This window comes from Kitasatospora sp. NPDC054939 (assembly GCF_053610105.1).
The window spans coordinates 1-52,658 of record NZ_JBSGXP010000047.1; the positions used below are offsets into that span (position 1 = coordinate 1).

Consider the following 52,658-nt stretch of genomic DNA (forward strand, 5'->3'; position numbering starts at 1 on the left):
CGACGGCCTCCGGAGCCCGGAGGCCGTCGGCGCCCTGCTACGACCTCCCAGCCCCGGAAGGTCCGCCGGGCACGGTGGTCGAACGCCGGACGAGGGAATCGCCCCAGGCGCGGGCGCGGTCGAGTTCGCCCTCGCGGAGCGGGCCGTCGGCGTCCTCGACGACGAAGCCCTCGGGTTCGGCGACGACGTCGTAGCGGTGGTGGGCGAGCCGGCGGGCGATGCCCGGGGCAGCGCCACCGCTGCCCGCGGCGGAGCCCCGGGTGTCGAAGGCGGCGGCGTGCGTCCCGGGTCGGCTCTCCGGCAGCCGGTGGAACCAGGTCCGCAGGCCCGGTCCCGCGGCGGTTTCGCGTGCCTCGGCCGCGGCGTCCTCGCTGCCCTCCTTCCTGCCCTCGGCCGCGGCGGCCATCCGGCGGCTGAGGCCGGAGGACATGCCGCGCATGTGGGTGGGCCCGCCCACCACCAGGAGGTCCGCCGACCGGGTGAGGTCCGCGTCGGCCCTGGCCACCGGGAGGCAGTCCACGTCCGCTGCCGGGTCGGACGCGTGGACGCCCTCGGCAACGGCCTCGGCGATCTCGCGCGTGTTGCCGTACATGCTCTCGTACACGATCACGGTGTGCATGGCTCTCCCTTTCCGGTTCCCGCCGTTCGTCACCACCAGCCTGGTCGACGGGCGCGCCCGGGGCATGGGCCGTGCGGACCCGGTCTGCCGCCGAACAGCCCGCGGTGGTCGACCGCGCTTCCGCTCCGCCGACCCACCGCGCACCGCACACCACCCGCCACCCGGCGCCCACCGCGCACCGCCTGCCCACCGCGGAGCCCGGCCGGACACGTGCCCATCGGTCCCCCGAATGGTGCCGACCGGCCCATGCGCGGCGCCCGACGCACGGTGCACGCTGGAAGTGAGGCAGGAGCCCACCGACCGACCGGAGCGGTACGGCGGTGCACCGGGGCGTTCGCCGTACGAACCGGCCCGCACCGGAGCAGCCGCCCCGCCGACCGCGTCGCCCGCGGTGGATCCGAGCCCGACGGCCCGACGGCCCCACGGCCCCGTCGGCCCCGTCGGCCCCGTCGGCGCCCGGACCTCCTGCGCCGCAGGCCGCCGGCCACCGGCCGAAGGCGCTACCCCTGGAGACGGCCATGGCCATGACCCTCGCACTGGACGGAACGGCGCTGGAGAAGCTGATCTCCGCTGCGGTCGCCGCCCCCTCGATCCACAACAGCCAGCCCTGGCGCTTCCGGCTGCGGCCGGAGACCGCCACGCTGGAGGTCCGCGCCGCCCGTGAGCGCGCACTCCCCGCGGCCGACCCGCAGGGGCGGGCGATGCACATCTCCGTCGGCGCCGCGGTGCTGAACCTGCGCGTCGCAGCCCGGCACCTCGGGTGGGAACCGCGGGTGCGGCTGCTGCCGGACCCCGGCGAGCCCGATCTGTTCGCGGCCGTCGGCCTGGACACGCCCGCCGCGGTCCGGCTGCCCGGCACCGAAGAACTCCACGAGGCCATCCGGCGCCGGCACTCCGTCCGCACCCCGTTCACCGGCGACCCGGTCCAGCCGTTCGTGCTCGACGAACTCGCGACGGCCGCCCGGGCCGAAGGCGCCGTGCTCCACGTCCCCGGCCCCGAGGAGACGGCCCGCCTGCTGGGGCTCACGGCCGAGGCCGAGCGCCGCAACACCACCGACGAGGCGCAGCGCACCGAGAGCCGCCGGTGGATCCGCACCGGGAACGTGCCGCCGTACGGCATTCCCGAGCGCGCGCTCGGCCCCCGGGACCGCACGGGCCACCTGCCGATGCGGGACTTCACCGCGCTCCACCCGGCCGAGCACCGGGCCTCCGCCACGTTCGAACGCCGTCCGTGCCTGGCGGTGCTCGCCACGGCGCGGGACCGGCCGGAGGACTGGCTGCGCGCGGGGCTGGCCCTGGAACACGTCCTGTTGGCCGCCACCGTGCGCGGTGTGCGGGCGTCCCTGCTGCACCAGGCGATGGAGTGGTCCCACCTGCGGTGGGCGGCCCGCGAGCCCCACGAGCGGCCCGAGCACGTGCAGATGCTCCTCAGGCTCGGCTACGGCCCCGAGGGCACGCCCACCCCGCGGATGGCCGTTCGGGACGTCCTGGAGGCGGACGGCCCCGTCGGCGGGTGAGGCGGACCTCATCGCGCCCTGCCGTCCACCCGGCCGGGGCCTGCCGGGTGGCCGGCGAGGAGTTCACGGCCGGGGAACCCCCTGGTGCCGGTTGCCGGGATGCCGGGGGTCCACCGTCATCAGGGCGCCGAGGACGGTCGCGGTGGTGAGGATGCCCTGGTGGTCGAGATGGACGGTGCCGGCGTCCGCCGCGTTCCACGGCTCGTGGACGGTCGGCGTGGTCAGCCGCAGGTGGGCCGAGGCGGGCCAGGAGCCGTCGCGGCCCTGCCCGTCGAGGAGGTCCCCGAGCGGCTCGTACGCTGCGGGGGTTCCCAGGGCGAGTCGGCAGCGCAGGAGGAGTGCGGTCTCGAAGGCGCCGTCGGGCACGTAGTGGCGCACCGCCTCGCGGGTCGGTTCGAGCGTCCGGTCCGCCGCCGGTCGACGGTCCGGGCGGGTGAGGAGGTCGAGGGACGACGCCGTCGGGTAGAGCGGCGTCAGCCACCAGTACGAACGCCACAAGCCGTGGTCACCGCGCCGTCCGAGGAGCCAGGAGGCCGCCCGGCCCACTCCCGTGCCCAGGCCCGCCACCGCTGTCGCGGTCACGTCGGCGGTCGGTGCGGCCCACGCCCCACCGGGGAGCGAGCCGGGTGGGTAGGTCGCGACCCCGCCGCCGGGGTGGCGGCACCGGCGGAGCACGGCCAGGGCCCCCGGCGGGACGGGCAGACCCCGCGCGCGCAGCGCCTGCACCGCCAGACCGGTCGAGTCCGCGTCGTCGTCGCAGGTTCCGTTGTAGCCCCAGCCTCCGCCCGGGGTACGCGCCGAGCTCAGCCACCCGAGCGCGGTGTCGGCGGGACTTCGTGACGGTCCGGCGGGGAGGCCCGACAGCTGGGCGAGGACGTAGGCCGTCACCCACGCGTCGGCGGTACCCACCGGCAGTGTGTAGTCGGTCCAACGACCCTGCTGCTGCGCCTGGTTCAGCCAACCGAGGCCGCGGCGAAGGGCGGCGGCCACGGCCGGGGCGGACGGCTGCCCGGCGCCCGCACGGCGCGCTCCGCCCCGGGGCCGGTCGATCCGGGACTCCGCCGCCGTGGTGGCCGGCGGCGGTTCGAGGTAGAGGTTGACGTGGTGCGCGCCGTCGGGTTCGTACCCGAGGCCGACGAAGCGGACGACATCACAGCGCTCCTCCGCCGGTGACGGTGCGCCCAGGGCGGTGAGGGTGGCGGCGGGCCCGGCGGGGTCCAGGCCGAGGCGGCCGAGCAGCCTGGCGGTGGCCCGCGCGACGGGTGCGTCGCCCGCGCTCCACCGGGTGACGGCGAGATCGGTCTTGAGCGTGAGGACACCGTCGGCGGGATGGGCCTCCAGGGTCAGGACGAACGCCCCGTCGGGGTAGACGGCCCGGTCCGGGTGCGGGAACGCGTCGAGCAGCTCGCGTACGGCCGGCAGGTGGGCCGTCGCGCCGAGGGCGGTGTACCAGCGCTGCAACCAGGCCGCGGTCACGCGCTCGGACCTGAAGTACGTCTTCACGCGACCCGGTTCGCCCGTGGGCGTGATGTCCACGGCGAGACCGACCGGCCACGACCCGGCCGATACCTGCGAGGACAGCTCGCACAGCCGCTCCAGGGCATGCTCCCGGCCGAGTGACCTGAGGACCAGGCCGACGCGCCGCCATCGGTCGAGTGGCCGGTCCCGGCAGAGGTTGAGGTAGGGCTTGAGTGCGACGGTGGATCCCGCCGCGCCCACTCCCGTCCACAGGGCGCTGCGCCAGTGCGCCGGAAAGTCCGTGGCGTCCGGCAGGACGGTGGGCAGGACGTCCCGTGCGAACCAGCGTGGGACGCCGGGCAGACCGAGAACGCGGCAGGCCCGGCCGAGCCGGTCCAGCGACATCTCCAGCCGTTCGTGCGCACCGGTCCCCGGGGTGCCGGACTCGCACAGGAACCGCACCGCCGCCGGTGGGCCCGCGGTGCTGAAGCAGGCCGACCACTGGAACGGGAGGCCGTTGGCGTTGATGCGGGACAGGCCCGGATAGGCGTCGGCGGTCGCACGGTCGAGGGACTCCCGGGTCAGGACGTCGAACACCGCTCCGAGCCGCTCGGCCGTGGCGTGCGGAAGGCGGGCAGCCGCGGCGAGTGACCGCAGCTGCCCGCAGACCAGGTGATCCAGCCGGGTCGTCGTGGGGGTCAGGACCGGCACGGCTCTCCTGTCACGGGGCGGGGATCCGCTCGATGATGGCGACGGAACCGTCGGCCCCGCTGATGCCCGAGGCACCGGTCGCGCCGGTGGCACCGGGGCTGCCCTGGGCACCGGCGTTGTTGCCGGTGCCGGGTTCTCCGCCCGTCCCACCGGCCCCGGCGCCGCCGCCGAGTCCGCCCGGACCGCCGGCGGAGGTTCCACTGACGGTTCCGGTCGTGATGGTGTTGGCCACGATGGTGATGTTGCCGCCGTCACCGCCGTCACCGCCCCGGCCGCCGTTGCCGCCGTTGCCGCCGTCGCCGCCGTCGCCGCCGTCACCGTCCGGGTCGCCGTCGTGCGCGGGCTCCCCTCCGCCGCCGCCGAAGCCGCCGTCACCGCCACGGCCGCCGTCACCGCCACGGCCGCCGCGCCCGCCGCCCGTGTTGACGTTGAAGCCGACGACGAAGTCGTCCACCTCCAGGACGATGTTGCTGCCGTTCCTTCCGGCGCCGCCGGCCGTGCCGTCGGCGCCGTTCACACCGTCGCCGCCGAGGCCGCCGTCGCCCGGTGGATCGCTGCCGACCCAATGGTCTACTCCGGCGTCACCGACCTGGCCGGTCGCGCCGAGGCCCCCGGCCGTCCCGGGAAATCCGTCGGCGCCGTCCGGGCCGCCGCTGTTGATGTCAGGCATGGTTCCGCAACCTCTCGTTGTACGTGTCCTTGTACGGGTACCGGACGAATCGGGTCGGCGCCGTCACGCGGGCGTGCCCTCGACCGAGACGGCGCTGATCTTCACGTTCCCCAGGCAGACGATGCGGCCGCGGCCGCGCATCCGGATGCGCCGGGCCACGAGTCCCTGTGTGCTGGCCGACAGGGTGAGCGTCGCTCCGTCCGCGATGTCGATGTCCCCGGCGGTGAAGATGTGAATGATCGGCCGCACGTCGGCGAGCCACCGGTCGATCGCCGGACGCCACTGCTTCAACGACACCGTGCTGGCCGCGTGGACGTATTCGCGGGCGGCCAGGTAGGCGAGCTTGCGCGCCTCGCCGCGAGCGATCGGATCCTTGACCTCCAGGTCCTCGGGCCGCAGCAGGCGCTTCGTCAGCTCGTCGGCGCGCGGTCGGAGGTGGTCCGCCCGGACGGCGTGGTCGGGTACGTTGACGGGGCCGAGCAGCTTGCGCACCTCGTCGATCGACCGTGGGCGCACCTGGCGGTAGCCGGCGGCGAACCGCGGCGAGTCCGGCGAGACCACGAGCCTCTCGTTCGCCTCCAGCCGGAGGTTCTGGGGTGGGGCGGTCGCGCCCTCGGGGTCGCCGGGTGACGCGTTGGTGGGTGATGTCATGAGGTCCTCCCTCGGAGTTCGCGGGCGCGGCCCGGGCCGGGGGTTCGGGGGTTCCGCTCCGGTCCGGGTCCGCCGCCGCCCCGCGGCGCGGCGCACGGGGGCCGCGCGTGTGGTCCGCCGACTGCGGCCACGGGGGATGCCGACGGCTTCCCGGGGGACTGTCCCCGCGGCCGGGCCGTGGCCACAGTCAGCTTGCACCGGTTCGCCTCGTCGCGCAGCGCCGGGCGGGCGGCGGAAGGAGCCACGGCGGTGTCGGCCGGTAGCGGCTCCGGCCGTGGGAACGCGCCCCACCGCGGGTGCCCGTCCACCTCCGGGACGCGGCCGCACCCGGGCCGCCGGCGCTGCTCCTCACGGATGACGCACGGACGGACCGGGCACGGCCGGGGGCGGCGCGGCCGAGGACGGCGCCGGGTCAGGACGGCGTGTCGGGCAGGGGTCCCCGTCGCCCGCGGAGGTCCGTCAGGCCGACGTGGGGCCTGCCCCGTCCGCCGTCCGCGGACGGGGCAGGCACTCGCCCGGTCGGGGCACGCCGAGGGGGCCGGGTGGCCGCACCGGTACCGGCGGGCAGCGTGTCGGCGGCCCCGCGTCCGGCAGCCGACTTCTCCTCCTCCACGACCAGCGGGTGCTCCCGTGCCCACGTATCGGCGCGGACACCTGTGACCAGCCAGCTCACCCGCTGCCCGGAACGGCCGCCGGCGACGTCGAAGCTGTTGTCGCCGATCTCCCGGCTGATGTGCAGTTCGGGCGCCGGGGCCCCGAGCGCGGTGAGCTGGTAGCGGAAGTCCTCGTTCAACGCCTCGAACCAGTCGGGCAGTTCGACCGTGGCCCGGCCCTCGTCGTCGAGCGTGACCGTGCCGTCGTAGACGTTCTTGCGCTCCGGCGACTCCACGGAGCAGTGCGCAAGCGTGCGGTGCACGGGATCGAGAGGGTGGTCGATGCGGAACTGGCAGGCCGCCTTGTTGATGCTGCCGGACACCTCGACGTCGCCGATGAAGTCGGCGGCCAGGGGGACACCGATGGCGAACAGGCCGAGGTCCCCCACGCCGACCACGCCGATGGGCCCCGGAGGGACGGCGAGGCCGAGCTCGAACGCGTTGTCCCCGCTGGAGCCCCACACCCCGGCGAGCGCGCCGCTGCTTCCGGTCACCCCCACACCCTCCAGGCTTCGGCCCGACATCCCGGGTCCGTTCGCGGAGAAGCCCTCGACACCGGTGCCCTCGCTGACGATTCCGAGAACCCCGGTACCGATGGAGAAGAAGCCCTCGTCATCGGCGGATTCGTCGCTCGTCCCCACCACTCCCGTCGCGCCCCGGCCGCCCTGCCCCTCGACGCCGACGCTCATCCCGCTCGCGCCGGTCAACCCGGGGCCGTGAACGCTCGTCCCGGCGACCCCCGGCCCCTCGTTGCCCGTTCCGGTCACCCCGGCGGACGCCATCCCGCCCCGCCCGTCCACCCCGGGGCCTTCCCCACCCGTTCCGGACACTCCCGGCCCCTGCGCACTCGTCCCTGAAACGCCCGGCCCCGTACCACTCGTACCGGACACACCGGGGCCCGCCGCGCCCGTCCCCGAGACACCCGGCCCCGTACCACTCGTACCGGACACACCGGGACCGGCCGCACCCGCCCCCGACACCCCGGGGGACGACGCCCCGCCCCGCCCCTGGACACCCGGGCCCTGGTCGCCCTGCCCCGCGATCCCGGGCCCCTGCGCACTCGTCCCCGCAACGCCCGGCCCCTTCTCGGCCCGGCCGGACACGCCTGCCGCGTCGCCGCCGCCCCGGCCGGAGACGCCCGTGCCCCGGCGGCAGACGCCGTGCACGCCGATGCCCTGGGCGGCGATGTTCACGCCCACCACGCCCGCCCCGCCCGGGATCTCGCCGTCACCGGCGGGCAGGCCGCTGCATCCCAGCACCCCCGGACCGACGTTGCTGTCGCCGAACACCCCGAACCTGATCGGCGGGCTCTCCTGCCCGGGGTCGAAACCACTGGCCTCGTCCTGTGACTGCGGCGGCTTGATCGGCACCGCCCTCACCTCCAACTCATCCGGGGGGCTGCGACCCGGGTCGCCCGGGGTGACGCAGGGCGGTCAGCCCGCGCTCGGGCGGCTGGCCGTGGGCCTCGGGAGTGAGGTAGTAGCCGCACTCCTCCGGTGCCTTCTCCTCCTCCTCGACCAGCGGGTTGGCCTCCGCCCACGGGTCCCGGCGCACTCCGGTGACCTGCCAGCACACCTCCGCCCCCGGCACACCGCCGCGGATCTCGAAGCTGCCGCCGCCCTCATGGCGGACCACGTGCAGCCCTGGCGCCTCCCGGTCGAGCGCGGTCAGCTGGTAGCAGAGCCGGCCGTTGAGGGCGGCGAACCACGCGGGAAGCGTGACGGTCGCCGCGCCGGCCCCGTCGAGGGCGACCGTGCCGTCGTAGACGTTCTTGCGCTCCGGCGACTCCACGAAGGAGTGCGCGAGGGTGCGGTTGGCCGGGTCGAGCGGGTGGTCGATCCGGAAGCCGCCCCCGGCCTTGTTCAGCTGACCGGTGATGGTGACCGACCCGACGAACTCGGCCGCGCTGCCCTCACCGACGGCGATCAGACCGGTGCCGCCGGACGCGAACACGCCGACGCCGCGCCTCTCGCCGCCATCGGCCACGGTGCCGATACCCGACACCCCCGTGCCGGCTCCGTGGCCCGCGACCCCGACGTCCCGGCGGCTCAGCCCGACCACTCCCTGGCCCTCGTCGGCGTTCCCCTGCACCGCGGCCGCGCTGGAGGCGATCCCCTGCACCGCGGGCTGGTCGTTCTCGCTGCGGCCCAGCACGCCGGGCCCGTGCGCGCTGGTGCCGCTCACCCCCGGCCCGGCGAACCCGGCGCCCTGGAGCCCCGGGAAGCCTGCGGCTCCACGCCCGATCACTCCGGGGCCCTGGTCGCTCGTGCCCATCACCCCCGGGCCGGCCGCGCCCCTGCCACGGACACCGGGCGCCGGGCCCGCCCCGTGGCCCTCCACCCCCGGTCCCCCGCCGCTGACCCCCAGCAGCCCCGGCCCGTCGGCGCTCTGGCCCTCCACCCCGGGGCCGGTACCGCCCGTACCCCGCACGCCGGGCTCGTTGCCACCGCCCCTGCCGCTGACCCCCGCCCCGCTCCCGCTCCGCCCCGACACGCCGGGGCCCAGTCCGCTCGCCCCGGAGACGCCGGGCCCGATGTCGGCGGTACCGGCCACGCCCGGCAGTCCCTGACCGCCGCGGCCGGAGACACCCGTTCCCTGGGGGCAGACCCCGTGGACGCCGATCCCCCGCTCGGCCTTGTTCACGCCCAGGACGCCCGCGCCGCTCTCGATCGCACCGTCGGGGCCGTCACCGGCGGCCCTGCCGCTGCTCCCCAACACCCCCGGACCGACATCGCTGTCCCCGAACACCCCGAACCTGATCGGCGGATCCGCCAGGCCCGGGTCGAAGCCACTCGGCACATCCTGCGACTGCGGCGGTTTGATCGGCACCGCCCTCACCTCCAACTCGTCGTACCGAGCGCCGCGTTCACTGCTCCGGGCGCGGCGCCGCGGCGAGGCCTCGCTCGGGCGGCTCGCCGCGCTCCCCCGGGTGGAGGAAGAAGCCGCGTTCGGCGGGGGACTTCTCCTCCTCGGTCTCCAGCGGGTTCCCCTTCGCCCAGACGTCCGCCCGGACACCGGTGACCTGCCAGCTGACCCGCTGTCCGGGACCGCCACCGGCGATCTCGAAGCTGCGCCCGCCGATCTCCCGGGCGATGTGCAGATCCGGTGCCGGCGCGCCGATCGCGGTGAGCTGGTAGCGGAAGTCCGCGTTCAACGCCTCGAACCAGTCGGGCAGTTCGACCGTGGTCCGGCCCTGTCCGTCGAGCGTGACCGTGCCGTCGTAGACGTTCTTGCGCTCCGGCGACTCGACGAAGGAGTGGGCGAGGAAGCGGTTCTCCGGGTCGAGCGGGTGGTCGATCCGGAAGCCGCCGCCGCCCTTGGTCAACACGCCCGTCACATGGACGTTCCCGTTGAACTGCCCCGCCACGGGCCGTCCGGTGGCCATGATCCCCACCGGCCCGCCGGTGATGACCCCCACCGTCCGGAAGCTGGAGGCCACCACGCCGGCGCCACGGACGCCGACGCCCTCGATGGCCGGCGGCGGGGTGGCGGGCGGAATCACGATGCCCAGCAGGACGTCGCCCGGATCACCGAGGTCGTCGACACCGAACGGGGTCAGCAGGAGCCCGCTGCGCGCCGACACGGCCGTACCCGTGCTGCTGACGGCCCGCACCGCCGCGCCGCTGCCGCTCGTCGCCGCCACCGCGCTGCCGCTCTGGCTGGTCGCGCCCACCCCCGCCCCCTGGACGCTGTGGCCCGTCACCCCGGCGCCCGTGGTGCTGACGCCGGAGACACCGGCGGCGCGGGTACTGCTGCCGGCCACGCCCGGACCTGCCGTCCCGGAACCGGCCACCCCCGGTTCGGCGCCCCCACCGACCCCGGACACTCCGGTCCCGTGCTCGCTGACGCCCACCACGCCCGGACCGTCCACGGCTGCGCCGGCGACACCCGGGTGGGCACCGCCGCCCCGGCCGGAGACGCCGTTCCCCCGTGCGGCGAGGCCGCGCACCCCGGTGCCGCCCTCCGCGACGCTCACGCCGAGGACGCCCGCCCCGCCCTGCGGGCCGCTCGGGGCCGGCTCCCCGGTGCTGCCGATGACGCCCGGACCGACGCCGCTGTCGCCCCAGACCCCGAACCTGAGCAGCGGAGTCTCCTGCCCCGGGTCGAAGCCACTGGGGACGTCCTGTGATTCAGGCGGTTCGACGGGCATCGTCTCGTCCTCTCTCTCACCAGCGGTCCCGGCCCCTACTGTTCGCCCTCCGTGGTCCGCACCACCGTCTCCGGGTCGCGCGCCGCGGCGATCGACCGCTCGGGCGGCTCCCCGAAGGCCTCGGGGTAGAGGAAGAGGCCGCATTCCTCCGGTGCCTTCTCCTCCTCCCCGCCGACCGGGTTGGCCCGGGCCCAGGCGTCGCGGCGGACACCGGTGACCTGCCAGCACACCTCCAGGCCCGCGTCGCCGCCCGCGATCGAGAAGCTGTTGTCGGCCAGCTTCCGACTCACGTGCAGTTCGGGCGCCGCCGCCCCCACGGGCGTCAGCTGGTACCGAACGGACTCGTTGAGCGCCTCGAACCACTCCGGCAGGCTCACCTCCGCCCGGCCGTCGGCGTCCAGGGTCACCACACCGTCGTAGACGTTCTTCATCTCCGGCGACTCCACGAAGGAGTGGGAGAGGAAGCGGTTCTCCGGGTCCAGCGGGTGATCGATCCGGAACCCGCCACCGCCCTTGCTGAGGCTTCCGGTGATGACGACGTTGCCCACGATCCGCGCGCCGAGGGTGCTGCCCTGGGCGACGAGTCCTGTCACGCCTTCCGCCCTGACCCCGATGCCGTTCAGACTCATACCGTGGACGCCTGCGCCGTGGAAGCTCGCGCCCATCACCGCCGGGCCGGTGTTGGGCGCGAACCCGAACCCGAAATCCTCGGTGTCGGAGTGGCCGTTGCGGCCGAGCACGGCGAGGCCGTCGAAGCTGGTGGCGAAGATCCCGGTGCCGGCGCCCGGGGTGCTGGCGAGCATCCCACTTCCCGTCTGGCTGGTGGCGCTGACGCCGGGCCCGCTCGTACTGGCCCCGATCACGCCCGGCCCGGCGCCGCCGCTGCTGCCGGAGACTCCGGCGTCCTGCGCGCTGGTGCCGCGCAGCCCGGGACCGGTCTGACTCTGCCCGGACACCCCCGGACCAGCCGTGCCCGTACCCGACACACCCGCGGAGGAACCACCGCCGGTACCCGAGGCGCCGACACCCTGGGTACTCCTGCCCAGCAGCCCGGGACCGGTCTCGCTCTGCCCGGACACCCCCGGACCACCGGAACCCGACCCCGCCACACCGGCGGAGGAACCACCGCCGAAGCCCTCCATGCCGACGCCGTTCCTACTGACCCCCGCGACGCCGGGGCCCGAGTCGCTGTTGCCCAGCACCCCGGTGCCCTCGTGGTCGGTCCCGCTCACCCCGGCCTCGTCGACGTTGGTGCTCACGCCTCTGACGCCCGTCCCCCGCTCGCTCACGCCCTCCACCCCCGGGCCGCTCTCCCCGGCCCCGGACACGCCGGCCGCGAAGCCCGCACCCCGGCCCAGCACGCCCACCCCCTGGCCGCTGGCGCCCGACACCCCGGGCCCCTTCGCGCTCGTGCCGGACACCCCCGGCCCGGCCGTCGCCTTTCCCGACACACCCGGGTTGTCGCCGCCGCCCCTCCCCGAGACCCCGGTGCCCTGGCCGCAGAAGCCGTGGACACCGATGCCCTGGGCGGCGACGTTGACGCCCAGGACGCCCGCCCCCCGCTCGATGGCGCCGTCGGAGCCGGGCCCCGTGGTGGCCCGGGTGGCACTACTGCCGAGGAGACCCGGTCCGTCCCCGTTGGAGCCGTGCACGCCGAAGTTGATCTGCGGGGTCTCCTGCCCCGGGTCGAAGGTGCTGGAGGAGTCTGCCTGGGTCTGCGGAGGTCCGAGAGACATCTCGCCACCCCGTTCGCTGATTGTCGGATGATCACCGGTACGTGATCTGGAAGCAGGAGAGTTTGACGGACTCCCCGTTGGACGCCGCCCCGCTGAGGTCCGCGGTGATGAAGTAGCGGTGCGTCTTGTTGGTGACGACCGCGGCCACCGGCACCGGGGTCGAGGCGTTCAGGGCGGTGACCCTGACGAGGTCCTCCGCCCCGGCCCCGGAGAAGTCCTTCCGGCGCAGGGTCACGGTGATGAGGCCGGTGTCGTTCGGCGGCCTGGTGCCGAGTACCAGGAGCGACCTGAGCTCGACCCCCTCCGGGAGGACGACGTTCATGATGCCGTGGGCCTCCGTGGCGTCCGCCACCTTCTGTGCCTGGTCGGTGGCCACCACCCAGGGTGTGGGGGGCGGCGCCGCACCGCTCGCGGGTACCCGGGTCGGGGTGAGGGTGGGCACCAGGGAGAGGAAGGACTCCTGCGGGGCCAGCGACCGGATCAGCGGGTTGAGGTGCCCGTCCGCGAGGGTCTTGAACTCGTCCTCCAGGTTGTGGAAGCGGATGTTGATGCCCTTCTCCCCGCCCGCCTGGACCCGGTCCTCGTTGTCGATCCAGTCGGTGTGGGAGAACTTGGGGACGTATTCGTCGGTCATCGTTCGTCGTCCTTGTCCGGTCGGAGGAATCGGGCGGGGGATCGGGAGGGGAGCTCGTTCGAGCGGTGGTAGGTCGGGAAGGTGTAGGCCGGAAGCACGTCGGTGTCGGCCTCCTCGCCCGACAGCTCCCGGACGTGCGCGCGCAGCCGTTCGGTACGGAACTCCACGCCGATCGGGTGGAACCAGTTGAGGATGTTCAGCACCAGGTCGTAGCGGTCCTTGCTGAGGACGACCCGGTCGTCCCCGTCGCGGGCCCCCGCGAGCCGGACCTCGCACTGGTAGGGCCGCAGCCCGTCACCCGGGAGGTAGCTCGCCCGGACCGGAACGGTGCCGGGCGCCCGGCCCTCGACCCTGGTGACCGGGTCGGTGGGCGAGGCGACCGCCGCCCGGCCGGGTGACGACGGGCCGACCGACCAGGAGAGCGCCCGTTTGCCGCCGGGGCCCAGCACCTGGCGGGACACCAGCCGCGGTGGCCTGGGTGGGGACTGTCCCAGGGGCGCCGGGTCGGCGAGCAGCACGCCTGCCCCGCCCTGCGGGGCGGCCAGCAGGCACGGCGCGTACGGCGCGGCGGCCGGGCCGACGGCGAGGGCGCGGCAGTCGCCACCGGGATCGAGGGCCCGGGGCAGCAGGGTGTCGGTGGTCGTGTCGATCACGTGGACGCGCCCGGCCGCCGAGTCCGAGCCCGCGGTCGCCACGTACAGGTGTCGGCCGGTGGGGGCGGCACGCAGGGTCAGCGGGACGGTGGTGGGCGGGAAGCCGCCGATGGTGGCGCTCGGCGTGGTCGCGCCGGCCGGGTAGACCTGGACGGACACGGTGCCGCCGCCCGTGCCGGTGCTGCGGCGGGCCACGTACAGCTTGGTCCCGTCCGGGGTGAAGGCCGCGCCCAGGGTCTCGGTGCCCGTTCCCGTGCTGATGACGGGGCCCTGCTGCTGCAGGTCGGCCCGGGAGAGCCGGCAGAACCGGCCGCCGTCGAGCAGGACGGCGAGGACGGGGGCACTCGCGCTGACGGCGAGCCCGCGCGGCGCGGCCGGGAGCGTCGCGGTACTGGGAGCCGGCGGCTGGACCTGCGGGTCGTAGGCGCGCAGCGTCCCGTCACCCGCGTACGCGACGTAGAGCCGCGTGCCGTCGGTGCCCAGGGCGACGGGGCGGGGCCCGACGAGGGCGGGAGCGGTGGGGGCGAGGGTGACCGGGTCGAGCACCGAGACGGACCCGCCGGGCCCGTGCGCCACGTACAGCCGGCCGCCGACCAGGGCGAGTGGTCCCGGGAAGGGGGTGACCGGGGTGGAGCCGGCGAAGGTGAGCCCGGGGAAGTCACCGGGGCGACCGGCCGCCACGGTGAAGGTCGCGATGCGGTGGCTGCCGGGTTCGGAGAGGTGGAAGCGGGCGCCGTCGGGGGTGAAGCAGGCGTCGACGGGCGAGGCGTGCGGCTCGGCGGCGACCGTCGCGCTCTCGCCGACGGCGAGTTCGGCGGGGCCGCGCACCTCGATCGGCTCTCCCGCGGCGACCGCGACCTCGATGACGCGCCCTGTCGGCGGGTCCGGCCGGGCGACCTTCACGTAGTCGAACCCGGCGTCGAAGGCCAGCACGGCCAGTTCGCCGGCGGGCAGTTCGGTGTGCCGCAGTTCCAGCGCCCGGCCCTGGGCACGCAGGCCGGCCGCGTCGGGGGCGAAGCCGGCCGCCACCACGAGGCGGCCGTTCGCGGGAAGGAGGTCGAGCAGCCGGTCCAGGGCGCGGGAGGTGACGCTCTGCATCCTGCGGTGGGCCGGGTCCTCGCCGTAGTCCACGGTGCGGCGGGTGCCGGTCAGATCATCGGTGCGGACCAGCAGGTTGGCGGGTTCGAAGTCCTCCGTGCGCGGCCCGGCGGCCTGTTCCTCGGTGACTCCGGTCCGGCCGGAGCGGTCGATCGACCCGCCGGGGGCGAACTCGTCGGCGGCGGGGCTGATCCGCAGGGCGAGGCTGCCGCCGCGGACGTGGCCGGCGCGGGCGACCTCCACCTGGACGGTCACGTCCCCGGCGGCCACGGCGGTCAGTACGGCCGGGACGCCCTGGCCGACGGTGGCCTCGCCCGGGCCGGAGCGGGTGACGGACCAGCGGACGCCGGCGCCGGCGAGCCGGGCCGGGCTCGGTTCGAGGCCGAGGGGCACGGAGTCGCGCACCCGCACCCGCCGGCCGGGCGGGCCGGCCAGGATGCGGAACGCCGGGCCGGGTGGCTGGGCCGCGTGCACCAGGCCCTCGTGGGCGTGCCGGACCCAGCCGAAGCCGGCGGCGTGGGCGTGCACGGCGAGTTCGCCGGCGGGCAGGGCGGTGTGGCGCAGGAGCAGCGCCCGTCCGACCCGGTGCACGTCGGTGGCGGCCGGGTCGTGGGCGCGCAGGACGTGCAGTGTCCCGGGCAGGCCGACGAGGCGGTCGAGCAGGGCGTCCAGGGCGTCTCTGACACCGATGTGCATCAGCACGCCGCCGGGGTCCGGGCCGAGGTCGAGGCCGGCCCGGCCCTCGTGGTGGCAGAGCCAGCCCGGGTCGAAGTCGGGTTCGTCCTCGGCGGTGCCGACGGTCTCGGCCTCCGTGGCGCGCTGGTCGCCGTCGGCCGTGATGCTCTGGCCCCGGCCGAGCGGGCGCGGCAGGATCCGCAGCTCCAGGGTGCCCGTGTGGGGCCGCCCGGCGGTCTCGTCGAGCTCGATGCCCGGCTGGGCCTCCCCGTCGGGGCCGGGGCGATTGAGTGCCCGGCGCAGGGAGTCGGCCGTGGGCACCAGCCAGCGCTGGAAGAGCTCCAGCCGCATCCGGTAGTGCCGGTCGCTCTCGCCCGTGACGGGGTCGAAGCCCGCGCGGGCGGTGCGGGAGATCCGGACCTCCTCCAGCAGGCCGGTGAATCCGGCCCCGGTCGTCCCGGTGGGCGTCTCCTCCCGTCCGAGGCCGAGGACGACGGGCCGGTCGTTGGTGAGCGCGCCGAGCCGGTCCAGTCGTCGTCGGGCGACCTCGACGCCGTCGAGGTGCAGGCGGACCGAGGCCGGCCGGGGCTCGTCCGCTGCTCCCGGGAGGTGGCGCAGACGTTCGACCACGGCGGCCACGTGGTGGAAGGGGCCGTCGCCGAGGTCGCGGTCGGCGAAGAGGTCGACCGTGCGACCGGCGTCGTCGGCGAGGGAGAGCCTCAGGTTCCGGTCGACGCCGCGGAAGCGTCCGACGGTGAGTGACCAGCCGGGCGAGGCCGCGGAGTCGAGCAGCGCACGCTTGGCGATGACGGCCCCGGCCTCGCTGCCGGGGCCGCTGCGCGTGCCGATTGCGGGCACGGTCCGGGCGGGCCGGACGACGGCCTCGACGGTGAGCGAGGTGTCCGGGCCGGTGTCGAACGCCGGGTCGGGGTCGATCGTGACACTGCTCGTCCCGGTGAACTCGAAGGCCGCCGAGAACCGGCCGGTCCGCCCGGCGAGCGCGCCCTCGTTGCGCCCGTGGTGGGGGGTGGCGCCGAACCGCGCGGCCGCGTCGGCGACCTCCGTGACCCCGGTGCCGGGCGCGGCCGTGTCGTCGAGGTGGTAGAGCGCGACGGTCCGCCCGTCCCAGGTGTGCGGCCGGGGCGGGAAGCGGGGCGCACCGAGGTCCCGGCCGATCAGGTCGAGGCTGGCCCCGTGGGCGCGGTGGGCGTAGCGCTGGGCGGACACCTCGGCCAGGCGGCGGGTGAGGTCCTCGTAGTCGGAGCCGATCACCCAGAGGAGTTTGGCGAGGTTGCCGAGGAGGACGGTGGCCTCCCAGTCCGCCGCCGCCTGCGGGGCCGGGCGGAGGGGCCTGATCCTCGTCAGCCGTACCCGGTGGGTGAGACCGGCGCCGCCGGGCGGTTCCACCACCGTGGCCTGCCCGGCCGGCCAGCCGGCCGGGAAGCGGACCGTCACGTGCTGCTCGTCCGACCCGGGCGGGCGGGTGAAGAGGACCTCCACGACGAGCGGTTCGGTAGTGGCGTCGCGGGGAGCGAGCAGGAGGCGGGGGGAGTCCGGCAGCCGGTTCCAGCGGCGCTGGTAGGCCTGGAAGCCGGAGTCGTACACGGCGTGCAGGGTCCCGTCCCGGTTCGTGCGGAGGGCTACGGTGAGGCGCTCCGCACCCCGGTCGTAGGCCGGGGTGAGGCCGCCGCACATGATGTCGAGGAACTCCGCGGTCATTGGACTGCCACCTGGATGTCGATGAGCGGGCTGTCGAGCGCGAACCGGGCGATCTCGTCGGGTGCCAGCCGCAGGTTCTCGCCGACGGACAGTTCCTCGGCGCTCCCGAAGTCGGCCCCGCCGAAGCCGATGTCGGCGAAGGCGGGGGCGCCGCGGCGCAGTCGCAGGTTCTGGACGTCGACCACGCCGGCGGTGGAGCGCACGGTGAGCACGAGGTCGGAGTGCAGGACGCCCCGGCCCATCCGCAGCCGGTCCACCCCGGCGGTGACGGCGGCGAGGATCTCGCCCCGGATGGCGTCCGGGTCGTGCCCGGCCTGGACGACGAGGGTGGCGCGGATGCCGACGTCGACCTGGTTGGCGGGTTTGATGTTCGGGAAGACCGAGACCGGCCGCCATTGCCGGACGGCCTCGACCACGGCGTCGTGGACGGGCGGGATGCCGCCGTCCTCGCGTTGCCAGGGCCAGCCGGGTTCGACGGCCACGACCACGTCGAAGTAGTACGGCGATCCGGTGGGCCGCCCGGCGGAGAAGGCCCGCTGGCCGAAGCGGTAGGTGCCGAAGCGGCTGCGGGAGGCGTCGACGCCGCCGAGCGGGTCGAAGATCGCCGCGTCGCGCACGCCGGGGATGTCCAGGATCTGTGCCAGGACGGCGTCCTGCGTCCACAGGGTGCGTGGCACGCCGAGCAGGCGGGCCCGGTAGACGTCGTCGGGTTCGAGGAGTTCGCCGCCGCCGATCGCCTCGGGGCAGGTGACGGTGATCTCCGCGGGCCCCAGGTTGAGGTGGGCCCGGGCCCAGAGGGGCTCCAGCCGCAGCTCCCGGCCGGCCGGGACGTTGCCCGCCAGGCCGCGCGGGACGGCCCGGACGGCGACCGTGGCGGGGGGTGCGTCGGCGGTCAGCCGGACGGCCGTGGTGGTCCGCAGCGTGGTCCTGGGCGTGTCCTCGGTGGCCGGGGCTTCGAGGATGGTGCCCTGCGGCAGGACGAGCGGGCGCCCGGGGTCGAGGCCGGTGAGGGTCATCGTGACCGTGCCGGCGGCCTGGAGCCGGCGCCGCTCCAGGCCGAGGTCGGTGCCGAGCAGGTCGAGGCTCGGGCCCTGGGCGGTGGTGGCGAAGTTGGCGTAGTACTGGTCCTCCAGGCCGCGCCAGAGCTCGTGCACGTGGACGGCGGCGGCGTCCAGCACCTTGCGCAGGGCGCTGCCGGAGGTGAGGTCGACGTCGCTGCCGAACATGGCCCGGGCGCGGGCCTGTTGGTCGGCGACGATGCGGTCGATGCCCTTGATCACGAAGCCGTCCGCGGTGACGCCGAACCCGTCGGTCGGGGCGCGGTCGGTCGAGGATTGGTCAGTCAAGGCGTCCTCCCGACTCAAGGGTCAGCGTGGAGCCGGCGACGGTTTCGAGGATGACGTAGACGGTGTAGGCGCGACGGGCCCGGGTGACCCCGACGATCCGCTCGCGGGCCGCGTCGTCCAGCGCCGGACGGAGCTCGAAGAAGCGCGGGTCGTCCTCGAAGAAGACCTCCCGTACGTCGGTGACGCGGCGGTCGGCGCTCAGGCAGCGGACCAGCTGCATCTTGATGTACTCCTTGCGCGCGTGGACGCCGAGCGCGTACCGGCCCACCGCGAGGCGGTCGAAGCCGAAGCCGGTGTTGAGCCGGTCGCTGCCGAGCTGGGTCTCGACGGTGAGGACGAGGGCCTGGGCGAGCGCGTCCAGGCCCTCGACCATGGCCGGGCCGCCGGTCAGTTCGTCGATGACCAGGTCGCCGGCGTCGGCCCGGAGGCTGCGGCCGAGGCTGGGGGTGCCGGGCTCGGGCGGGCCCGACAGGACGGGCGGGCGGAAGTCGGGGACACCGGGCAGTTCGGTGCCGGGCACGAGGGTCCCGAGGTCGGTCATCAGCTCGCCTCCAGGACGGTCTGGCCGGGGTCGGCGACACTCCAGGTGCCGGGTCCCAGGCCGCTCGCGGTGGTGCCGGTCGCGCTCGCGAGGAGCGCCGGCCGGCCGCCGACGGTGAGCTTGGCGGCCAGTCCGGCGGGGGACGCCGGCCCGACGAGGACGCACGGCTGGGGTGCGCCGGTGGCCGGCTGCTTCGCCGGACAGGGCGTGACCATGCCGGGGGCGGGGACCTCGGTCGCCCCGAAGGTGAAGCCCGCCTCCGCGCCGCCGAGGAGCACGCCGCGGCCCTGCACGGTGACCTTCTGGTCGCCGCCGAGGAGCTTGGTCTGCCCGCCGTGCGAGCAGAGGAGGGTCGCACCCTCCACGAGGACGAGTGCCATCAGCTGATCGCCACCTTCCCGTTCCCGACGGTGAGGCTGACCTGGCCGTCGGTGAGGGTCACGCTCTCGCCCCGGGCGGACGTGACCGTGACGCCCCCGTTCTTGTCGATCCGCACCTCGGCGCCCTTGGCGGACGTGACCGTGACGCCCCCGTTCTCGTCGATCCGCACCTCGGTGCCCGAGGCGTGGCTGAGCAGGAACTCCTCCGCCGGGCCCTCGGTGGGCCGTTCTCCGACGTCGGAGCAGTTCTTCCGGCCGACCGACAGCTTGAGTCCGATCGCCTCCACGACCCGGCGGCCGTCGGCTCCGGTGAGGTCGTTCGCGCCCTTCCCCGTCGGGCGGGGGGTGCCCGGTGCGAGTTCGGTGGGCAGGCAGAGCCACCAGTCGCCGGCCCGCGACCTCGGGCGGTCCATCGCCGGTTCGTTGGCCCACAGGAAGCCGGTGACGACGGTGTCCTCACGCTCGTCGCGGACCTCGTTGAGCAGGGCGCGCATGCCCTCGTAGACCGGGACGGACAGGCCGACCTTGTGCCACGCGAACGCCGAGGCCAACGGCTTGTCGCCGAGCGTCGGACCGCCGGGGACGACGGACAGGTCGACGCTGGGCGAGACCGGCGCGACCATGTCCTCGGCCTGGCCCTGCCCGTAGCGCAGGCTCGCCACCCGCTCGTCGGGCTTGGCACCGCTCACGTCGCCGACGTCGACCGACGGCGCGAGCTTGTGCTCGTCGCGGATCTTGCTGGCGATGGCCTCGACGATCGCCAGCGGGCCGGCCTTGCGGGCGGCCTCGGTGTTGCACCGGTTGCCGCCCTTCTCCTGGAAGGCGGCCGCCCGTCCGGTGCAGACGTAGCCGGCGCTGGTGGAGAAGGAATGGGTGAGCTCAAGGATCCGGAACCCCTCCAGCGGGTTCTCGTAGCCCTGGACGCTCGCCGCCACCCGCTGCCCGGCCCGCAGCTCGGGCAGGCCGAGCACGGTGAAGTCGAAGGCCGACACCGAGGAGCGTTCCGGCAGGTCGGAGACCACCCGCTGTTTGCCGGTGGCACCGACCTGGATCGGCTGGAACTCGGCCAGCCGGGCGGTGGTCATGCCCCGGGGTGCGAGCAGGCTGTCCTCGCCGCTGATCAGGGCGAGGACGGCCGCCGGGTTGGGCACCACGGGCAGGCCCGACGAGGGCGGGTAGGTGACGGCGGTGCCGAACTGCACCTTGCCGTCCTGGACGAGGAGTTCGGCGTCGTACTGGCGGGCGAGCTCCTCCAGCAGGCCGAAGGCGTTCGGCGCGTCGACGTTGATACTGGGGCGCTGCGGCTCGGTCGGGGTCGCCTTCTCGGCCAGCTCCACCTCGGCGGCCTTGACGATGCGGGCGGCGACCTTCGCGGGGGTGGTGTCCTCCTCGACGGCCCTGGCCATCTCGGGTCTGGCGCCCCGGTCGTCGACCTTGCGGGTGGTGATCAGCTTGAAGGAGGCCTCCTCGTAACCGCTCAGGCGCACGCCGAGGGGCGGGAGCCGCTTGGAGACGGTCATCGAGTCCACCCGGCCCGTGAGGACGGCCTTGCGGGAGCCGGACGATTCGAGGTAGCCGAGCGTGATGGTGATCTCGGTACCGCCCTTCCGTTCGCCCCGCTCCCCGGAGAGCTCGCTGCCGAGCGCCCGCTGGGCCGACAGCGGCAGGGCGGCGAAGTGGAGGTCGAACCGGCCCGGCTGCCCCAGGCCGTACTTGACGGTGATCTCGGCGTCGCTGAGTGCCGCCTCGCTGGCGATGTTGTTGGACACCTTCAGCTTGAGCTTCGGGAACTCGACCTGGTACCAGAGGATCACGCCCATCGCAGCGCCACCCCGATCACGATCCGGCTGCCGAAGTGGCCGCGCCCGTTGAGGTTGCCGCGGGCCAGCCTGGCCTCCAGCAGGCGGATCGCCAGCCGGTCGGCGTGGTGGACGAGTTCGGGCTCCGCCACCAGCTTGCGCAGGAACAGCACCCGGGGCCCGTCCGGGCCGGGGCCGACCACTCGCAGGACGAGGTAGCCGGGCGGGGCGGTCGCCTCGCTGATCCGGCCCGGTGCGGCCAGGTCGTAGACGGTCTCCGGCGGGTCGTCCGCGCCGGCGTGCATCGCGGCGTAGAGCCCGAAGTCGTAGCCGACGCCGCCGATCGGGCAGCTGAACGCCTGGGGCAGGCCCTCGTCGGGCTCGACGGGCAGTCGACGGAAGTCGAGCGCGCTCACAGCGAGCCTCCCAACTGGCGTCCCACCGGCACCATGCCGCTCACGCTGGGTGCCGCCGTCAGCCCGGCGGCCAGCAACAGGTCCATGGCCTCGCCGAGGGCGGCGGTGATGCTGGAGCGCGGGACGTGCTCCAGCGTGATGCTGACGTCGATGGCGTCGCGCTTCTGGTTGGACTGGGTGAACTTCAGGCTGGTGATCTGCATGTCGAGGCTGATGGTCATCCCCCAGACCACCGGGAGACCGGCGAGGTTCATCAGGGGGGCGGCGGCCGGCGCCAGGACCCGCGAGGTCAGGGCCATCGCCTCCAGGCCCTTCTTGTAGACCAGCCGGCTCTGCCCCACCAGCACCGCCTCGACCGAGATCGTCCGGACCGTCGGCGACACCAGCTGGGCCAGCTTGCTGCCGGCGATCCGGGCGACCTGGTACCCCTCGTTGAGGGTCAGGCTGGTGACCGTGAACAGCGGCACCGCCCCGATCAGGACGGGAATGTTCACACCGGTGACCATGACAGGGGCCTACCTTTCCGCTCCCGACGGGCGGGCCCGGCGCAGGGACTCCACCCACTCCTCGAACTCGTCGTCCGGGATGTGGTCGAATTCGTCCCGGTGGCGTACCACCCAGTCGACCCAGCTCTCCCGTTTGTCCGCTGCGGATTCGACGTGGAAGAACTGGCCTTCCTGGATCTCCCGCTTGAAGCGCGCGAGTTCGGCCTCGACCGTGCCGTTGCGCCGGGCCTCGGCCAGGCGGCGGACCTGCTCCTTGCGGTACCCCTTGGTGTGCAGCGGCGGATGGAGGGTCAGGGCCTCGGGGACGATGCGCGGATCCATCGTGGTCCGCGGCAGGTGGATGCCGTTCTCCGCGGCCTCGCGGACATCGATCCCGGCCTCGTCGAGCATGCGCCGGATCATCGCCGACCGCGGGTCGCCCTCCTCGACGATGTGGTGCAGCGGATGGCCGGTCGGGTGGGGCCCCGGCATGTTCCGCCTCATCGCCTCGGTGGGGCGGGCCTGGCCGGTGCGCTTGTGCTGCCGGCCACCCACGTCGAGGGCCTGCGGCGGGACCTCCCCCGCCGGGTGCAGCAGCAGCTTCTCCTCCTCGCTCGCCCGGCGTCCGGCCTCCTCCACGTCCTGGGCGATCTGCTCCTCGATGCTCAGCACACCCGGCCGGTCGGGACGACGGGCCTCGAACCGCTCCAGCGCGCCCATCGCCCGCTCCGGGTCCTTCAGGGAGAGGTCCCGGAGGTGGTTCAGCTGCCGGTCGAGCGCCTCCGGGTTCCGTGCCAGCCTGCGGTAGCGCTCCCTGACCGACCTGATCCGCGCCAACACCTCCGAACGCTCGACCTTCGTGAGCACCGCCTTGGCGCCGGCGATCCTGGCCCACGCCTCGGCGTCCCCGGCCTCCAGGCGTTCCAGGACGGTGGCGAAGGTCGCGAGCTGCTTCTGCTGCCGGGCCATGTCCTCCGCCCGGGCGATGTCCAGCAGGATCGCCTCGAACACCGCCGCGTCGCCCGCGGACCGTGCGAAGGCCGCCTGCACCACCCGCGGGCCGACGACCCGCACACCGTCCAACGCCCGCGGGCTCGCCGCGAGCGCGGTGAGGAACTCCACGCCGACCTCGCCCGTCGGGCCGATCCGCCGGTAGCCGATCCGTTCCAGGGCGGCCAGGAAGTTGCCGCCCTCGCCCGGTCGCAGGACCTCGGCCATCGCGGCGATCTCCCGTTCCTCGAAGCCGCCCGGGCCGACCAGTCGGCGGAAGGCCGGGCCGAGCTCCTCGACCAGGCCGCCCGACTTGGCGGCGAAGGTCTGCAGGATCTCCGCCCGCCGGCGTACGCGCTGGACCACCGGGCCGAGCTCCGGGTGCCCGGCCAGTTGCGCCAGCGTGGCTCCCTCGGCGATCTCGACGCGCTTGACCAAGACGGCGAGCGCCTCGACGTCCTCCACCGGCAGGTGCTCCAGCAGCCGCAGCACCTCGCTCTCGCCCTTGAGCTCCCGCAGGACGGCGCTGCCGGAGTGCAGGGCGCGCGCCAGCCGGCTCAGCCGGGCGAGCGCCGCCTCCCCCTCGGTCGTCTTCGCCACCGCGCCGGCCAGGCCGAGCAGGCGGGCCAGCAGCGTCAGCTTCTCGGTCAGGCCGACGGCCTCCGCAGCGGCCTTGAGCTCGCCGATGCCGATGAACCAGGACGCCACCTCGACCGCCAGCGCCCACCTGATCTTGGCGAGCACCTTCTCGCCCACGTTGAGCACGGCCGCGCCGCGCAGGCCGTCCACCAGCTTCGCGCCGATGTGCTTCACCAGCAGGGCGCACTCGGCCTGTGCGGCCTTGTTGCCCCACCCCGCGAGTTCGAACAGCGCGAGCATCCGTGCCAACTGGGCGAGGCCCACGACCACCTGGTCGGGCTCGGTCACCAGCATCTTGAGGCCCTCGACCATCCCGGCGAGCAGGCCCTCCACCGCGCCGACCGCGGCGTCGATCTCGTTCTCCAGGATCTCGCCCAGCTCGGCCAGCGCCCCTTCGACGGTCTCCCAGCCGCTCAGCGAGGCCAACGGCGGCTTCGGCTCCAGGGCGAAGGCCTGCTCGAACAGCTTCCGGACGACCTCGACCGTCAGCTTCTCCTTGGATCCGAAGCGGGCGCCGACCGTGACCAGGAGGTCCCAGAAGGCCGGGCCGAGGTCCTCGAACATCTGGGTGGCGATCCTGGCCTCCCGCAGCCGCTCCATGACCGCGCGCAGCTCCGCGACGCTCTGCAGGGAGCGCATGATCTCGACGATCGCCCGCTCGTGCCGCTCCCGGGTCCAGACCTTGATCAGCACCTCCAGGTAGCTGACCTTGGTCGGCCAGGCGGCGAGGTCGAACGCCTCCGTGCCCAGCTCCGCCAGCCGGTCGGCGGCCTGCTGGAGCTTGGCCTCGTCGCCGGCCAGACCCTGCTCGACCAACCGGTCCAGCTCGTCCAGGACGAGTGCGCGCAGCTCCTCCTCCGCCAGCTCCGACCCTTCGGCGGCCAGCCGGTCGTAGAACCGCCGACCGACCTCGCGGTCGGCGAAGAGCGCGACGCCGTGTTCCTTCGTCAGCACGGCGAGGACCTCGTGGCGGTGTCCGGACCTGTCCCTGACGGAACTCGGGAAGCGGCCCTCGACGACCCGGGTCGCCACGCCGGCGGGGAGCTCGGTGGTCTGCTTCACGTCCTCGTTGGTCAGCGGAGGATCGGTCGCCACCGCCCGGATCCGGCTGTCCCGCGCACCCACCGGGCCTTGCAGCAGCGCGAACGAGGTCCTGCCGAAGGTCGCCCTGCCCAGTTGGAGCGCCCGGGCGAGGTTGGACGCCACGACGTGCCGCGGTGCGCCCCCGAGCGCGATGATCCTGGTACCCGGCAGGACCATGACGCCCGCGCCCTCCAAGCCGCTCGGGCTCTGGATCACCTCGTCGCGGAACTCCCCGGTCCCGCCCGGGGGTGCCTGGGGTGCACGGGGTGCCTGTGCCTGGGGTGCCGGTGGCGCCGCCTCGGGCCCCTTCGCCGCCGCGCTCCCCGGGGCCGGGGCGGTCGGCCGGGTGGCGGGGGTGGGGCTCCGCCGGGGGCGGGGCGGCTTCGGGGCGGCCGGCCCGGGCAGGGGCCCGGGGCCCGGCTCCTGTGCGCCGGCCTCCTGGGCGCCCGGCTCCCGGGTGCCCGCCTCCCCGGCACCGGCCTCCTGGGCGCCCGGTTCCGGCGCGGCTGCCACCTCGGTGCCCGGCTCCGGCACTTCCGTCAGCAGGTCCTCCGGCAGCGCGAAGGACAACCGGAGCGAACCCTCCGGCTCCGTCCCGCCGGCCCCTTCGGCCAGGTCGGCCGTCCCGCCCGCCACCTCCGGTGCGGGTACGACCTGCACGGGGCCGGGCGTCGGCAGGGCCCCGACCGCCTGGAGGTCGGCCGGCTGCAGGCCCTCCACCGCCCGTGCCACCGCGCGCAGCAGTACCTGTTCCAGGGCCGGCCGCAGGCGCCCGTCCGTGGCCCCGTCGAACGTCACCGCCTCCGGCAGGTGCGGGCGGATGTTGAGGGTCCCGCCGACCCGGGTCACGGCTCCCGCTCCAGCCGTGCGCGCGCGGCGAGCAGATCGTCCCGTCGCCGCTGTGAGGCCGGCACCTCGGACGCGGGTGCCGACGTGGATGCCTGCGCCTCCTCCTCCGCCGCGATCCGGGCGTCCAGGACCGCCGTCAGCTCCTCCTTGGTGAAGGGCTCCAGCTCGATCGAGTAGCTGGTCCGGATCAGGTCGTGCTGCCACTCCCCCGTCGTCCAGCGGTTGCCGCCCTTCTCCCGCGACGTCTCGGTGCGCTCGACGCGTTCGGCGGAGACCGTCACCGAGGCCAGCGTGGCCTCGGCCGACGTCAACGACTCACCCGGGCCCCTGCGCTCGATCGTGACGAGCGTACTCACGACGGCGTACAGCGTCGTGCCGGGGCGGGCGAGGCGGAGGTCCACCAGTTCGTCGAGCCGGTTCTCGATCCGGGAGCGGATCTCCGGCTCCATCTTCGCGAACTGCGGCTCGGTCCACTCCTTGACCTTCCCGGTCTCCCAGTCCTGCCGGATCCTGGCCGCGACCGCACCCCACGCCAGCGCCGCGAGGATCTTCGCCAGGCCGACGCCGCCGCCGCGCAGCCCGCTCACCATACGAACCTTCACCGGGATCCTCACCGGCTGCCGGGACACCGCCCCGCCGACCTTGCGGCGCATCGCCTCGGTCTGCGCGTGGGAGGCGGGCCGTCCCGGCTTGACCCCGGCCGCCTCGGCCTTGGCGATGTCGGTCCCCCGCGCAACCCGGGCGCCGGGGCCGACCAGGTCCTCGAATTCCACCCCCGGCGGAAGCTTCCTCGCCCCGGAGGTGTAGCCGCCCGCGTTGGTCACCTTCAGCTTGACCTTGAGTCCGGCCGGTATCGGTGTGCCCGCCCGGACGGCCGCCAGCGAGCCTTCCAGCCGCTTCACCAGATCGGCCTTCTCCGGGAAGTCGGGCATGGCCCTGACGTCGGCCACCGCCTCCTCCAGGCTCCTGCCCAGGTTCTTGCCGAGCGCCGTCGCCTTCGCCCCTTCGGCCGGGTCCAGGTAGCCGGAGGCCTTGTTGTCGATCAGCCAGACCTCACCGGTCTGCGGGTGGAACGCGATCGCGTCGATGCCGCGGCCGGTGAGCTGGTGCGCACCCGGGCCCGACGAGGTGACGACCATGCGGAAGCCGCGCTCGCCGAGCAGGAAGGGCAGGTCGTGCTCCCCGTAGGCACCCCCGGCGTGCGCGGCGGTGATCCGGAGCGGCCGGTCGGCCGGCGGCGGAGCCCCGGTCTGCGGCAGGACCAACGGCAGGCCGGGCAGGCCCGGTGCCGACGGCGTGGCCGGGGCGGCGACGGGCGGGGCGGTGCTCCCCCCGGACGCGCCGCCGGGCGCACCACCGTGTCCGGCCGCGGTCCGGCCCGCGGCCCCCTGACGACGGTGCAGCTCGCCCTCCAGCTCCTCCAGGTACGTCCGGGTGGCCGCGTACGCCGGGTCGGTCCGGGGGTGGGAGAGCAGCCAGTCGCGCGCGTGCCCGTACTCGCTGTCCAGATCGGCGTCGGGGAGCAGTGCCGGGTCCCGCGGCCGCGGCTGCGCGGTCTCCAGCCGGACGGGTCTGAGCGCGCCGCCGCCGTCGTACGAGGGCACCCGGTAGACCGGCCCGGTGACGCAGATCCGGTCCCGGTCCAGTGATTCCCCGGCCTCGGCCGGGCGGGCCGGCTCCCGGCCGACCGCCGATGCCAGCTCGTTCCGGGCCAGCCTGAGCCGGTCGGCGAGAGCATCCTCGACGACTCGTCCGAGTTCCTCCAGATCCGCTGCCGACGGCTGTCCGACGACCGACACCGTGATCGGGAAGTGGCACGATATCCGCGGCATCCCCGTTCCTCGGATCCCTCAAGGGTTCGCGTCTCCCCGGGCCCTGGGGCTCGGCGAAACCTGCTCAGCGAAACGCCTGGCACAGCTGCTCCCAGACTCCTTCCTCGATGGCCTGCCTGACCTCCGGCGCGATGTCCCCGGTCAGCACCACGTGGATCGGGAAGTAGTAGTGGACCTCGGCGCCGGAGCGGGCCGAGACGGCCGCCTCCGAGCCGGGTGCCGGGACGACCCGGTCGCCCTCGTGCACCTCGATCAGTCCGGCGCGTTCGACGGACTCCGTGTACTCCTGGTCCGGTTCCGACATGGGTCCTCCGTCCACCGGTCAGGCGCCGGCCTTGGGCTTGGGCACGACGTCCAGGCAGATGCAGTTGAAGGTCGTGGTGGGCACTCCGTCGATCACGATGGTGTTGGCGACGGACGTGATGTAGCAGCTGTTGAAGGCGATGTCCTCGAACGCCCAGTCCGAGCCCCTCGCCTGCTGGACCGCGATGGTGAAGCTGGTGTGGGCGATCGCCATGCCGGTCAGCTTGGCCACTGCGGCGCCGATCGCCTTGACCGCCATGGTGAAGGTGAAGGCCTTCGGCTGGACGATGTACGCGACGTTGTCGGCCTCCAGCGAGTGCAGCGGCTGTACCGGGACGTTGAGGGTCGGGTTGAACGAGTCGATGGGCGTCACGGCGACACCGTTCAGCATCACGGTCAGCCGGGTGTCCCACTTCAGGGGGTCGGCCATGGTCTCTCACTTCCCTCTGACTCGGCTCCGGTCAGCCCGTGAACACGAGGGCGATCTTCAGCCGGTGGATCGCGCCGGCGTAGACCACCTGGACCGTCATGTCGACCGAGCGCGCGGCGCGGGCGGTCGCGATCTGCTGCACCTCGTCCGGGTCGGGTGCGTCCTTGTCGAGCAGTGTCAGCAGCGGGATCACGAGGGAGAAGTCGTCGATCACCTCCTGTGACACCAGCGGCGAGAGCACCGACTGCACCAGGGTGGCGACCGAGCGCAGGCCCACCCGGGAGATCCGGAGCGTACCGATGGCCTCGATGAGGGCCGCCTTGATCCGGAAGTTGACGTCGTCGAGCGTGCGGACGATGTCGATGTACTTCTTGTTGCGGCTGGAGTCCGCGGTGTAGCCCTCACCCAGGTAGAGCGCCTGTCCGGGCAGCAGGACGGGGCTGGTGATCCAGTTGACGAGGTTGCTGTCGTACACGTCGATGTCCGCGTCCGAGAACGCCTCGGTCATGGCGAGGCTGATCGGCTTGAGCAGCATCGAGATGTGCGGGCGGTACCCGGCGATGACGCCGGCCGTGGCCGCCGCCGCGTCCTCGTCGGACTTGTGGGCGACCAGCACCATCCGTTCGCTCTTGACCGCCCCGTTGATCAGCGCCACCGCGGAGGCCGCGTCCAGGGCGGGGTCGATCATGGCGACGCCCATGCGCTCCTTGCCGTCTCCCAGGTCGGCGACGACGTGCCCGGCCAGCCTTTCGAGCGTCGCCTTGTTGTCCCCGTTGAGCGGGGTGTTGGCCAGGACCACGAGCTGGACGTTGAGCTTCTCCACCTCGTCCAGCGCGGTGGCCCAGTCGGGCGCGGCCCGGTCCACCGGTACGGCCCAGACCTTGGTCGGGGACGGTGACTGGCGGAAGGCGATCCGCACCGCCCTGACGAGTTCGGTGTCCCCGTCGGGCACCTCGCGGACCTCCGTCCCGCTCACGTGGGCCTGGGCCAGGGCCGGCTCCAGCGTGAGCGTGAAGCGCTGCCCGCTCACCGCGGAACCGGTCACCCGGTGCTTCTCCGCGTCGGCGCCCCTGCCGATGCGCACGGTGGTGCCCGCGCGGACGTCCGCCGCGACGATCACCGTGGTGTCACCGGTGGCAGCGTCGGCGGCCAGCCCGGTCCTTCCGGCGAGGACGGCGGCGCTGTCCGTCGGGTCGCTGAAGGGCCGCGGAGGTCCGGTCACCGCGAACCCGCCGCCCTTGCCGATGATCGCGATGTCCCCGAACGCCCGGACGGCGGGGGCGAACAGGTCGCTGGTCGCGGTGACATCGATGTACTTGACCGCCATCGACCGCTCCTAACGTGAGGTCTGACGGTGGGACGAGCTGGAGTGGATCGTTGTCCGGATCTGCTCAATCGGCGTCCTCGAACGCGGTCACGAAGCCTTCAGTGGCCAGCAGGTCGGAGACCTGCCGGGCGGTGCCGGGGGCGTCGGGGAAGGCGAGCGTCTCGGCGGGGAAGACCGCCAGCCACGCACCGGCGGCCAGCAGGGCCCCGCCCTCGTACTCGTCGGGTCGCGGGCGCGAGTCGTCGTGCGCCCGCCGGCACTGGACCAGTCGACGCAGTGCGGCACCGAGGTCCAGCTCGGGGAAGAACAGCACCGAGACGCGCAGCCGGTAGGTGCGGCCGGGCGCGTCCGGGTCGAAGGGCGGCGGCTGCGCATAGTGCAGGCGGTACAGCCGGGGGAACTGTTCCTGCAGCTCCCGGAGGTCGGTGACCTCGGCGCGGCGCATCAGCTCCGCGAGGTCGAGGAAGGCGAATCGGGCGATGAAGTCCTCCTCGGAGAGGCCCGAGAGGTCCTCCGAGTCGAAGGAGTCGAGGGCGCCGCCGACCAGCTCGACCCTGGCCCTGACGACCGTGTCGAGGGCCAGGTCGATCCAGTGCGGCGGCGTGACCGAGGGAACCTCCACGACGGCCCGTGCCTGTGCGACGTCCGGCAGCAGCTTCTCCCAGCTGCCCCGGACGGTCAGCGGCGCGCTCACCGGGACCTGGAAGTCGGCCGCCTCGACGGTGACCGCGTCCACGAACCGGACCTCCATCAGGCTCGGTTCGTAGACGGCCGCCAGTAACGACCGCAGCCGGGTCCGGTCCGGATCGTCCTCGGGCTCCAGCAGACGGCGGACCCGGGCCGGATCCAGATATCGGATCATCAGCCGATCGGAGAAGCTGGTCATGGTGCTTCCAGCGCACAGCAAAGAATTCTCACGCAGGCGCGCAGCCCCACGCCGACGGGTCGGGTCTCGCGTCGGTGCCGGGTCCGGCGCGGGAGCGCGCCGCTCATACGGGGCACCTCGCCCGGAGGGCACAGACGGGCGACGCTTCGGGCGAGATGTTCTCCCTCCACCCTACGCCGTTCGGACAAGGACGGCACCCGCCGGATCCGGAGGATCAACGCACCGAGCGGATGGTGACGCCTCCTCAACGCGCGGTCGGCCCGCGGGTCTTCCCGTGCGCCGCCCACGTCCGCGCCGGTGCCCGACCCGGACCGGCGGCCGGGCGCCCCGCCCCTGCGCGTGACACACCTCTCCCACCACCGCGCCGGCGGTGGCCGCACGACGGGACGGCGGCGGAGCAGCTGTTCGAGGATTCAACGTTCAGCGCGTCAATCCTTTCCACGGGGTCCCGGCCCTCCGACGACCCGGCCGAACCGTGGGACAGTGGAAACGTCGGGGGACCGACCTGGATCGTGGGCGTCCTCCCGTCGGAGCCTATGACGAGGTCTCCCATGACGAAGCTGAGCGACATCCTCACCATCACCCCTGAGGCCCTGGCGGCCGCGGGCCTGGCGGACCGCGCCGACTGGGCCGGGCCCCGGCCGAAGGCCGGCCGCGGTGCCGTGGGCGCGTCCCGGGAGAACCGGTGGGACTGGCAGTGGTCCCCCGAGCTAGCGGCCCGGCTCGTCTCCGACCCTGGCCTGCAGCAGGCTCTCGCGGAGACCTGGACCGAGCACGTCCGCGGGGCTCCCCCGGTGCGGCTCGCCCTGCACGGCGTCGCGCGCGGACACCGGCACACGCTGGTGACGCGGTTAGGACAGCTGCGCCCCACGGTCGGGGCGGTGTTCGTCGCGGACGAGACCCTGGAGCCCGCGCCGCGCTGGCAATGGCCCTTGCGGGTCTGCGCCGTGACGGTCGAAGCGGCCGAGGACCTCGTCGACGTGCTGCAGCACGACGAGGGGACCACCCCGCCCGTCGACGGCTACACCCTCGGCGAGGAGGACGGGGACTGCGACGTGCTCGCCGTCTCCGGCGCGGCCGACCTCGTCGCGCTGACGCGCGGCGGTGGCCTCAGCGCCACCTGTCTGGTCTGGTGCACCCCCGAGCCCCCCGACAAGGAACAGCTGCTCCGCCTGGACGAGGCGGCACGCCACCTCGGCGCCTCCGGCTGGATCGTCGCCGACCTCTCCACGACCACGGCCGCCGACTGGCTCGACCGGCTCGTCCGCGACCTTTCCGGCAATGTCGCCCTGGACGAGGCGGCGGACAACGCGGGCTCGTGGCTGACGGTGGCCCACCCGGAGCTCGTCGCACGGCACGCCGTGTCCGACTCCCTACGGGAAGCGGATTCGGCGGCACGCGCGCTGGCCGGGTCCCCGGCGGACACCGACGCGGAGCCTCTCGCGGAGCTGACGGTCGACGTCGGCGACGAGGTGACGAACAGCCTCCACCTGACGACCCGGCCGACGCCGGTGACGGAGGTGACACACCGGGTCCTCCAGTGGGCCGACGACGCCGGGTACGTCACCGGGCGTTGGCCCGGCCGGGCCGCGGCCAGCGCCCTGCGGGACGTCCGCCGGGCCGGGGTGGCGACCGGCCGGGCCAACGCCCGCCACCTCCAGGCACTCGTCAGCGACCAGGAGACGGGCGCCCGGCGCCGAAGCGCGTTCCGTGCCGGTGCCGTCAACGACGTCCACATCCGGGTCGGCCCTGGCAGCGCCGAATGGCACGCGCCGGCGGCGGAGTTCCCCGAGCACCGGCTGAAGTACCGGGGCGGTGAGGCGCGCCTCCTGGTCACGTTCGACGAGGACCGGGACATGGCGTTCCGTCACGATCCCCTGAGGATCACCCTCCCGCAGCGCGGCGCGTCCAGCGAGGCCGTCTTCCCGGTCACCGTCGGCCCGGACGAACGGGAGATCCGGTGCACGGCCCGCGTCTACTACGAGAACCGACAGTTGCAGCGCCTGGAGATCACCGGTCCGGTCAACGTGGCGGACGAAGCCGTCGCCGACCGCGAGATCACCGTCCACGGCGAGGCGTTCAGCCCCCTGGCGGATCCTCCGGGCCCGCGCCGCGACGACCCCACGGCGGTGATCCGGATCACCGGGGACGACGAAGCCGTGATCAGCACGGGGGCGGGCGTCTCCACGACACGGATTCCGGACCTCGACCAGGTCAGGGCCAGGATCCGCGAGCACCTCGGCAGCGCGGTGGACACGGACTCCCTCGCGGTGGAGCCCCGCCTCCCGCCGCCGGACCGACTGCTGTGCCGCCTCGCCCAGCAGGGCAGCGCGCTCTTCGAGCAGTTGGAGACGACGGGCCACGGCGCCCTCGGGAACGCCGGGTTCCTCCAGGCCGTGTCGGCCGAAGCGGCCGAGCTCTGGCCCCTGGAATTCGTCTACGACTTCGGCTATCCCAGGGACGGCGCCCGGCTCTGCACCGGGTGGAAGCGGGCCCTGGAAACCGGTTCCTGTTCCTGCCGCCGACCGGACCACCCCACCGTCGGCGGTCGCCGGACGGTCTGCCCCCTGGGATTCTGGGGCCTGCGGATGGTGATCGAGCGGCGGGTGGAACGCACCCGGCTCGACCGGTCCGTCCTCGAAGCGGCCCCGCCGGACGCCCTCGGCGCCCTGCGCCCGGTCGACAGCGTGCTCTTCGCCGCGAGCGACATCGTCCGGACGGCCGACCGCGAGGCGACGGCCAGGACGCTGCGGGCCTCGTTCGGGGAGGGCCTGCACACCGCGACCAGCTGGCAGGGGTGGCGCGACGTGGTGCGGACGCGGAGTCCCGCCCTGCTGCTGGCCGTTCCCCACAACGCGCGCGACGAGGGGGACACCCCGGTCCTGCAGATCGGCCGGAAGGGGCGGCCCAGCAGGTTGCCGTCGGTCCAGATCTCCCGCCGGGACATCGTGTCCGAGCTGCACGGCGACGGGACCGGCCCCATCGTCATGCTGCTCGGCTGCAACACCGCCCAGGAGGACGTCAGGTGGCAGAACGTGGCGGCGCGGTTCCTCCAGGAGAGCGCCCCGGTCGTGGTGGGGACGCTCGTCCCGACCCTGGGCCGCCAGGCAGCGGCGATGGCGAGCACCGCCGCCGTGATGCTCGCCGAGAACTCCGGCGCCGGAAAGAGCATCGGCGAGCTGGTGCGCGACATCCGGCGTCGGCTGCTGGCCCTCGGATACACCCTCGCCATGGCGGTCGTGGCCTTCGGTGACGCCCGCTGGCTCGTCGGGAACCGCAAGGGGGACGAACCGTGATCACCGTCGAGATGCTGCCCGCCGCGCACGGCGACGCGCTGTGGATCGAGTGGCCCGGAAGCCGGGCGAAGGTCCACCGCATGCTGGTCGACGCGGGACCGAACACGACCTACCCCGCCGTCCTCGACCGAGTCCGGGCGCTGCCGGCACGCCGGCGCCACCTGGACGTGCTGGTGGCGACCCATGTGGACGCCGACCACATCGAGGGCGTGATCCGCCTCCTCCAGGACCGCGGCGCGCTGAACCTGTCGATCGGCGACGTCTGGTTCAACGGCTGGCCGCAGATCAAGGGCGACCTCGGCCTGCTCGGCGCCGATCAGGGCGAGATGCTCCAGGCGCTGATCAGCAGCCAACACCTGCCCTGGAACACCTGCTTCCACCACGCCCGGGGGGACGACGCACCCGCCGTCTGCCTCCCGGACCGGGGAGCACTGCCCACCGCCGAGCTGCCGGGTGGCGCCCGGGCGACCCTGGTCTCCCCCGGGCGGAAGGAACTGACGTCCCTGCGACGGGAATGGACCAGGGTCCTGAAGGACCTCGGCGTCACGCCCGGACGACCCGAGGAGGCCTTGGAGCGCCTGGCCCGGCGCAAGAACCTTCGAGGCCTGGCCGACGACCTCCTCGGCCGCGAGCGCGTCGACGGGTCCGTTCCGAACGGTTCGAGCATCGCCTTCCTCCTGGAACACCGCGAACACCGCCTGCTGCTCACCGGCGACGGCCACGCGAAGGTCCTCGAACGGGGTCTGGACCGCCTGTTGAGGCAGCGCGGCGAGGAGAAGCTGGCGATCGGCGCCCTCAAGGTCCCGCACCACGGCAGCGCCGCCAACACGACGGACAGCCTGCTCTCACGGCTCGACACCCGCCGCTTCCTCGTCTCGACCAACGGAGACCGCTTCAACCACCCCGACGCCGAAGCGATCAGACGCCTGATCGGCGCGGCACGCGACGACGCGGGGCCGCCCGAACTCGTATTCAACTACCGCAGCCGCACGACGGAGCTGTGGGCCGACCCCGCGCAACAGCGCGACCGCCGCTACACCACGGTGTACCCGAACACCCCTGCGGCGGGTACCACGGTGGAGGTGTGACTATGGCCCGCATCGGCGTGGCCCTCTCCGGCGGTGGCTACCGTGCCACCATGTGGGGCATCGGCGCCCTGATGTACCTGGCCGACACCGACAGGCACCGGGACGTGGTGGCGATCTCCTCGGTGTCCGGCGGCTCGGTGGCCAACGGCGTGGTCGCCCAGGAGACCGACTTCCGCCGGAGCCCCGGCCCCGGCTTCACCCAGCGCGTCCGCCCGCTGATCCGCCACTGCGCCCACACGGGCCTCTTCTTCTGGGGACCGGCGACCAACCGGTACGTGATCTCGCTCTTCGCACTCACCGGTCTCGCCGCCGCGACCCTGCTCGCCGGGGTGGCCGCCACCGCGGTCGACGGGCTCCGCGTCCTCTCCGGCTCCCTCCTCGGTGCGGGACTGCTCCTGCTCGCCGGCGCGCTGCGCTACTTCCAGCGGCGCAGTGTCGTGGTGGACAGGGCGCTGGCACGCGAGCTCTTCCACCGTGACGGCGTCCCGACCGCCCTGGGCGACGTGCGGCGCTCCGTCGACCACGTCTTCTGCGCCACCGAGCTGCAGAGCGGCGACCACTTCTACCTCTCCCCCGGATTCACCTACGGCTTCCGGTTCGGCACCGGAATACCCGGCGACCTCCCGCTGTCCACCGCGGTCCAGGTGTCGGCCTGTCTGCCGGGGGCGTTCGCCGTCCGGCGGCTCCCCACCGATCGCCATCGCTTCGCCCCGCCTGCCACGTCCGCTCCCGCGGTGCCCGCCTCCACCCTGGTGCTCACGGACGGCGGGGTGTACGACAACATGGCCGACCAGTGGCTGCTCGGGCTGGCCGACCGGACCAGGCGCGCCGGCGGTCCGCCTGCCAACGGCGAGGTCGACGAGATCCTCGTGGTCAACGCCTCGGCCGGGATGACCTGGGATCCGTTCCCCGCCTCACGACTGCCCGTGGTCGGTGAACTGGCCGCACTGAACCGCATCAGGAACGTGATGTACGACGTCACGACCAGTCACCGGCGCAGCAACCTGGTGCGGTCGTCCGAACTGGCGGCGAAGAGCGGGGGCCCGGTGAGCGTCCTGGTCCACATCGCGCAGTCACCGTACCGGGTGGCCGACGCGTACGCCGACGCCACGGAGTTCCGTCCGGACGCCGCCGCCCGCGCCGCACGCGCCAAGGAGGTGCTCGCGCTGCTCGGCGACGACCCGGAGCACCGGGCCGCGTGGCGGGACCGGGCCGACCGCAGCCGCGGCACCAAGACCGTGCTGCGCAAGCTGGGCGCCGACACCACCGCTGATCTGCTCCTCCACGCCTACACGCTGGCCGCGTGCAACCTGCACGTCCTGCTCGGCTACCCCCTGCCGGCGGCCCTGCCGGACCGCCAGTACTTCATCGACCTCGTCGGACCTCGCGGCCGGAGCTGACGTGCGCCCGCCGTCCGCATGCTCGACGGCGGCGCGCAGCAGGGCCCGAGCACGCACCCGACCGGCCCCCGGCCGCGGTCGCGCCCCCGCTGCGGCCGCACCGCCGCACCGCCGCACCGAACCGGGGGTGCCGCCCGCCGACGACGGGAGACACCGCCCGGACGAGTCAGGCGCGCCTAGGTCCTGTCCGGTCGATCTTGTCGGATCAGCGCGCGGCTCCCCCAGCCTTCGGCCGGGAGGTGCCCCCATTCCGCGCCCGGCTGGGCGTGCGCCCGGATCGTCCTCGTACTGGACGTACTTGGGCGATTCGGGCGTGCGTCCAGGTGGGGGTACCCCCGGCCGGAGGCGGGGGGAGGATGCCCGGCGTCGTGCGCCCGGCAAGATCGGCCGGACAGGACCTAGCTCAGCGCCGCCAGGGCCACCACGTCGTACGGCTTGAGCTCGTCGACGCGGTCGGCCAGCACCTTGGCGGCCCACTGCGGGTCCTGGAGCAGCGCCCGGCCGACGGCGACCAGGTCGAACTCGTCGCGCTCCAGGCGGTCGAGGAGGTTGTCGATGCCCCGTACCGGGGCGCCCTCCCCGACGAAGCTGCGCACGAAGTCGCCGTCCAGGCCGACCGATCCGACGGTGATCGTCGGCCGGCCGGTGAGCTTCCTGGTCCAGCCCGCCAGGTTGAGGTCCGAGCCCTCGAACTCCGGCAGCCAGTACCGGCGGGTGGAGGCGTGGAAGGCGTCCACGCCGGCCTCGACGAGCGGGGTCAGCAGGGCCTCCAGCTCGGCCGGGGTCCCGGCGAGCCGCGCGTCGTACGCCTCCTGCTTCCACTGCGAGTAGCGCAGGATCACCGGGAAGGCCGGCGAGACGACCTCGCGCACGGCGGCCACGACCTCCGCCACGAACGTCGTCCGGGCCACCGGGTCGCCGCCGTACGCGTCGGTGCGGCGGTTCGTCCCCTCCCACAGGAACTGGTCGAGCAGGTAGCCGTGGGCACCGTGCAGCTCGACGCCGTCGAAGCCGATGCGCTCGGCCGCCGCCGCGGCCTCGGCGAAGGCGCCGATCACGTCGTCCAGGTCGCTACGGGTCATCGCCCGGCCGGTGCCCTCCGTACCGTCCAGCCGCAGGCCCGAGGGGCCGAGCGCGGGGGCTTCGGGGAAGGGCTCGTCGCCCGGCCGGCGGACCATCCCGATGTGCCACAGCTGCGGCACGATCGTGCCGCCCGCCGCGTGGACGGCGTCCGCGACCGCCGCCCACCCGGCCAGCTGCTCCGCCCCGTGGAACCGCGGCACCCGGTCGCTCTGCCCGGCCGACGCGTGGCCGACGTAGGTGCCCTCGGTGACGATCAGGCCGACCCCGGCCGCCGCGCGACGGGCGTAGTACCCGCGCACGTCCTCCCCGGGCACGCCGCCCGGGGAGAACTTGCGGGTCATCGGCGCCATCACGATGCGGTTCGGGACGGTCAGGCCGTTCAGCTCGACGGGCCGGGAGAGAATCGCGGCGGCACGGGAGACGGAGGAGCCGGTCACGGTCACGGTGTACCTCGGGGGTTCGGGGGTGGTCGGGCGGGCGGGCGCGTCGGACGCGTGCAGGTGTCAACCGTTCCGACCGCCGAAGCATTTCACCCCCGCCCGGACCCGCGCCGTGACCCCGGCCACTGGCCCTCCCCGGCCTCCCCCGCCTCACCGCCTCCCCCGCTTCCCCCGCTTCCCCCGCTTCCCCCGCCCGATGCTCCGGCGGCCCCGGTGCTCCGACGGCCCGCGCTCCCGGCTCACCGTGCGTCGCCCGCGGGTTCCGGGGCCGACGGCAGCGTCCGCAGCCGGCTGACCGGGGAGACGGCCAGCCCGACGACGACCGCGGCGGAGGCGACCGCCGCAACGGTGAGCGCACCGTGCGCGCCCAGCCGGCCGGCGAGCAGGCCGGCGGACAGCCCGCCGAGCGCGCCGCCGCCGAACAGCAGGGTCCGGAAGGCCGCGGTCATCCGCCCCATCATCGACTGCGGGGTCAGGACCTGGCGCAGGCTGACGATGATGACGCCCGCCACGCCCAGGCCCAGGTAGGTGGTGAAGAAGGAGAGCACGAACATCGCGAGCATCAGCGGCCGGGGCCCGGCCGCCAGGGCGAGCAGCGAGGGCCCGAGCAGCAGGGCGGACTGCGCGATCAGGTAGACCCGGCCGACCGGGAAGCGCCGGACGACCCGCCCGGAGACCACCGCGCCGACCAGGCCGCCGACGGAGGCGGTCGCGAACACCGCACCGATCGCGGTCGGGCCGAGACCGAGGTCGTTGGTGCCGTGGAGCAGGAACAGGGTCCAGACGGTGATCATGGAGAAGTTGCAGCAGAAGCCGACGAGCGCGAGCGCCCGCAGCACACCGTTGCGCATCACCCAGCCCAGCCCGTCGCGGAGTTCGCGCAGCAGGTGCCGCTCGGCGGCCCGCTCCGGGCGCGGCTCGGGCGTGCGGATGAGCAGCAGGGAGACCACCGACACCGCGTACGAGCAGGCGTTCGCCACCAGCGCGACCGGTGCGCCGACCGCCGAGACCAGGACACCCGCGAGCCCGGGGCCGACCACGTCGGTGGCGGAGGAGCTGGCGCCCATCTTCCCGCTTGCCTCGACGTACCGCTCGGGGCTGCGCACGAGCACCGGCACGTAGGACATCCAGCTCACGTCGAAGACGACCGAGGCGACGCCGACGGCGCAGGCGATGACCAGCAGCGTGGGCAGGTCGAGGGCGTCCCACCAGTACAGCAGTGGTACGAGCGCGATCAGGAGCAGCCGCGCGAGGTTGGCGCCCAGCATGACCGGCCGCCGGCGCACCCGGTCGGTCCAGACCCCGATCAGCAGCGCCAGCCCGAGGTAGGGCGCGAGTTGCAGGAATCGCAGCAGCCCGACCTGTTCCTCGGTGGCACCGAAGGCCCGGATGGCGGTCAGCGGCAGGGCGAGGGTGGTGACCTGGGTGCCGAGCAGCGACACCGTTTCGCCGAACCAGAAGCGCAGGAAGTCGCCGTTGTGCCAGAGGCTCGGTGCGGGAGCGGCGGTCGGCGCGGGGGCGGGAGGGGCCTGGGTCACCGGGACCGCCCCGCGAGCTCGGCGACGCTCGCGGCCACGGCGGCCACCTCGTCCTCCGTGTTGTAGTAGTGCGGCGACAGCCGCAGGCACCATTCGACGTCCTTGTCGGCGAAGTCGAACTGGGCGAACTCCCGGTAGCTGAGAGCCGAGTTGATGCCTCGTGCGTCCAGCGCCGCCTTGAAGGGCCCCGGCCGAGGGCCGTCGACGGCGAAGGTGACGAGCGCTGCCGGGGCCGGGCCGCGGTCGAGCAGTCGCACCCCGGGGATCCCGGCCAGCAGCTCGCGCAACCCCGCGGCCAGCGCCGGGGTGCGCCGGGAGACCGGGGCCAGGCCGACCCGCAGGGCGTAGCGGACGGCGGCGGCGCAGCCGAGCACGGTCGCGTACGGGAACTCCCATTCCTCGAAGCGGGCCGCGGTGTCGACCGCCCGGTAGGTGTCGGGCGCCGTCCAGCGGGCGCCGTGCATGTCGATGAACAGCGGCTCGTACCCCGCCCCGAGCACCCGGTCGGAGGCGTACAGGAATCCCGAACCACGCGGTCCGCGCAGGAACTTGCGGCAGGTCGCGGTGAGCAGGTCGCAGCCGATCTCCGCGACGTCGACCTCCAGTTGGCCGACCGACTGGCAGGCGTCGACCAGGTACAGCAGGTCGAGTTCGCGGCAGTGCCGGCCTATCTCGGCCACCGGCTGGACCAGGCCGGAGTTGGTGGGCACGTGGGTGACGGCGACCAGGCGCGGGCGGCGGGCGCGCATCAGCGCGGCCATCGCGTCGACGTCCACGCCGCTGCCGTCCGGGTGGTCGGGGGCGTGCACGAGCTCGATGCCGTGGCGCCGGCGCAGGGCGAGGAAGGCGATCTGGTTGGAGATGAAGTCGTTGCGGGTGGTGAGGACGACGTCGCCGGGGCGGAAGTCGATCGCGGAGAGCGCCTTGGTGTAGGCGTGGGTGGCACTGGCGGCGAAGGCGATGTTCTCCGGGCGGGCGTTGACGAGTTCGGCGGTGGCCGCGTAGAAGTCGGCGACCTCGGCGGCCCGGGCGGCGGCCGCCTCGTAGCCGCCGACGGCGGCCTCCAGCCGGAGGTGGTCGACCATCGCCGCGAGCACCGGACGGGGCATCAGGCCGCAGCCCGCGTTGTTGAAGTGGATCACCGCGTCACAGCCGGGGGTGTCGGCCCGCAGGGCGTCGGGGTCGAGGAGCGGTTCCTGCGCGAGGGTAAAAGCGCTACCATGGTTCTTCATGTCTGACAGTAGCAGTACTGAGGCCCTGCTCGCGATCCTCCGGCGGGAGGTGTCCGGCCTCGCCCCCGGCGACCGCCTGCCCAGCAGCCGCGAACTGATCGCCCGTCACGGCGTCGGGCCGGTCACGGTCTCGCGCGCGATCGCCCAGCTCGCGGCCGAGGGAGCCGTGGTCACCCGCCCGGGCAGCGGCACCTACGCCGCCTCGCGCCGGACCCGGACGGCGGACGAGGGCCCCGGCGACACCTCGTGGCAGGCCGTCGCCCTCGCCGGCCGCGAACGGGGCACCGACGACCCCGAGCCGGACTCCGGCGAGACCGAGGGACCCGCCGCCCCCGCACCTCCCGGGACCGTCGCCCTCTCCGGCGGCTACCTGCACGAGAACCTGCAGCCCACCCGGGCCCTCGGCGCCGCCCTGGCCCGCGCCGCCCGCCGCCCGGACGCGTGGCACCGGGCCCCGGCCGCCGGCCTGGCACCGCTGCGCGCGATCTTCGCCCGGCAGACCGGCGGCGGCACCGGACCGGACGACGTCCTGATCACCGGCGGCGGCCAGGGCGCACTCTCCATGCTGTTCCGGGCGGTCGCCGCCCCCGGCAGCCCGCTGCTCGTCGAGTCACCCACATACCCCGGCGCCCTCGCCGCCGCCCGCGCCGCCGGACTGCGCCCGGTGCCGGTGCCGATGGACGACGACGGGGTCCGCCCCGACCTGCTCGCCGAGGCGTTCGCCATGACCGGCGCCCGGCTCTTCTACTGCCAGCCGACCTTCCACAACCCCACCGGCACCGTGCTCGCGCCCGAACGCCGCCAACAGGTCGTCGACGTGGCCCGAGCAGCCGGCGCCTTCCTCGTCGAGGACGACTTCGCCCGCCACCTCGGCCACGGCGGTCCCGTACCCCGACCACTGGTCGCCGACGACCGGGACGGCACCGTCGTCCACCTCACCTCGCTCACCAAACCCGCCTCGCCCAGCCTGCGGATCGGCGCACTGACCGCCCGCGGCCCGGTCATGCGCCGACTGCTGGGAATGCGCCGGGTGGACGACTTCTTCATCGCCCGCCCACTGCAGGAGGCCGCCGTCGAACTGCTCAGCACCCCCGCCTGGGACCGCCACCTGCGCGCCCTCGCCACCGCCCTGCGCGAACGCTGCGCCGCCCTGACGGACGCCCTCGCCCACGAGCTGCCCGACTGGCCCGTACCCCTCGCACCGGCCGGCGGCCTCCACCTGTGGCAGGGCCTGCCCCCCGGACTCACCGACACCGACATCGCCGCCGCGGCCCGCGCCCACGGCGTCACCGGCAACGCCGGGCGCCACTACTTCCCGTCCGAGCCGCCCGGCACCCACCTGCGCCTCAACTTCGCCGCGGCGGCCGACCTCGCCGAGCTCACCGGGGCCGCCCGCCGCCTCGCCGCGGCCGCCCGCACCCTCCCCCCGTTCGCCTGATCACATCCGTCACTGGCGGCCTTCAGCTGCTCCGCCTCCCGCCCCATGAGAGGCGGGAGGCGGCAGGCAGCAGGCGGATCCGGCGTGCCGTCCCGTCAGCCGATGGTCGAGCCGGTCATGGGCTCGGAGATCGGGACGGTCTCACCGGCGAAGCCGGCTTTGACGAACTGCCAGGTGAGGCCGTTGATCACACCCTGGCCGAGCGGGGCGAAGCGGGCGAAGGCGGGCTGGCTGAGGTCGATGTGCGTGCGGTCGCAGGACGGACACTTGTCCCTGACCGGCACGGTGACGGTCTTGCCCCGGTAGGTCACCTTGACCGAGATCCCCTTGCAGAGGGGGTCGTTGTTGGGGTTCGCGGTCGTCCACCAGGCGTGCGAAACGGCGACGAGCAGCTGGGAGCCGGCGTTGATCTGCGTCCCACAGGCCCCGAAGCCGGCGTCGTTGTAGTACGTCGCCTTCCCGGCCATCGGCTTGTTGAGGGGTATCGCGGCGCTGGCGGTGCCCGCGCCCAGCGCGATGAGCGCGGCAGCGGCCAGCGGGGCGCCGGCCATGATCCTGATCTTGCTCGTGACTCGCATGGTTCCCTCCGGTTCAGTGCGGACGGACGACCGCACAGATGGCGGGACCAGCCCAAGTGGCCATCCCTGATGCCGAGTTCAGAACCGCGACGCACGGTCGCAGCAGGAACGTATGCCAACGACATGTGCGCGGTACAGACCTCTGACGTGTTGTCATGGACACACTGGGGTGCTCTACTTCTTGCCGGAGTCCGGAGCTACGGTGAGCGGTGAGCGGGGCGTGGCGGTCGGCGGCACCCGGAGGCGCAGCGCGTCCGCACGCTCCTGCCTGACCGGCTGCCCGGCTCGCGTTCGGCGCGCTCGTCCAAGTCACCCCGGTGATCGAGGGCTTGGTGCCGCTGACGGAACTCGCCGACCACGAGATCACCGTGCCCGGGAAGGTGGTCTCCGTCGGCGACGACGTCCGTGTCGCCCTGCTCGACATCGACCTCGACCGCCCGCGCCTAGCCCTCTCGCTGCGAGCGGCGGGCCGGTTCCGTCCCGCCGCACGCGGGCCGGTCAGCGATTGCGGCCCGCTCAGCGCTTGCGGGCGGTGACCAGGGCGAAGGAGAGGAACTCCCCACCGTCGGCGGTGAGCATGTCGATGACGGGCTGGTTCGTCCGCCGGCCGTCCGGGTGGTGCTCGGCGCCCGCTCGTGCCCAGAGCAGCCAGTCCCGCCAGGCGTCCTGCTGCAACCGCGCGGAGGTGACGTCCACCAGCTCGGTGATCGCCCACTGGAAGCGCCACCACTCGGCCGTGTGCCAGGCGATCGCCTCCCAGCCGACGACCTTCCGGATGTGCGAAGGCACGGCTCCGAGTTCCCGGACCTCCCTCGTCATCGCGGGAGTCGCCACGCCCAGCTGTCCGCCGGGCCGGAGGAACCGCAGCAGGTAGGGGAGGTAGCCGTCCGCCGTACCGAAGTACTCGAACGCGTCCACGCTCACGACGGCGTCGAAGCTCTCCGCCTCGAACGGCAGGGCGTGCGCCTCGGCCCGGACGGCCTCCACCCGGTCGCCGACACCCGCCCCGTCGAAGACGGCCCGGGCCTCCTCGGCGGCGATCCACCAGTCGGCCGCCACGACCTGGACGCCGTACTCGCGGGCCAGGAAGACCGAGGTGGCCCCCTTGCCGGACCCGAGGTCGAGGACCCGCATCCCCGGACGCAGATCGAGGTCCTGGGCGAGGTCCTCCAGGAGCCACAGCGGATTCGGCCCCATGTCGAGGTCGAGCAACCAGGCGGGGTCGTAGTTGGAGGCACGCGGGTAGCGGTCAGGTCGTATCAAGGCGTCCAAGTCGGTCACGAGCACGAACCCAAGCCGATCACCGCCCCGGGGGCAAGCCGTTTTCGCCTCCTACCCCAGCCCGCTCCAGTCGCCCTGGCACCGCCACAGCGGCTCGTCGGGATCGGCGGGCGCCACTTCGCCGGCGTACGCGTAGCTACCGTCCAGCACGGCGAGCAGGAACGACGCGAACCCCCCGTCGAAGCGGTCCCACTCCTCCAGACCCCGGTAGAACGCGACCACCGGCCAGGCGTCCGGGTCATCGCCCTCGGTCAGCCAGAAGAACTGATCCGCGTTGAGGTTCGAACCCCACGCCAGGAGCCCACCCGGCTCGGGATGTACCGGGTACGGGCAGTCCGCGTCGGCCGCCAACTCGGCCGCGATCCCGTCGGTCGTCAGCTCCACGAACCCCGGGAAGCCGACGACCGACCCGCCGTCGTAGGAGCTCAGCGTCGGCACCGGCACCGACGAGCGGGCTCGCCGACGCGGGCCGGTCGACCGGCGACCGTTCGTCACAGAGCAGTTCCAGCACCCGCCGCAACCACCGCTGCACCCTGTTCCGCGAGCGCGTCGCGGGTCGACCGGAGGTCGTTCCCAGCGCCGGAGAGTTCCTCGGCCGACACGTGGCGATCCATGACAAGACCCTGGCCGTACGCAGCGACAACGGGCCCCGTACGGGCGAGGGGCCGGCGGAACCGGCGCCGGCCGGCAGAAGCCGGATGTGAAGCACGGGTGGGAGGACTTGAACCCCCAGCCTGCCGTTTTGGAGACGGCTGCTCTGGCCGATTGAGCTACACCCGCAGAGCCCGACCGGACTCGAACCGGCAGTCCCGCTCGGCAACGGTGCTCGGGCACCGCCCCCGCGGGCTACCGGCCTCGTCGGCCGTTGGTCCGATTCTGCGGCACGGACGGCTGCGCGTCACCGGGTTTTCCGCTCAAGCTCACACCTCGAGCAAGCTCACACCTCCAGGCAGCGACGGCGGCGGCCATGATGGCGGTGCCGCCCATGCTGTGGACGGTCACCGTGACTCCTCCCCCGGCTGAAGCCGGGGGCTTCTCGCTATGCCGGGTTGGCGTCGCGACGGGCCAGCCCGGCCCGTAGTACGTTCAGAGCGCCCACCGTGTCCGCGTGCGCGTTGTGGCCGCACGAGACGCAGTGGAACCTCTCCTGGGTGGGCCGGTTCTCCGCGCTGACGTGCCCGCATTCGGGGCAGGTGCGGGAGGTGTTGCGGGGGTCCACCGCGATCACGTCTCGTCCGGCGCTTTCAGCCTTGGCGTGCAGGATCGTCAGGAACACCCCCCCGGCATCTGAGATCGAGCGGTTGAGTCCGGCCTTCGCCGAGGCTCCGTTGGGCAGGAAGCCGCCCGGCCTCTCGGGGTCGGCCTTGGGCGCGGGTGCGCGGAGCATGTTGCGGATCTTGAGGTCTTCGTGCGCGATGAAGTCATGCTCGCGAACGAGGTCGAGAGCCGTCTTGTGGGCGTAGTCCAAGCGCTGGCGGCGCACCTTGCGGTGCAGATCGGCAACCTTCCGGACGGCCCGCCGGTGGTTGGCGGTGCGCTTGTCGCGGCGGACACGGGGGAAGCGGGACAGTGTCCGCTGCGCGGCTTCGAGCCTAGCGACGGCCTTGCGGCCGTGGCGCGGGTTGGGCACGAATACGCCGTTGGAGTCGGCGAGGAAGTTAACTGTGCCCATGTCGATGCCGACCATGCCGCCCGTCGCGGGAAGCGGCTCGGGCTCGGCCTGCTCGGCGGTCAGGATGACGTACCGGCGCCGGCCTTCACGCTTGACCGACACGGTTTTGTGCCTCCGGTCCGAGGATCCGCTTCCTTCCCCGGCTGTTGCCGGGGGTACCCACGCAAGATCAGGGATGGAGGCGCCGAGCGCGCCGGCGGCGCGGACCGCGCTGGCCACGGAAATCGGGATCTCGAAGAGCTTCAGGTCCAGGAACACGTCCTTGCCCTTGGCCACGAGGTCCTTGGTCCTGCCGCCGTGAGCAGTTCGATCCCGACCTTGCAGAAACGGCACTCCTCACCCAGCCGGTCGACGACCTCGTCGGCTGCACGTCGGTGGTCGAAGTCCAAAGCAACGATGATCCGATCGGTTGGCTCCACGACGCCATTGCCGTCCACGGTGTTGCTGGGACGTCGGCGGCCCCTGCGGCCGAGCACCCTCGTCCATCGACTCCGGCCGTGCAACCCCGCTGAACCTACACGGTCACCGCACACCTGCGCGGGTTGCCGACGTACCGGGCAAGCCGGACAGAAGATTCTTCGGCCGAAAGCGCCTCAAGTGAGGTACTCGCACCGCACGGTGACGAAGATTTTGCGGTGCAGTCCGCGCGGCAAGCAGGGGAGGAACGAACTCCCGACTACAGCGCGACCTGCCGGAATCCCTCCGGGTCGGCGAGGAAGCGCGTGACCGCTTGGGCGAATCGGGTGGGAGCGTCGTGGTGGACGACGTGACCGGCGGGCAGCTCGACGAGGTGTGCCCGGCCAGGCCGACGGGTGATCATTTCGCGGGCATGGGAGGCGGTCAGCTCGTCGCTGCGCGTTCCGCGGATCAGCAGTACGGGGCAGGCCACGGCCGTCCAGTCCGGCCAGTGATCACCGTTGAGCGCCTGCTGGGACGCCACCGTGTGCTCGGCATCGAACGAGAACCCCCACCCGTCCGTAGACCGGCGGAAGGCGCAGGCGAGGTACGGGGCCGCCGGGCCCAGCGCGGCCGCCAGCTCCTGGCGCGAGGGCGCGTGGCCGGGCAGGCGCAGCGTGAACCGCCAGTCGCAGTCCACGACGGCGCCGATGTCCTCGACGATCAGCGCCGTGACCCGGTCGGGCTGCCGGGCGGCGTACTGATAGGCGTTCACTCCGCCCAGGGAGTGCCCCAGCAACGCCACCGGGCCGATGGCCAGATGCCGGTGGAAGGCGGCGACATCGGCGACGTAGTCGTCCCGTTCGTAGAGCGCGGCGCGATCGGACTCGCCGTGTCCGCGCTGGTCGAGCGCGATCACCCTCCAGTGCGGCGCCAGCGCCTCGGCCAGGGGCTCGAACGCCGACGCCTCGTTGTAGTGCCCGTGCAGGGCCAGGAGCGGAGTGCCCGGACCACCGAAGTCCAGGTACGACATCCTTCGTCCACCAACCATGAAGTACTCGCGCATGCCGCAGACAGTAGGCGGCAGTACTGACATTCGACCGGGCCACTTCGGGCGGCACCCGAGTGGCACCCTGGCGACCACGTGCGGCGCGCGCGTGCGACGGAAGGGGCGTGCGCTGCTCGCCCCGCTCCCCCGGGCGGTGCCACCCTTTCGCGGCCGACACGACGCGAACCGGACGTCCGGAATGGTCGCCCCGGCCCGGCCCGGCGGGGCCCCGCAGATCGAAACCGGCGCACGAGAGCCCGTCCGCGGACGAGGTGCGACACCGGGCGCCATCGGCCGGGCCTTGGCAGGGATCACCGCCACGGCCGACGCTCTGTGCACGGCCGATCATCGGTTGATCCCATCCCCCAGCCCCTGGAGGGCCCACCCATGTCGATCTCGCGCACCCGCCTCGCCGCCACCGCCCTGCTCGTCGCCGGCGCCACCGCCCTCGCCGCCCCGGTCCAGGCCGCCGGCGGGCACCGCGCCCTCAGCCACTTCGACGACGGCAGCTTCGAGACGCCGAAGGCCCCGGCGAACGCCTTCACCTCGCTGACCACCGGTCAGACCATCGGGCCGTGGACCGTCACCGCGGGCAGCGTCGACCTGATCGGCGCCGGCTTCTGGCAGGCCGCCGAGGGCGACCAGTCGCTCGACCTGAACGGTTCCAACAGCGGCACCGTCGCCCAGCGGTTCACCACCGTCCCGGGCAGCACCTACTCCGTCACCTACGCACTGGCCGGCAACCCGGAAGGCGGGCCCGCCCTGCGGACCGGGCGGGCCCTCATCGACGGCCAGGGCTTCCAGGACTTCTCCTTCGACATCGCCGGCCGGACGAGGGCCGCCATGGGGTACGTGGGACGCCAGTTCACCTTCGTCGCGCAGGGCCCGTCCACCACCCTGAGCTTCGCCAGCACCGTCGCGGGCGCCTACGGCCCGGTCATCGACAACGTCCAGGTGAAGGAGTGCAAGCCCTGCTGCGGGTGACCGACCCGACCCGCCGACACGGTCCGCCGACCCGACCCGTCGACCTGGTCCGCGACCTGATGCACCGACCCGAGGCACCGCCCCGGGTCCGGTGGGGCCGGCTGCCCCGCCGGACCCGGCTCGGGCCGTCGTCCCGGTGGCGGGGCGGCTACAGGTCCAGCTGGTACTCGTGGGCCGTGTGCGTGGGCAGGTAGCCGAGGGCGTCGTTGACGCGGCGCATGAACGGGTTGTTGTCGGCGGTGTCGGTGAGCAGGCCGCCGAGTTCGGGGTGGTGCGCGCGGGCCCCGGTGATCGCGGCGGCCTTCATCCAGCGGGCGAGGCCGTGGCCGCGGTGGTCGGCCAGGACGGCCGTACCGTAGTGCTGGGCGTCGCCGGTGCCGCCGCCGGGGACCACGAGTTCCGTGAAGCCGACGATGGAGCCGTCCGCCCGGTCGACGGCCGCGACGGTGTGCAGGACCTCCCCGCGTGCGGCGACGGCGGCGGCCGCGGCCCGCACCCGGTCGAGGTCCCAGACCACGGTGCCGTAGTCGACGGCGCCCATCGGCATGTCGTCCATCGCGCGGCGCGAGGCCGTGTAGGTGGCGGCGAGTTCGTCCGGCACCTGGCCCTCCCACGCCGTCAACCGGTAGCCGGGGTGCGGCGCTTCGGCGATCGCGGCCAGGGCGGGGAGGTCCGCGCCGGCCAGGTCCAGGCGGGCGTAGGTCAGGGTCAGTACGGTCCGGAAGCCGCCGGCGGTCAGGAACGCGGCGCCGGGGGTGCCGTCCCCGGCCTGGGCGACGACGCTGCGCCGACCGTCCTCACGGGCTGCCGCCGCAGCGGCCGCGAGCAACTGCGAGCCGACCCGCTTGCGCCGCTCGACGGGGTGGACCCGGATGTCCAGTTCGGCGAGGTGGCGCTGGCCGTCCGCGGTGAACAGGCGGAGGAAGGCGGACCCGACGGGGCTTCCGTCGGTGTCCGATGCCAGCCATGCCAACCTGCGGCCGGCAGGGCTCTCGCCGGGGTCGGCCAGGGCGGTGATGCGGACGGACAAGCTGTCTCCGTTGCTCGAGTGGTGCGACCTGCGTGCTCCGGCAGGGTATCGACGGGTCGTCATGGCGCCGACGGCAGGGCCAGGATGGGCCCGGATGGCCACGAATGGCCCCGGTGCCGAGGGCGGACGCCGCGCCGCTGTCCGACCACAGCCACGGACGGGAGACCGCAAACCGTCGGCCGTCCGGTCCGGTGGCCGGTGGCCGGTGGCCGGTCGGGCTGCACCGTCGCTCGCGCACCGCGCGGAGCCCGCCGGATCCGTCGCGGGGTGGGCGTTCAGGGGCCGTCGGATGCACCGGCGGCCGGCCGGCCCCCACCTGCGGAGCCGGCCGGCCGTGATCGGATCTGCCGTCGGACGCCGCGGACGTGGTCGGATGCCCGCCACGTCGGACGGTGGCTAGCGGATTGCGGGTGACGCCTGCGGGAGCGGGGTCGGGGTTGATGATGAAGTCCTCGGACCAGAAGGTGAGTTGGACGTCATGACCGACGGCTTCGATCACGTCGTGCAGGTTGCCGTGCTCACCTCGGTCGAGGAGGAAGATCGCATCGTCCCGGTGGACCGGATCCTGACGCAGCCAGGCGTCGAACCCGCCGAGGTCCGGGGCGCCGGTTGCGAGGTAGGGAACCAGTCGCCGGAACAGCTTGGGCCACATGACCAGTTGTTGCAGCACGGCGAGGTCGGGGACGGTCGCCTTGCCGTTCGGGTCGGCCTTCGAGTACGGCCACAGTCCCGCCCCGGCCGCCCGCGCGGACCGTGCGAGGCCCGTGAGGTGGGTGCGCAGCGCGGCGGGCAGGGTGGCGTAGAACGCCGGGTAGGCGTGGCCCTCGGTGAGCTGGACCGCATCGACCGAGCCGTCGATCCGGGTCTCGTCCACGAACACGGAGGTCCCGTCCGCCTCGGCCGGCTCTCCGGGGTGGACGAACGCGATCAGCCGGCCGTTCGCGTCGATGCCGTTGGAGAGCACGTGGCCGCCGGCCGACCTCGACCGTAACCCCCGGGACGGGTCCGGTGAACCCCCTCCTGCCCGGTTGCGGGGGAAGCACCGAACGTGACCGGCCCGCCGTGGCCCCGTGGCCGGACCTCGTCCACCGGGTCGGCGGAAGAGGCCCGGCCACGGGCAGCGATCCCCCCGACCGCCGCGGCGCTCAGGAGCGGGTCACACCGGTTCGACGCCCGCGAACGGCAGCGGCGGCGCGATCGCCTGGGCGTCCGCCCCCTCGCCCACCCACAGGCCGATGAGGAAGGCGGCCGTCGCCTCCAGCAGGCCGGCCCGGTCGAGCCCTCCCCCGTTGACCGGCACGCAGCCGAGGTCGCGGACCAGCGACCGTACCGTTTCGAGGGCCGGCGCATCGTCGCCGCAGAGTGGGACCGCGAGCGGGCGGCCGTCGAACACCGGCGGGGTCAGGCGCCACACGCTCTCGTGGCAGAGGTTGAACGCCTTGACCACGGACGCACCGGGCGCCGCGGCCGCGATGCGCTCGGCCGCCGAGGGCCCGCCCCGGGTTTCGAGGACGAAGCCCGACGCGACCGGGTTGGTGCAGTCGATCAGCGTCCGGTCCCGTAGCGCGTCGGCCAGGTCGGCGACCACGCCGAGCGCCGCCGCGTACGGCACGGCCAGCAGGACCGCGTCGCGGCCGTGCCGGGCGGCGTCCCGCAGGGTCCCCGCCCGCGCCCCGATCTGCTCCGCCAGGCCGGCGGCGCGGCCGGCGTCCCGTCCGCCCACCAGGACGTCGTGGCCCGCCCGCGACCACTGCGCGCCCAGCCCCCGTGCCATGCTGCCCGTACCGGCGATTCCGATCCTCATCGGTCTGCCTCCTGTTGGTCCCGTCCGTCGGATTCGGGACCACGGTAGGAAGCCGCTCGGGCACCATCTGGTAAGTGACCACTGATCAGGGATTCATCGCCGACTGCCGCGCCCGGCTCGCGTTCGACCTGCTCGCCAACACCTGGAACGCCGTGGTGCTGTGGGCCCTGCGCCAGGGACCGGTGCGGCCGGGCGAACTGCGCGAGCGGATCGGCGGGATCAGTCCCAAGGTCCTCACCGAGACGCTGCGCCGGCTCCAGTTCAACGGGCTGGTGGAGCGCCGCGCGTACGCCGGGTCGCCGCCGCACGTGGAGTACTCCCTCACCGGGTTGGGGCGGACGCTGCTGGAGCCCCTCGAAGCGTTCGGCACGTGGGCCGCCGAGCACGGTGACGACGTGATGGCGGCCCGGGACCGGGCGGAGGAGGCCGAACCTCGTAACGGCTCCCACAGCGGCTGACCCCGACCGGGCGGCGGCGAGGCGGGGGCGGCGGCCGGCCGGTCAGCAGGCGGGTCAGCAGGGCCGGTCGTGGGCGAGGGCCTCGGCGGCGGCCTTCAGGTCGCGCAGCCATGCGTCGAGTCCCTGCCGGAGGATCTCGGTCGCCATGGGGACGTTGGCGTCGACCTGGGGTCCGGTGTGGGTCTCCTCGGTAGTGACGCGGACGCCGTCCCGGACCTTGCTGAACCGCCACACGTGAACGCCGTCGATGTGCAGCCCTTCGCCGATCGCCGGGCCGGTCCAGCGGATGCAGGAGTTGCGTTCGACCTGCCGGACCGTCGAGGTGATCTCCAGGCTGGTGGCGGGGGTCGCGGGGTTGGGCGGCACCGGGGTCGTCCACCGGAACGACGAGCCCGCGCGGAACGGCCCGCTGTCGAGGCGCTCCGCGCTCTGGACGGGCGCCTGCCAGGACGGCCAGGTCTCCACGTCGGTCTGCAGCTGCCAGACGGTGTGCAGAGGCGCGTGGATCACGGTCTCGGCCCGGTGGCGGACCGGGGCGTCGGGGTCGACTCCCTGCCCCCGGCAGGTCAGGGACGTGCCGGGGCGGGCGGTGTGCGGTACGGCGGCGGCCGCCGGTGCGACCGCGGCGCCGAGGAGTCCGGCGGCGAGCGGAACGGCGAGCAGGGCGGCACGGGTGCGGGTACGGGTGCGGAGCATGGCGACCTCCGTGCGCTAGACAGTTTCGCGTTCGTTAGAAGTTGTAACTCACCTGCGCACGGATGGTCAATGGCTTCCGTGATAGGTTCTAACTAAGTCATGAGCCTGTAGCAGGGCGCCGGGAAGGGACGGACTGCGGTGACCACGGACGCACCCACGCCGCGCGAGCGCTACCGCACCCAGGTACGCGCCGAGATCGTCGACCAGGCCTGGAAGCAGATCGCCGCAGCGGGGGCGTCCGCCCTCTCCCTCAACGCGATCGCCAAGCAGATGGGTATGAGCGGACCCGCGCTCTACCGCTACTTCGCCAGCCGCGACGACCTGATCACCGAACTCGTCCGGCAGGCCTACCGCAGCCTCGCCGACACCCTCCGCACGGCGGCCACCGCGGGCGCCGACCTCGCCGACCTCGCCGGTCTCGCCGGGGCGCTGCGCGACTGGGCGCTGGCGGACCCCCAGCGGTACTTTCTCATCTACGGCACCCCGGTCCCCAACTACCGCGCGCCCGAGGACACCGCCGCCCTCTCCGACGAGATCATGACCGTCCTGCTCGACGCCTGCACGGCCCTGGCCGCCCCGGCGGAGCACGCGACACCGTTCGGCGCCCACCTGGCCGACCACCGCGACTGGGCCGCCGGCCACCCCGCCCCGCCGCAGGCCCTCCACCACTTCCTGACCGTCTGGACCCGCCTGCACGGCGTCCTGTCCCTCGAACTCGCCGGCCACTTCGCCGCGATGGGCTTCGACCCCGCCCGGCTCTACGCCGCGGAACTCGACGACCTCCTCGCACCACGGAGCTGAGCCGGGTCGATCCGCCGGCGTGTACCGGACGGTGGACAGCCGATGTACGACCATCACCACGGCCCGGAGGCGGGCGGGCCGCAGCACGATCCCGCAGAGAACGGGCGAACGAGCGGCGGCCTCCTGCGGGAACACCCGCAGGAGG

At 73.9% G+C, this 52,658-nt stretch carries 41 protein-coding genes, 1 tRNA gene and 2 pseudogenes; 10 read left to right on the plus strand and 34 right to left on the minus strand.

The genetic code is table 11. The features are described from left to right. Positions 1 to 37 precede the first annotated feature (37 nt). The gene (locus ACWGB8_RS15880; RefSeq protein WP_452214036.1) at positions 38 to 619 is read right to left on the minus strand and encodes a flavodoxin family protein; all 582 of its coding nucleotides are present in this window, start codon (positions 617 to 619) and stop codon (positions 38 to 40) included. Between the two features lie 518 nt (positions 620 to 1,137). On the opposite strand from ACWGB8_RS15880, the gene ACWGB8_RS15885 reads away from it, so the two are divergent. Further along, complete coding sequence (locus ACWGB8_RS15885; RefSeq protein WP_452214038.1) at positions 1,138 to 2,136, plus strand: Acg family FMN-binding oxidoreductase; 999 nt, start codon at positions 1,138 to 1,140, stop codon at positions 2,134 to 2,136. Between the two features lie 63 nt (positions 2,137 to 2,199). On the opposite strand, the gene ACWGB8_RS15890 is transcribed toward ACWGB8_RS15885, so the two are convergent. The 21 genes from ACWGB8_RS15890 to ACWGB8_RS15990 all read right to left on the minus strand — a co-directional run bounded on the left by ACWGB8_RS15890 (position 2,200) and on the right by ACWGB8_RS15990 (position 30,250). After that, positions 2,200 to 4,305, minus strand: a complete 2,106-nt coding sequence (locus ACWGB8_RS15890; RefSeq protein WP_452214040.1) for a hypothetical protein — start codon at positions 4,303 to 4,305, stop codon at positions 2,200 to 2,202. 10 nt (positions 4,306 to 4,315) lie between these two features. After that, complete coding sequence (locus ACWGB8_RS15895; protein WP_452214042.1) at positions 4,316 to 4,975, minus strand: hypothetical protein; 660 nt, start codon at positions 4,973 to 4,975, stop codon at positions 4,316 to 4,318. Positions 4,976 to 5,038: 63 nt separating this feature from the next. Continuing rightward, the gene (locus ACWGB8_RS15900) at positions 5,039 to 5,626 is read right to left on the minus strand and encodes a hypothetical protein (RefSeq protein WP_452214044.1); all 588 of its coding nucleotides are present in this window, start codon (positions 5,624 to 5,626) and stop codon (positions 5,039 to 5,041) included. 412 nt (positions 5,627 to 6,038) lie between these two features. Continuing rightward, entirely contained in the window at positions 6,039 to 6,986 is a 948-nt protein-coding gene (locus tag ACWGB8_RS15905; protein WP_452214046.1) for a hypothetical protein, read from the minus strand. Between the two features lie 679 nt (positions 6,987 to 7,665). Further along, positions 7,666 to 9,108 carry a hypothetical protein gene (locus ACWGB8_RS15910; RefSeq protein WP_452214048.1) on the minus strand — a complete coding sequence of 481 codons (1,443 nt, stop codon included), beginning with the start codon at positions 9,106 to 9,108 and terminating at the stop codon, positions 7,666 to 7,668. A 37-nt stretch (positions 9,109 to 9,145) separates the two neighbouring features. Then, on the minus strand, positions 9,146 to 10,429 hold the full coding sequence (locus ACWGB8_RS15915; protein ID WP_452214050.1) for a hypothetical protein: 1,284 nt from the start codon (positions 10,427 to 10,429) through the stop codon (positions 9,146 to 9,148). Positions 10,430 to 10,464: 35 nt separating this feature from the next. Continuing rightward, entirely contained in the window at positions 10,465 to 12,165 is a 1,701-nt protein-coding gene (locus ACWGB8_RS15920; RefSeq protein ID WP_452214052.1) for a hypothetical protein, read from the minus strand. Positions 12,166 to 12,196: 31 nt separating this feature from the next. After that, the gene (locus ACWGB8_RS15925; RefSeq protein ID WP_452214054.1) at positions 12,197 to 12,799 is read right to left on the minus strand and encodes a hypothetical protein; all 603 of its coding nucleotides are present in this window, start codon (positions 12,797 to 12,799) and stop codon (positions 12,197 to 12,199) included. Continuing rightward, the gene (locus ACWGB8_RS15930; RefSeq protein WP_452214055.1) at positions 12,796 to 16,944 is read right to left on the minus strand and encodes a LamG-like jellyroll fold domain-containing protein; all 4,149 of its coding nucleotides are present in this window, start codon (positions 16,942 to 16,944) and stop codon (positions 12,796 to 12,798) included. Before ACWGB8_RS15930 ends, ACWGB8_RS15925 begins: the two co-directional genes overlap by 4 nt. After that, complete coding sequence (locus tag ACWGB8_RS15935; RefSeq protein WP_452214057.1) at positions 16,941 to 18,290, minus strand: baseplate J/gp47 family protein; 1,350 nt, start codon at positions 18,288 to 18,290, stop codon at positions 16,941 to 16,943. Before ACWGB8_RS15935 ends, ACWGB8_RS15930 begins: the two co-directional genes overlap by 4 nt. Next, the gene (locus ACWGB8_RS15940; protein WP_452214059.1) at positions 18,283 to 18,831 is read right to left on the minus strand and encodes a hypothetical protein; all 549 of its coding nucleotides are present in this window, start codon (positions 18,829 to 18,831) and stop codon (positions 18,283 to 18,285) included. The genes ACWGB8_RS15935 and ACWGB8_RS15940 overlap by 8 nt, the downstream gene beginning before the upstream one ends. Next, positions 18,831 to 19,211, minus strand: a complete 381-nt coding sequence (locus tag ACWGB8_RS15945; RefSeq protein WP_452214060.1) for a hypothetical protein — start codon at positions 19,209 to 19,211, stop codon at positions 18,831 to 18,833. Before ACWGB8_RS15945 ends, ACWGB8_RS15940 begins: the two co-directional genes overlap by 1 nt. Continuing rightward, on the minus strand, positions 19,211 to 21,031 hold the full coding sequence (locus ACWGB8_RS15950) for a hypothetical protein (protein ID WP_452214061.1): 1,821 nt from the start codon (positions 21,029 to 21,031) through the stop codon (positions 19,211 to 19,213). Before ACWGB8_RS15950 ends, ACWGB8_RS15945 begins: the two co-directional genes overlap by 1 nt. Next, a complete protein-coding gene (locus tag ACWGB8_RS15955; RefSeq protein ID WP_452214063.1) occupies positions 21,022 to 21,426 on the minus strand; it encodes a hypothetical protein in 405 nt (134 codons plus the stop codon). The genes ACWGB8_RS15950 and ACWGB8_RS15955 overlap by 10 nt, the downstream gene beginning before the upstream one ends. Beyond that, complete coding sequence (locus ACWGB8_RS15960; RefSeq protein WP_452214065.1) at positions 21,423 to 21,920, minus strand: hypothetical protein; 498 nt, start codon at positions 21,918 to 21,920, stop codon at positions 21,423 to 21,425. The genes ACWGB8_RS15955 and ACWGB8_RS15960 overlap by 4 nt, the downstream gene beginning before the upstream one ends. Positions 21,921 to 21,941: 21 nt before the next feature. Then, entirely contained in the window at positions 21,942 to 25,472 is a 3,531-nt protein-coding gene (locus ACWGB8_RS15965; protein WP_452214067.1) for an AHH domain-containing protein, read from the minus strand. Continuing rightward, complete coding sequence (locus ACWGB8_RS15970; protein ID WP_452214069.1) at positions 25,469 to 27,304, minus strand: hypothetical protein; 1,836 nt, start codon at positions 27,302 to 27,304, stop codon at positions 25,469 to 25,471. The genes ACWGB8_RS15965 and ACWGB8_RS15970 overlap by 4 nt, the downstream gene beginning before the upstream one ends. Positions 27,305 to 27,368: 64 nt before the next feature. After that, complete coding sequence (locus ACWGB8_RS15975) at positions 27,369 to 27,608, minus strand: hypothetical protein (protein WP_452214071.1); 240 nt, start codon at positions 27,606 to 27,608, stop codon at positions 27,369 to 27,371. An 18-nt stretch (positions 27,609 to 27,626) separates the two neighbouring features. Beyond that, positions 27,627 to 28,037 carry a hypothetical protein gene (locus ACWGB8_RS15980; RefSeq protein ID WP_452214073.1) on the minus strand — a complete coding sequence of 137 codons (411 nt, stop codon included), beginning with the start codon at positions 28,035 to 28,037 and terminating at the stop codon, positions 27,627 to 27,629. A gap of 31 nt (positions 28,038 to 28,068) precedes the next feature. Continuing rightward, on the minus strand, positions 28,069 to 29,364 hold the full coding sequence (locus ACWGB8_RS15985; RefSeq protein ID WP_452214075.1) for a hypothetical protein: 1,296 nt from the start codon (positions 29,362 to 29,364) through the stop codon (positions 28,069 to 28,071). A gap of 64 nt (positions 29,365 to 29,428) precedes the next feature. Next, entirely contained in the window at positions 29,429 to 30,250 is an 822-nt protein-coding gene (locus ACWGB8_RS15990) for a hypothetical protein (RefSeq protein WP_452214077.1), read from the minus strand. 551 nt (positions 30,251 to 30,801) lie between these two features. Between ACWGB8_RS15990 and ACWGB8_RS15995 the strand changes: the two genes are divergently transcribed. The 3 genes from ACWGB8_RS15995 to ACWGB8_RS16005 are packed head-to-tail and all read left to right on the plus strand — an operon-like array spanning position 30,802 to position 36,034. After that, entirely contained in the window at positions 30,802 to 33,546 is a 2,745-nt protein-coding gene (locus tag ACWGB8_RS15995) for a hypothetical protein (protein ID WP_452214079.1), read from the plus strand. Further along, positions 33,543 to 34,634 (plus strand): ComEC/Rec2 family competence protein, encoded by a 1,092-nt coding sequence (locus ACWGB8_RS16000; RefSeq protein WP_452214081.1) that lies wholly within the window; start codon positions 33,543 to 33,545, stop codon positions 34,632 to 34,634. The genes ACWGB8_RS15995 and ACWGB8_RS16000 overlap by 4 nt, the downstream gene beginning before the upstream one ends. 2 nt (positions 34,635 to 34,636) lie before the next feature. Continuing rightward, positions 34,637 to 36,034 carry a hypothetical protein gene (locus ACWGB8_RS16005; protein WP_452214082.1) on the plus strand — a complete coding sequence of 466 codons (1,398 nt, stop codon included), beginning with the start codon at positions 34,637 to 34,639 and terminating at the stop codon, positions 36,032 to 36,034. Between the two features lie 398 nt (positions 36,035 to 36,432). Here the strand turns inward: ACWGB8_RS16005 and ACWGB8_RS16010 are convergent, their stop codons facing one another. From ACWGB8_RS16010 to ACWGB8_RS16020, 3 genes are all read right to left on the minus strand, one after another. After that, the gene (locus ACWGB8_RS16010) at positions 36,433 to 37,560 is read right to left on the minus strand and encodes an NADH:flavin oxidoreductase (RefSeq protein WP_452214083.1); all 1,128 of its coding nucleotides are present in this window, start codon (positions 37,558 to 37,560) and stop codon (positions 36,433 to 36,435) included. Positions 37,561 to 37,796: 236 nt separating this feature from the next. Further along, positions 37,797 to 39,095 carry an MFS transporter gene (locus ACWGB8_RS16015; protein WP_452214084.1) on the minus strand — a complete coding sequence of 433 codons (1,299 nt, stop codon included), beginning with the start codon at positions 39,093 to 39,095 and terminating at the stop codon, positions 37,797 to 37,799. Further along, positions 39,092 to 40,327 (minus strand): aminotransferase class V-fold PLP-dependent enzyme, encoded by a 1,236-nt coding sequence (locus ACWGB8_RS16020; protein ID WP_452214085.1) that lies wholly within the window; start codon positions 40,325 to 40,327, stop codon positions 39,092 to 39,094. Before ACWGB8_RS16020 ends, ACWGB8_RS16015 begins: the two co-directional genes overlap by 4 nt. Here ACWGB8_RS16020 and ACWGB8_RS16025 point away from each other — a divergent pair. Beyond that, complete coding sequence (locus ACWGB8_RS16025; protein WP_452214086.1) at positions 40,326 to 41,765, plus strand: aminotransferase-like domain-containing protein; 1,440 nt, start codon at positions 40,326 to 40,328, stop codon at positions 41,763 to 41,765. The two genes, ACWGB8_RS16020 and ACWGB8_RS16025, sit on opposite strands and share 2 nt — an antisense overlap. A gap of 95 nt (positions 41,766 to 41,860) precedes the next feature. Here ACWGB8_RS16025 and ACWGB8_RS16030 read toward each other — a convergent pair whose 3' ends face one another. Then, positions 41,861 to 42,343: a cysteine/serine endopeptidase inhibitor gene (locus ACWGB8_RS16030; protein WP_452214087.1), complete on the minus strand. Its 483-nt coding sequence runs from the start codon at positions 42,341 to 42,343 to the stop codon at positions 41,861 to 41,863. A 302-nt stretch (positions 42,344 to 42,645) separates the two neighbouring features. On the opposite strand from ACWGB8_RS16030, the pseudogene ACWGB8_RS16035 reads away from it, so the two are divergent. Next, positions 42,646 to 42,879 (plus strand): annotated as a pseudogene (locus ACWGB8_RS16035) (S1 RNA-binding domain-containing protein); the annotation flags it as partial. Here ACWGB8_RS16035 and ACWGB8_RS16040 read toward each other — a convergent pair. The 5 genes and pseudogenes from ACWGB8_RS16040 to ACWGB8_RS16060 form a co-directional block, all read right to left on the minus strand. Continuing rightward, positions 42,860 to 43,630, minus strand: coding sequence for an SAM-dependent methyltransferase (locus ACWGB8_RS16040; RefSeq protein ID WP_452214088.1), 771 nt, complete (start codon positions 43,628 to 43,630; stop codon positions 42,860 to 42,862). The pseudogene ACWGB8_RS16035 and the gene ACWGB8_RS16040 overlap by 20 nt on opposite strands. Before the next feature lie 45 nt (positions 43,631 to 43,675). Continuing rightward, complete coding sequence (locus ACWGB8_RS16045; protein ID WP_452214089.1) at positions 43,676 to 44,062, minus strand: hypothetical protein; 387 nt, start codon at positions 44,060 to 44,062, stop codon at positions 43,676 to 43,678. Between the two features lie 268 nt (positions 44,063 to 44,330). Continuing rightward, a tRNA-Trp gene (locus ACWGB8_RS16050) sits at positions 44,331 to 44,404 on the minus strand. Positions 44,405 to 44,663: 259 nt separating this feature from the next. Further along, positions 44,664 to 45,410, minus strand: a pseudogene (locus ACWGB8_RS16055) (RNA-guided endonuclease InsQ/TnpB family protein); the annotation flags it as partial. Between the two features lie 562 nt (positions 45,411 to 45,972). After that, positions 45,973 to 46,758, minus strand: coding sequence for an alpha/beta fold hydrolase (locus ACWGB8_RS16060; RefSeq protein WP_452214090.1), 786 nt, complete (start codon positions 46,756 to 46,758; stop codon positions 45,973 to 45,975). Between the two features lie 369 nt (positions 46,759 to 47,127). Between ACWGB8_RS16060 and ACWGB8_RS16065 the strand changes: the two genes are divergently transcribed. Then, positions 47,128 to 47,724 carry a choice-of-anchor C family protein gene (locus tag ACWGB8_RS16065; protein ID WP_452214091.1) on the plus strand — a complete coding sequence of 199 codons (597 nt, stop codon included), beginning with the start codon at positions 47,128 to 47,130 and terminating at the stop codon, positions 47,722 to 47,724. Between the two features lie 148 nt (positions 47,725 to 47,872). Here the strand turns inward: ACWGB8_RS16065 and ACWGB8_RS16070 are convergent, their stop codons facing one another. Beyond that, positions 47,873 to 48,754, minus strand: coding sequence for a GNAT family N-acetyltransferase (locus tag ACWGB8_RS16070; protein WP_452214092.1), 882 nt, complete (start codon positions 48,752 to 48,754; stop codon positions 47,873 to 47,875). A 478-nt stretch (positions 48,755 to 49,232) separates the two neighbouring features. Here ACWGB8_RS16070 and ACWGB8_RS16075 point away from each other — a divergent pair, with 478 nt between their 5' ends. Next, positions 49,233 to 49,745, plus strand: coding sequence for a hypothetical protein (locus tag ACWGB8_RS16075; protein ID WP_452214093.1), 513 nt, complete (start codon positions 49,233 to 49,235; stop codon positions 49,743 to 49,745). Positions 49,746 to 49,910: 165 nt separating this feature from the next. On the opposite strand, the gene ACWGB8_RS16080 is transcribed toward ACWGB8_RS16075, so the two are convergent. Beyond that, positions 49,911 to 50,558 carry an NADPH-dependent F420 reductase gene (locus ACWGB8_RS16080; RefSeq protein WP_452214094.1) on the minus strand — a complete coding sequence of 216 codons (648 nt, stop codon included), beginning with the start codon at positions 50,556 to 50,558 and terminating at the stop codon, positions 49,911 to 49,913. 74 nt (positions 50,559 to 50,632) lie between these two features. On the opposite strand from ACWGB8_RS16080, the gene ACWGB8_RS16085 reads away from it, so the two are divergent. Next, the gene (locus tag ACWGB8_RS16085; RefSeq protein WP_452214095.1) at positions 50,633 to 51,016 is read left to right on the plus strand and encodes a winged helix-turn-helix transcriptional regulator; all 384 of its coding nucleotides are present in this window, start codon (positions 50,633 to 50,635) and stop codon (positions 51,014 to 51,016) included. A gap of 54 nt (positions 51,017 to 51,070) precedes the next feature. Here ACWGB8_RS16085 and ACWGB8_RS16090 read toward each other — a convergent pair whose 3' ends face one another. After that, on the minus strand, positions 51,071 to 51,712 hold the full coding sequence (locus ACWGB8_RS16090) for an SRPBCC family protein (RefSeq protein WP_452214096.1): 642 nt from the start codon (positions 51,710 to 51,712) through the stop codon (positions 51,071 to 51,073). A gap of 138 nt (positions 51,713 to 51,850) precedes the next feature. Here ACWGB8_RS16090 and ACWGB8_RS16095 point away from each other — a divergent pair, with 138 nt between their 5' ends. Continuing rightward, the gene (locus ACWGB8_RS16095; protein WP_452214097.1) at positions 51,851 to 52,513 is read left to right on the plus strand and encodes a TetR/AcrR family transcriptional regulator; all 663 of its coding nucleotides are present in this window, start codon (positions 51,851 to 51,853) and stop codon (positions 52,511 to 52,513) included. Positions 52,514 to 52,658 lie beyond the last annotated feature (145 nt).

Coding starts and splice junctions, on each gene's coding strand:
- ACWGB8_RS15880 (WP_452214036.1), bottom strand. CDS start 619: ATGCACACCGTGATCGTGTACGAGAGCATGTACGGCAACACGCGCGAG.
- ACWGB8_RS15885 (WP_452214038.1), top strand. CDS start 1,138: ATGGCCATGACCCTCGCACTGGACGGAACGGCGCTGGAGAAGCTGATC.
- ACWGB8_RS15895 (WP_452214042.1), bottom strand. CDS start 4,975: ATGCCTGACATCAACAGCGGCGGCCCGGACGGCGCCGACGGATTTCCC.
- ACWGB8_RS15900 (WP_452214044.1), bottom strand. CDS start 5,626: ATGACATCACCCACCAACGCGTCACCCGGCGACCCCGAGGGCGCGACC.
- ACWGB8_RS15915 (WP_452214050.1), bottom strand. CDS start 10,429: ATGCCCGTCGAACCGCCTGAATCACAGGACGTCCCCAGTGGCTTCGAC.
- ACWGB8_RS15920 (WP_452214052.1), bottom strand. CDS start 12,165: ATGTCTCTCGGACCTCCGCAGACCCAGGCAGACTCCTCCAGCACCTTC.
- ACWGB8_RS15925 (WP_452214054.1), bottom strand. CDS start 12,799: ATGACCGACGAATACGTCCCCAAGTTCTCCCACACCGACTGGATCGAC.
- ACWGB8_RS15930 (WP_452214055.1), bottom strand. CDS start 16,944: ATGACCGCGGAGTTCCTCGACATCATGTGCGGCGGCCTCACCCCGGCC.
- ACWGB8_RS15940 (WP_452214059.1), bottom strand. CDS start 18,831: ATGACCGACCTCGGGACCCTCGTGCCCGGCACCGAACTGCCCGGTGTC.
- ACWGB8_RS15945 (WP_452214060.1), bottom strand. CDS start 19,211: ATGGCACTCGTCCTCGTGGAGGGTGCGACCCTCCTCTGCTCGCACGGC.
- ACWGB8_RS15950 (WP_452214061.1), bottom strand. CDS start 21,031: ATGGGCGTGATCCTCTGGTACCAGGTCGAGTTCCCGAAGCTCAAGCTG.
- ACWGB8_RS15970 (WP_452214069.1), bottom strand. CDS start 27,304: ATGCCGCGGATATCGTGCCACTTCCCGATCACGGTGTCGGTCGTCGGA.
- ACWGB8_RS15975 (WP_452214071.1), bottom strand. CDS start 27,608: ATGTCGGAACCGGACCAGGAGTACACGGAGTCCGTCGAACGCGCCGGA.
- ACWGB8_RS15980 (WP_452214073.1), bottom strand. CDS start 28,037: ATGGCCGACCCCCTGAAGTGGGACACCCGGCTGACCGTGATGCTGAAC.
- ACWGB8_RS15985 (WP_452214075.1), bottom strand. CDS start 29,364: ATGGCGGTCAAGTACATCGATGTCACCGCGACCAGCGACCTGTTCGCC.
- ACWGB8_RS15990 (WP_452214077.1), bottom strand. CDS start 30,250: ATGACCAGCTTCTCCGATCGGCTGATGATCCGATATCTGGATCCGGCC.
- ACWGB8_RS15995 (WP_452214079.1), top strand. CDS start 30,802: ATGACGAAGCTGAGCGACATCCTCACCATCACCCCTGAGGCCCTGGCG.
- ACWGB8_RS16005 (WP_452214082.1), top strand. CDS start 34,637: ATGGCCCGCATCGGCGTGGCCCTCTCCGGCGGTGGCTACCGTGCCACC.
- ACWGB8_RS16025 (WP_452214086.1), top strand. CDS start 40,326: ATGTCTGACAGTAGCAGTACTGAGGCCCTGCTCGCGATCCTCCGGCGG.
- ACWGB8_RS16020 (WP_452214085.1), bottom strand. CDS start 40,327: ATGAAGAACCATGGTAGCGCTTTTACCCTCGCGCAGGAACCGCTCCTC.
- ACWGB8_RS16030 (WP_452214087.1), bottom strand. CDS start 42,343: ATGCGAGTCACGAGCAAGATCAGGATCATGGCCGGCGCCCCGCTGGCC.
- ACWGB8_RS16060 (WP_452214090.1), bottom strand. CDS start 46,758: ATGCGCGAGTACTTCATGGTTGGTGGACGAAGGATGTCGTACCTGGAC.
- ACWGB8_RS16065 (WP_452214091.1), top strand. CDS start 47,128: ATGTCGATCTCGCGCACCCGCCTCGCCGCCACCGCCCTGCTCGTCGCC.
- ACWGB8_RS16075 (WP_452214093.1), top strand. CDS start 49,233: ATGACCGACGGCTTCGATCACGTCGTGCAGGTTGCCGTGCTCACCTCG.
- ACWGB8_RS16080 (WP_452214094.1), bottom strand. CDS start 50,558: ATGAGGATCGGAATCGCCGGTACGGGCAGCATGGCACGGGGGCTGGGC.
- ACWGB8_RS16090 (WP_452214096.1), bottom strand. CDS start 51,712: ATGCTCCGCACCCGTACCCGCACCCGTGCCGCCCTGCTCGCCGTTCCG.